At 37.7% G+C, this 57671-nt stretch carries 49 protein-coding genes (1 of these 49 running past the window's edge); 37 read left to right on the forward strand and 12 right to left on the reverse strand.

The features are described from left to right. The first annotated feature begins 1041 nt into the window (after positions 1-1041). Positions 1042-1677, forward strand: a complete 636-nt coding sequence (locus H5087_RS09880; RefSeq protein ID WP_182671906.1) for an isoprenylcysteine carboxylmethyltransferase family protein — start codon at positions 1042-1044, stop codon at positions 1675-1677. 298 nt (positions 1678-1975) lie between these two features. Here the strand turns inward: H5087_RS09880 and H5087_RS09885 are convergent, their stop codons facing one another. From H5087_RS09885 to H5087_RS09895, 3 genes are read right to left on the reverse strand one after another with little or no spacing between them, the layout of a single operon-like run. Then, positions 1976-3997, reverse strand: coding sequence for a bifunctional diguanylate cyclase/phosphodiesterase (locus H5087_RS09885; protein ID WP_182671907.1), 2022 nt, complete (start codon positions 3995-3997; stop codon positions 1976-1978). A 4-nt stretch (positions 3998-4001) separates the two neighbouring features. After that, positions 4002-4529 (reverse strand): YfiR family protein, encoded by a 528-nt coding sequence (locus H5087_RS09890; protein ID WP_182671908.1) that lies wholly within the window; start codon positions 4527-4529, stop codon positions 4002-4004. 9 nt (positions 4530-4538) lie between these two features. Beyond that, complete coding sequence (locus tag H5087_RS09895; protein ID WP_182671909.1) at positions 4539-6599, reverse strand: TonB-dependent receptor domain-containing protein; 2061 nt, start codon at positions 6597-6599, stop codon at positions 4539-4541. Positions 6600-7087: 488 nt separating this feature from the next. On the opposite strand from H5087_RS09895, the gene H5087_RS09900 reads away from it, so the two are divergent. The 4 genes from H5087_RS09900 to H5087_RS09915 all read left to right on the forward strand — a co-directional run bounded on the left by H5087_RS09900 (position 7088) and on the right by H5087_RS09915 (position 11054). Further along, positions 7088-7963 carry a diguanylate cyclase domain-containing protein gene (locus H5087_RS09900; RefSeq protein WP_182671910.1) on the forward strand — a complete coding sequence of 292 codons (876 nt, stop codon included), beginning with the start codon at positions 7088-7090 and terminating at the stop codon, positions 7961-7963. A 442-nt stretch (positions 7964-8405) separates the two neighbouring features. Continuing rightward, a complete protein-coding gene (locus tag H5087_RS09905; RefSeq protein ID WP_182671911.1) occupies positions 8406-9422 on the forward strand; it encodes a kelch repeat-containing protein in 1017 nt (338 codons plus the stop codon). Then, positions 9419-10135: a Sir2 family NAD-dependent protein deacetylase gene (locus H5087_RS09910; RefSeq protein WP_024597449.1), complete on the forward strand. Its 717-nt coding sequence runs from the start codon at positions 9419-9421 to the stop codon at positions 10133-10135. The genes H5087_RS09905 and H5087_RS09910 overlap by 4 nt, the downstream gene beginning before the upstream one ends. A 121-nt stretch (positions 10136-10256) precedes the next feature. Further along, positions 10257-11054 (forward strand): response regulator, encoded by a 798-nt coding sequence (locus H5087_RS09915; protein WP_182671912.1) that lies wholly within the window; start codon positions 10257-10259, stop codon positions 11052-11054. A 64-nt stretch (positions 11055-11118) separates the two neighbouring features. On the opposite strand, the gene H5087_RS09920 is transcribed toward H5087_RS09915, so the two are convergent. Further along, positions 11119-12432: a M20/M25/M40 family metallo-hydrolase gene (locus H5087_RS09920; protein ID WP_182671913.1), complete on the reverse strand. Its 1314-nt coding sequence runs from the start codon at positions 12430-12432 to the stop codon at positions 11119-11121. 213 nt (positions 12433-12645) lie between these two features. Between H5087_RS09920 and H5087_RS09925 the strand changes: the two genes are divergently transcribed. Together H5087_RS09925 and H5087_RS09930 are read left to right on the forward strand one after the other, a co-directional pair. After that, entirely contained in the window at positions 12646-13791 is a 1146-nt protein-coding gene (locus tag H5087_RS09925; protein ID WP_182671914.1) for a hypothetical protein, read from the forward strand. Positions 13792-14419: 628 nt separating this feature from the next. After that, positions 14420-15421, forward strand: coding sequence for a CBS domain-containing protein (locus tag H5087_RS09930; protein WP_182671915.1), 1002 nt, complete (start codon positions 14420-14422; stop codon positions 15419-15421). Between the two features lie 133 nt (positions 15422-15554). Here the strand turns inward: H5087_RS09930 and H5087_RS09935 are convergent, their stop codons facing one another. Further along, positions 15555-16235 carry an SDR family oxidoreductase gene (locus tag H5087_RS09935; protein ID WP_024591546.1) on the reverse strand — a complete coding sequence of 227 codons (681 nt, stop codon included), beginning with the start codon at positions 16233-16235 and terminating at the stop codon, positions 15555-15557. A gap of 275 nt (positions 16236-16510) precedes the next feature. Here H5087_RS09935 and H5087_RS09940 point away from each other — a divergent pair, with 275 nt between their 5' ends. Continuing rightward, entirely contained in the window at positions 16511-17365 is an 855-nt protein-coding gene (locus tag H5087_RS09940) for a mechanosensitive ion channel family protein (protein WP_182671916.1), read from the forward strand. Positions 17366-17446: 81 nt separating this feature from the next. On the opposite strand, the gene astB is transcribed toward H5087_RS09940, so the two are convergent. From astB to H5087_RS09955, 3 genes are all read right to left on the reverse strand, one after another. Further along, positions 17447-18793, reverse strand: a complete 1347-nt coding sequence (astB, locus tag H5087_RS09945; protein WP_039486553.1) for an N-succinylarginine dihydrolase — start codon at positions 18791-18793, stop codon at positions 17447-17449. 637 nt (positions 18794-19430) lie between these two features. Further along, positions 19431-20537, reverse strand: coding sequence for an L-dopachrome tautomerase-related protein (locus tag H5087_RS09950; RefSeq protein WP_182671917.1), 1107 nt, complete (start codon positions 20535-20537; stop codon positions 19431-19433). A gap of 45 nt (positions 20538-20582) precedes the next feature. After that, a complete protein-coding gene (locus H5087_RS09955; RefSeq protein ID WP_182671918.1) occupies positions 20583-21017 on the reverse strand; it encodes a MarR family winged helix-turn-helix transcriptional regulator in 435 nt (144 codons plus the stop codon). Positions 21018-21140: 123 nt separating this feature from the next. Between H5087_RS09955 and H5087_RS09960 the strand changes: the two genes are divergently transcribed. From H5087_RS09960 to H5087_RS09980, 5 genes are all read left to right on the forward strand, one after another. Next, positions 21141-21569, forward strand: a complete 429-nt coding sequence (locus H5087_RS09960) for an organic hydroperoxide resistance protein (RefSeq protein WP_149593264.1) — start codon at positions 21141-21143, stop codon at positions 21567-21569. Between the two features lie 175 nt (positions 21570-21744). Beyond that, positions 21745-22101, forward strand: a complete 357-nt coding sequence (locus H5087_RS09965) for a metalloregulator ArsR/SmtB family transcription factor (protein WP_096794284.1) — start codon at positions 21745-21747, stop codon at positions 22099-22101. Between the two features lie 20 nt (positions 22102-22121). Continuing rightward, on the forward strand, positions 22122-23132 hold the full coding sequence (locus tag H5087_RS09970) for an ArsJ-associated glyceraldehyde-3-phosphate dehydrogenase (protein WP_182671919.1): 1011 nt from the start codon (positions 22122-22124) through the stop codon (positions 23130-23132). Between the two features lie 25 nt (positions 23133-23157). After that, positions 23158-24375: an organoarsenical effux MFS transporter ArsJ gene (arsJ, locus tag H5087_RS09975; protein ID WP_182671920.1), complete on the forward strand. Its 1218-nt coding sequence runs from the start codon at positions 23158-23160 to the stop codon at positions 24373-24375. Positions 24376-24482: 107 nt separating this feature from the next. Next, positions 24483-26603, forward strand: a complete 2121-nt coding sequence (locus H5087_RS09980) for a methyl-accepting chemotaxis protein (protein ID WP_033020875.1) — start codon at positions 24483-24485, stop codon at positions 26601-26603. Positions 26604-26706: 103 nt separating this feature from the next. Here the strand turns inward: H5087_RS09980 and H5087_RS09985 are convergent, their stop codons facing one another. Continuing rightward, positions 26707-27294 (reverse strand): TetR/AcrR family transcriptional regulator, encoded by a 588-nt coding sequence (locus H5087_RS09985; protein WP_170071197.1) that lies wholly within the window; start codon positions 27292-27294, stop codon positions 26707-26709. Between the two features lie 112 nt (positions 27295-27406). Here H5087_RS09985 and H5087_RS09990 point away from each other — a divergent pair, with 112 nt between their 5' ends. Further along, positions 27407-27949: a carboxymuconolactone decarboxylase family protein gene (locus H5087_RS09990; protein WP_024595406.1), complete on the forward strand. Its 543-nt coding sequence runs from the start codon at positions 27407-27409 to the stop codon at positions 27947-27949. 60 nt (positions 27950-28009) lie between these two features. Here H5087_RS09990 and H5087_RS09995 read toward each other — a convergent pair whose 3' ends face one another. After that, on the reverse strand, positions 28010-28540 hold the full coding sequence (locus tag H5087_RS09995; protein WP_182671921.1) for a hypothetical protein: 531 nt from the start codon (positions 28538-28540) through the stop codon (positions 28010-28012). Positions 28541-28591: 51 nt separating this feature from the next. On the opposite strand from H5087_RS09995, the gene H5087_RS10000 reads away from it, so the two are divergent. Beyond that, positions 28592-28963, forward strand: a complete 372-nt coding sequence (locus H5087_RS10000; protein WP_182671922.1) for a DUF1294 domain-containing protein — start codon at positions 28592-28594, stop codon at positions 28961-28963. A gap of 64 nt (positions 28964-29027) precedes the next feature. Here the strand turns inward: H5087_RS10000 and H5087_RS10005 are convergent, their stop codons facing one another. After that, a complete protein-coding gene (locus tag H5087_RS10005; protein ID WP_024595403.1) occupies positions 29028-29384 on the reverse strand; it encodes a PEGA domain-containing protein in 357 nt (118 codons plus the stop codon). Between the two features lie 170 nt (positions 29385-29554). Next, positions 29555-31528 (reverse strand): serine/threonine-protein kinase, encoded by a 1974-nt coding sequence (locus H5087_RS10010; protein ID WP_024595402.1) that lies wholly within the window; start codon positions 31526-31528, stop codon positions 29555-29557. Between the two features lie 493 nt (positions 31529-32021). Here H5087_RS10010 and tagH point away from each other — a divergent pair, with 493 nt between their 5' ends. From tagH to H5087_RS10120, 22 genes are all read left to right on the forward strand, one after another. Then, entirely contained in the window at positions 32022-33332 is a 1311-nt protein-coding gene (tagH, locus tag H5087_RS10015) for a type VI secretion system-associated FHA domain protein TagH (RefSeq protein WP_182671923.1), read from the forward strand. A 15-nt stretch (positions 33333-33347) separates the two neighbouring features. After that, positions 33348-33812 carry a type VI secretion system lipoprotein TssJ gene (gene tssJ / locus H5087_RS10020; protein ID WP_182671924.1) on the forward strand — a complete coding sequence of 155 codons (465 nt, stop codon included), beginning with the start codon at positions 33348-33350 and terminating at the stop codon, positions 33810-33812. Between the two features lie 15 nt (positions 33813-33827). After that, a complete protein-coding gene (tssK, locus tag H5087_RS10025) occupies positions 33828-35156 on the forward strand; it encodes a type VI secretion system baseplate subunit TssK (RefSeq protein WP_182671925.1) in 1329 nt (442 codons plus the stop codon). A gap of 21 nt (positions 35157-35177) precedes the next feature. Next, positions 35178-36458 (forward strand): type VI secretion system protein TssL, long form, encoded by a 1281-nt coding sequence (gene tssL, locus H5087_RS10030; RefSeq protein ID WP_182671926.1) that lies wholly within the window; start codon positions 35178-35180, stop codon positions 36456-36458. A gap of 9 nt (positions 36459-36467) precedes the next feature. Further along, a complete protein-coding gene (gene tssM / locus H5087_RS10035; protein WP_182671927.1) occupies positions 36468-39980 on the forward strand; it encodes a type VI secretion system membrane subunit TssM in 3513 nt (1170 codons plus the stop codon). Continuing rightward, positions 39962-40690, forward strand: a complete 729-nt coding sequence (tagF, locus tag H5087_RS10040; protein WP_182671928.1) for a type VI secretion system-associated protein TagF — start codon at positions 39962-39964, stop codon at positions 40688-40690. Before tssM ends, tagF begins: the two co-directional genes overlap by 19 nt. Next, positions 40683-41480, forward strand: a complete 798-nt coding sequence (locus H5087_RS10045) for a PP2C family serine/threonine-protein phosphatase (RefSeq protein WP_024595081.1) — start codon at positions 40683-40685, stop codon at positions 41478-41480. Before tagF ends, H5087_RS10045 begins: the two co-directional genes overlap by 8 nt. A 220-nt stretch (positions 41481-41700) precedes the next feature. After that, a complete protein-coding gene (gene tssA, locus H5087_RS10050) occupies positions 41701-42816 on the forward strand; it encodes a type VI secretion system protein TssA (protein WP_182671929.1) in 1116 nt (371 codons plus the stop codon). A 16-nt stretch (positions 42817-42832) separates the two neighbouring features. Further along, positions 42833-43336: a type VI secretion system contractile sheath small subunit gene (gene tssB, locus H5087_RS10055; RefSeq protein WP_024594566.1), complete on the forward strand. Its 504-nt coding sequence runs from the start codon at positions 42833-42835 to the stop codon at positions 43334-43336. Beyond that, the gene (gene tssC / locus H5087_RS10060) at positions 43333-44823 is read left to right on the forward strand and encodes a type VI secretion system contractile sheath large subunit (protein WP_058547845.1); all 1491 of its coding nucleotides are present in this window, start codon (positions 43333-43335) and stop codon (positions 44821-44823) included. Before tssB ends, tssC (H5087_RS10060) begins: the two co-directional genes overlap by 4 nt. Before the next feature lie 36 nt (positions 44824-44859). Beyond that, complete coding sequence (gene tssC, locus H5087_RS10065; RefSeq protein ID WP_182671930.1) at positions 44860-46386, forward strand: type VI secretion system contractile sheath large subunit; 1527 nt, start codon at positions 44860-44862, stop codon at positions 46384-46386. Between the two features lie 2 nt (positions 46387-46388). After that, a complete protein-coding gene (locus tag H5087_RS10070; RefSeq protein ID WP_182671931.1) occupies positions 46389-47156 on the forward strand; it encodes a type VI secretion system accessory protein TagJ in 768 nt (255 codons plus the stop codon). Positions 47157-47173: 17 nt separating this feature from the next. Continuing rightward, positions 47174-47659: a type VI secretion system baseplate subunit TssE gene (gene tssE, locus H5087_RS10075; protein ID WP_024594570.1), complete on the forward strand. Its 486-nt coding sequence runs from the start codon at positions 47174-47176 to the stop codon at positions 47657-47659. Continuing rightward, positions 47656-49482, forward strand: coding sequence for a type VI secretion system baseplate subunit TssF (gene tssF / locus H5087_RS10080; protein ID WP_024594571.1), 1827 nt, complete (start codon positions 47656-47658; stop codon positions 49480-49482). The genes tssE and tssF overlap by 4 nt, the downstream gene beginning before the upstream one ends. Further along, the gene (gene tssG, locus H5087_RS10085; protein WP_182671932.1) at positions 49479-50468 is read left to right on the forward strand and encodes a type VI secretion system baseplate subunit TssG; all 990 of its coding nucleotides are present in this window, start codon (positions 49479-49481) and stop codon (positions 50466-50468) included. Before tssF ends, tssG begins: the two co-directional genes overlap by 4 nt. Positions 50469-50490: 22 nt before the next feature. Continuing rightward, on the forward strand, positions 50491-53094 hold the full coding sequence (gene tssH / locus H5087_RS10090) for a type VI secretion system ATPase TssH (protein ID WP_182671933.1): 2604 nt from the start codon (positions 50491-50493) through the stop codon (positions 53092-53094). 250 nt (positions 53095-53344) lie between these two features. Further along, entirely contained in the window at positions 53345-53824 is a 480-nt protein-coding gene (locus tag H5087_RS10095) for a type VI secretion system tube protein Hcp (RefSeq protein WP_024594574.1), read from the forward strand. A gap of 73 nt (positions 53825-53897) precedes the next feature. Next, positions 53898-55775 (forward strand): type VI secretion system Vgr family protein, encoded by a 1878-nt coding sequence (locus H5087_RS10100; protein WP_182671934.1) that lies wholly within the window; start codon positions 53898-53900, stop codon positions 55773-55775. 7 nt (positions 55776-55782) lie between these two features. Further along, the gene (locus H5087_RS10105) at positions 55783-56139 is read left to right on the forward strand and encodes a hypothetical protein (RefSeq protein ID WP_182671935.1); all 357 of its coding nucleotides are present in this window, start codon (positions 55783-55785) and stop codon (positions 56137-56139) included. Between the two features lie 35 nt (positions 56140-56174). Then, the gene (locus H5087_RS10110) at positions 56175-56465 is read left to right on the forward strand and encodes a PAAR domain-containing protein (RefSeq protein ID WP_024595244.1); all 291 of its coding nucleotides are present in this window, start codon (positions 56175-56177) and stop codon (positions 56463-56465) included. Positions 56466-56467: 2 nt separating this feature from the next. Further along, on the forward strand, positions 56468-57496 hold the full coding sequence (locus tag H5087_RS10115) for a hypothetical protein (protein ID WP_182671936.1): 1029 nt from the start codon (positions 56468-56470) through the stop codon (positions 57494-57496). Then, on the forward strand, positions 57493-57671 hold the start of the coding sequence (locus tag H5087_RS10120; protein WP_182671937.1) for a hypothetical protein. 673 nt of this gene lie beyond the right edge of the window; the window shows 179 of its 852 coding nt (coding positions 1-179); its start codon is at positions 57493-57495; its stop codon lies beyond the right edge, outside the window. Before H5087_RS10115 ends, H5087_RS10120 begins: the two co-directional genes overlap by 4 nt.

The following is a 57671-nucleotide window of genomic DNA, read 5'->3' on the forward strand; positions in this document are numbered from 1 at the left end:
ATGCCGAACTCAGTAGTGAAACGAAACAGCGCCGATGATAGTGTAGCATTTGCTATGTGAAAGTAGGACATTACCAGGCTTCAAATTAAAGAAACCCGTTACAGCAATGTGACGGGTTTTTTGCTGTCTGGGATTTAGTAAATAGCCAAGAGCCCATGCCGAACTAAGTAGTGAAACAAAACAGCTCGAAGGCGAGCTCCGGCCAACGATAGTGTAGCATTTGCTATGTGACTTTCTACCGCTGTGGGCACTACGACATTCTACTGCGTAGCGCACCGACCTCACATTGTAGAGAGCCCGACTAGAAATGGTCGGGCTTTTTTACGTCTGCATAAAAGTAAAATGTGCGCAATTAACATATACTCATATCGCGACACAAAGATAGTGTAGCATTTCACTGTGGCTCTCCACCGTTGTGGGCACTACGACATTATCAGGCTTCAAATTGTAGAGACCCGTTACAGCAATGTGACGGGTTTTTTGCTGTCTGGGATTTAGTAAATAGCCAAGAGCCCATGCCGAACTAAGTAGTGAAACCAAACAGCTCGAAGGCTAGCCCCACGGAAGGCCGCCCCGACACAATGATAGTGTAGCATTTCACTGTGGCTCTCCACCGCTGTGGGCACTACTACATCCTATTGCGTAGCGCACAGGCTTCAAATTGTAGAGAGCCCGACTAGAAATAGTCGGGCTTTTTTACATCTGCAGAAAAGTCAAATATGGGCAATTAATATACACTCATACCAACACCATCGAGTAGGGCGGCAAAATAGATCACTTAATTAAGCTAATTGGTATAAAAATAAAATTGTGAACTACCGAATTTACGTTTTCGGTTTGTGTAAGCAGTTGTTTAGGTGAAGTATTAAACAGAATTTATAAATTAGTTTGATTAGTTCATTATAACTCGTTAACTAACCACAGACTTAGCTTGTTTATGAGGGCAATGAATACTAATATGATTTCATGATCTTATAACTAAATCTATTGGCTTAGTTGTTTTAAAATTACTACCAATAATGATTGTGAGCTGTAACTTAAATGCCTTATGAAACATTTGTAGATGACTCTGCATCGCTAGTTGAATTTACCCGAGTTTACTTAGCTATTTTTTATACTTTTGTTGCCGGATTTTATACATTTAGAATTATTTATAAAAATCGAAATACACCATCAGGCGTTATTTATCCCGGTGATAAATTTTGTACTAGTTGGTGGAACCATATGGTTTTTAAATTTTTCAGGGCTGCTATTTGGTTTGTATGTGTAATTAGAGTGTTTGTACCTGAGTTAGATAGCTATCTTGGGCTATTCCCAATACTCAATGGCTGGCCAGGCGTATTATTTGGCGATGTATTATTGACCGCAGGCTTTATTTTAACGATGTTTGTACATTTTCATATGGCAGCCCTTTGGCGTTCAGGAATTGATCCTAAGGGACCACATGAACTTAAAACATCAGGATTATATGAATACTCTAGGAATCCGATGTATTTAGGCGTTGTAGCTGCACAGGTGGGGTTCTTTTTAGCCTTACCTAGTATATTTAGTTTGACCTGTTTAGTTATTGGTTTTACAGCTATATATAGACAAACATTAGTTGAGGAGGCTCATTTAGCCCATCGTTTTTCTACAGAATATAAAGAGTATAAACAACTAGTCCCTCGCTGGTTATAGCTTGGGATTGAGCTTTAAATACATGGATTTTTAAGGCAAGAGTAAAGAAGTGTTCTGTATTGGCTGCTAAAATCTAGCACGATAGACATAAATCAGATCACTTTTTTTTGTTTTATACCAATTCGCTTAATTAAGTGATCTATTTTGAGGATGGAAAACGTGTTGATAGCTAGGCAAAAAAATTGCTATTTAGTTGTTCTCGGCAATTGCTCCTGCATTGCTCTACCTTCTGCATCCATGCAGTCGTAAATGAGAATTTTTTAACACAGGTAGCGACCCGTTTAGCCCCGCAAAATGATTAAGTATTATTGCGGATTGGTATTATATACTTTTCCATAAACTCTTGTTTAGTAATTGCCTTTGAAAAAATGTAGCCTTGAATATAATCACAAGCAAGCTGCTTTAATAGGTCATACTGTTTTTGTGTCTCAACTCCTTCAGCAACCACCATTACGTCTAGATTGTGAGCCATAGTGATAATAGCTTTCACGAGAGCAATACTATTATCGTTTGATTCTATATCGTTGATAAATGAGCGATCTATTTTTAAAATATCTATATCTAAGCGTTGTAAATACGCCAAAGAAGAATAACCAACACCAAAGTCGTCAATCGCAATATCTATATTAATAGTGCTTAAGCGTTTTAATTGTCGTTGTATTGACGAGTCGGGATCCATTAAAGTATTTTCAGTGACTTCAATTAAAATTGTGTTTGCAGGTAGTTGATACTTTTTACTTGCTACAATCCATTCATCCACCCAGCAACCAGCACGGTCAATTTCAAGAGGTGATGTATTCACACTGACTTGAATTGCCTTTTCACTTAAAACATTGAATTGGACAGTATCTTGAATTGCTTGAGATTTTACCCATTGGCCGATATCGTTTATTAATCCGTTTTTTTCAGCGACAGGTATAAATTCATTTGGCCCTATTAGGCCTCGTTCAGGGTGATTCCAACGAATTAGAGCTTCAGCTTTTGGTACTGATTTCCCGTCAATTGAAAATATAGGTTGGTAAAATAATTCAAATTGGTTTTTAACAATTGCAGTGCGTATCTCCTCTATTAGACGACGCTTTTCTGTGGCTTTTTCTTCTATAGCATAAGAGAAAAATTCATACCGATTCCGCCCTTTATTTTTAGATAAATACATTGCTTGGTCAGCGCGTCTAACGAGCTCTTCTACTGTTAAACCATCAGCAGGGAAAAATGTTAAACCTATGCTTGCAGTAACATAGACTGTCTCTTTTTTTACTTTAATGCTCTGCATTAAGCTGCTTTTTACAGCTTCGGCAATTTTTGATGCTTCATCCGGGCTATTTACACCCTCTAAAATTAATGTAAATTCGTCACCACCTAAACGTGCGACTGTATCTTTAGTCGTTATACAACTTTGCAGTCTTGTGGCTACTTGGTGTAAGAGTAAATCACCGTAGTCGTGACCTAGGCTGTCATTTACTTCTTTAAAGCCATCCAAATCTATGAATATAAGGGCGAACTTCATTCCCTTAATACTTACTAAGCTTTGTAGTTTTTCGTAAAAATAACGCCTGTTCGGTAAGTCGGTTAATCCATCTTGGTAGGCATATTGTTGCAACTGAATATTCGCATTTTCAAGTTCATTAGTACGCAGTCTAACTTGGTTTTCTAATGAATTTTCTCTTTGCTCAATGTTGTATAACATTGCATTAAAACAAGAGGTTAATTGTCCTACTTCATCTTGTGATAGCTGTTTAGCGCGTAAGCTATAATCGTGTGATGTAGTTATTTTATTTGCTGTTTGAGCTAGATATAAAATAGGGTTTAAAAAGCGACGCCTTAATAAAAGAGATAAAATTAGGCTGATGGCAAAGGTGAATACCATCAAAATCATTATAAATTTAAAGTAAAAAGTAATTCTGTCTTGAATGTAGCTGTTGTTAGCGCGTATTTTTAATATACCGTAATCATGCATATCGAGCTGAAGGGGTGTACTTACTTCAATACTTTGCTCCATATCTTCATCTTCGGATTGCGCAATAACAAGTTCCTCACCAGTCATACTTGTTACCATTATACTAATAACATCTGATCGTATAAGTATTGGGTTTATAAGCTCTTGCACTGCATCTAAATCATCAAACATAAGTGCTGTAGTTATATTCGGTGAAAGCATTTTTGACAGAGAGCCCAAGCTTTCTATTTGTTCCTCTTTAGCGCTAGTGATTTCATAAGCACTAAATACAATGGTTACTGTCGCGGTTGATACAAGTGCAACACTCATTAAGATTAATAGTAATTTTTTGCTCATCGTATTTAATGCAAATAGTTTTTTCATTGCACTACCTATCTACAACGCGGGCAAGACGTAGCACTTTTGAGCTCATAGTAATGCCTGCATCTTTAAGCTGTTTCGGAGCAATTTCAAAGCGAATTTTACCACTGGAAAGAAAAAACCTAATATGACCGCCATTTTCAATAAATGTGTCTGTTTCACCAATGAGCATAACGTTTTTCAGCTCTAAAGGTGTTACGTTTTGCCATTCGATAAATGTATCAGAGGTAATAAATAGCATGTTACACGCCGAGGTTGTTACTTCATCAAGAGTGATTAATTTATTGTATAGAGGTAAGTTTTTTATAGTGCGACTTTTTAAAGCGTTGTTAGCCGCATCAATAAAGTATTTATCAGGGCTACAAATAATAAATTCATTAAGAGATTCTACATGATAATCCCAGTGTCCAAAACGTGCAAAGTTATATAAGAAGCCTGCTTTTAGCATGTATTCTTTTTCAACAGCACAAACGCTGGCACTAAGAAGTGTCAACGTTATTAAGCTACTGTGAATTAAACTTCTTAATTTAATCATCTAATTAACTTAGAAATTTGCTGAAATTGTAAATGTAATACATTCATCAATATAGTTTGGTAATGTATAGGTTTCGCGCGTATTATTGTACTCAATATGTGAACCTGCAAAGAGGTTTTTACCCGAAATTGCAGTAGACCACACAGGTGTTGCTTGCCAATTCCAACTAACATCTAACGTTGTGTAATTATCAGTGTTATATGCATTTGAGTTTATTGCGCGCAATGTCGCAAACACATTATGGTTGGTTAAAAAAGAATAATCGGCTTTTGCAAATAACTGCCTGTTTTTAGAGTCATAGCCGATTGCGGGCTCTACTCGAGGAGGTAAATCGTAGTTATAATCGGTGTAACTATAACCAAACTCAGTATTGAGATTATCAACAGGTTGCCATGATACGACTAGGTCGAACCCTTTAGTGGTCGTGTCTGCTACAGATGCAAAGTCTAAATCTATGCGAGTCATTGTTAGTTCTTGATATACTTCTGGGATTCTCCCTGCTAGAAATAATTCAAGTATAGGAGTGAATTGTTCAGCATGCGTATTCATATCAATAACCGCTACGTTATTAGCATCGGTATAATAAGTAGAAAGATCCAATGACCAATCGTTAGCAGTAAAACGGTAGCCTAATTCATAAGATAGATAGTTTTCTGATTTAACTTTGTCGTTACCATTTAGGTAGGTTGCAATTCGGTATTCGTCTATTTGTCCAAAGCCAGAGCTTAAACCGGTAAGATCTTTAATTTCTGTACCATTAACTTTAAAGTTGTCGTTAAATTCAATCAATGTTGGTGTACGTACACTTCGCGATATAGCACCCCAAGTAAGGTGGTTATCTACTGGTTTGTATATAAGTCTTGCTGACGGTTGATTTTCCCAGCCAGTTAAATCGTTATGATCAAGCTTAGTACCAATAATAAAATCGAGTGTATCAGGCGTCACATTGTATTGAGCTTGAACAAGTGCACCAAACTGTTTGAGGTTATCAAAGTTTTTATCGCTATCTAAAAATACACTTTCTGCGAAAGAGATAGAGTTATACCGGTAGTTTAATCCCCAATCTAGCTGTAGAGATTGGTATATGAAGTTCATTTGATAATCAATATCTATCGATTCAAAATCTTCTTTAATATAATCTTGAGAACCATTTTGTTTCAGCCAAGAAATTTGTAGCATTTGATTGGCATCGGGCGACACTCTGTTTTCAAGGCGCGCCATTATGCGTGAGTCTGTTCGCTTTAAATCATCTGAGAATGAAATGTTTTCGTTGGTTTCATCTATAACACCTCGGTAGTTTTGACCAAGTGTTGAGTGAGTAACGTCCCCCTGAAGTAGCGCAGACCACTCATCATTAGGGGTAAAGTCAGCCCGAAAACCTAAAGAATTTTGTTTAGTTGTATCGTTAGGTGCGAGTAAGATCCCTTTTTTTGATTCATTCGCATCTTTTACATGACCATACACACGGTAGCTGCCTATGTTACTTATATCACCACCGTAACGAAGATTTGCATCAACATTTATTTGATTACCAGTTGTTACGTTTGCGTATCCACCGCGAGTATCAATACTGTTTTTAGTAATGATATTAATTACGCCATTATTTGCGTTACTACCCCAAAGTAATCCGCCTTGTCCGCGTATTACTTCAATGCGTTCAATGTCATACAAAGGAACGTTGAGTGTTTCCCAATAAACTGCAGCAAATTTTGGGGTATATAAGCTTTGTCCGTCAATCATAACCAATAGTTTGCTAGAAAATCGAGAAGCAATACCTCTTGATGAAATAGCCCATTGATTGTTATCGAGCTGACGTACAATTAAACCAGGCACCATTTTCAGTGCATCAGGTACTGATGTAGCACCAGAGTTAGTAATTTGTTCTTTACTTAATACATAAATAGATGAAGCGGTATCAAATGCTGATTGCGCTCTTTTCATCGCAGAAGTTGCTTGTACATCCATGCCCATTAAAGCATCAAGATCGAGGTCTTCATCTTCAAACGGCTCGGCCGTTAGGAGAGGGCAAACAAAAAGTAATGGCCAAAACAAACGTTGTGATATTTTCACCCAAAAGTCTCCTGCGCAATCAAAAAATCAAAAAATCAAAAACAGTCTTTGTTTTTGCAATACATGTGATATCACACAATATTAACATACATTAACAGTGTAAAAGCATAAGTGAGATTAAATCAAGGTAGCTAATTTTGTAGTAGTTAAAAGGTCTAATTTCGCCCAATTGAACTGTAAAAATATAGTTAAATGAACTTTATAAGTATATTTATTAAAGAGTCAGTAAAATGTAAATAACTGATAAATATATGTTTATATACAACTTAAAATTTAGTCTATTTCAGAATAACTTCAAAGTATTTACGGTTATTAAATATTTAATCTTAACTATTTCGTATCATGCTTCTCAAAGTAATATTAATTATATGGGCACAATTTATACCTAGCCCTGTGTTATCTGCGATTGTGGTTTAATTATCTTTGCTTTTGTTAAAGCTATATAGAATACTTAAATTTGCTTGGTTTTGCTTTGAAGGCACCAAAGTATGATAAAAAATGAATTAATTAATGTAGAAGCAGTACTCGATTTAATGCTTGATGCCGTTTGTGTGGTAGATAAACAAGGCACATTTGTTTTTGTAAGCGCAGCATTTGAGCAAATTTTTGGTTATACGGCCGACGAAGTTGTAGGCAAAAAGATGATTAACTATGTTTACGAAGGTGATCATTACAAAACGCATAACGCCGTAACTTCGCTATTGTCTGGCGAAACGGTAAACCCTCGCTTCGAAAACCGCTGGATGAGAAAAGATGGTCAAATAGTCCATATATTATGGTCTGTTCGTTGGTCAGAGCAACATCAAGTAAGAATTGCAGTTGCGCACGATATAACTGAGCGAAAAGTAATGGAAGAGCAGCTCTATTACATGGCTCGGCACGATGTGTTAACTGGTTTGCCTAATCGCTCTTTATTGATGGAGCGATTTGAAAAAGTAATTATTAGTGCAACTACAAACAACACATTTTTTTCTTTACTGTTTATAGACATAAATGGCTTTAAAGCAGTAAACGACACTCACGGACACGAAACTGGCGATAAGCTTTTATGTGCTATAGCAAAAAGGCTCTCAGCGTCGGTTAGGCATTACGACACAGTAGGGCGTTTAGGCGGAGACGAATTTTTAATTATTTTAGATAACTTAAGTTCTAGCCACGAAACCGTCAGAATAAAAAGTAAAGTCCTCACTGAGTTTAAAGCTGTCTTTAAGTTAGATGATGTACTACTAAATATTTCCCCCAGTATTGGCATTGCAAACTACCCAGAGCACGGCCAAACAGATCACGAACTTATAAAATATGCTGATCAAGCTATGTACAAAAATAAACAACAAGGGTTAGATAACGTAACCTATTTACCTTAAAAAACCATGCTGAACTACCACCTTAGACAACTCATCATCACAACGCCCTTAACTACAATACATTACTTAGCGCCACATTTTTAATAGCGGTTTTCCAGCGCTGCGTTAAAAAATCTATAAATGCTCTTACAGCAGTTTGTGGTAGTTTCTCGATAAATAAACTGCACAAGTTATGCCTGGTTGATAATGAAGGCAATTACCGTATCGGCAGTAATACATTTTTTACTAATGATGCAGGCGAAAGCAAGGTATCTGTCACTGATTATACAACCGCAATGGTTGATGAAGCGCAAAATGCGGCGCACGTTAGTAACCATATTAGTATTGCCTACTATATGGTTACTAATCAAAAGCGTTTGATTATTTAGATATAACAATACTGGCTCACAAGGCTAAAATAATTTAATCTGAGCGTATTAATTTTTATTAAATTATTTGCCTTATGAGCCTTCTTTTTTCTCTGGCGTTAGCAAGCCTTCCCTATTTACCTGAGCCTGTAGCAAATAATGCAGTGGCTAAAGTTATTGTTAAAAATCAGCCCTACTTTTTAAGCTTTATGGGGCTGGGGCGCGATAAACAACACTCGTCAGTGCATAACAAAGTGTGGGCGCTTAAAGTTGGCGATTCACAGTGGCAATCTAAAACTGGTGTGCCTTCAAGCTTGCCATTAAAAGGGCGCTTAGCAAGCACCGCAGTCGGTTTAGGCGAGTACGCTTATGTGTTTGGCGGCTATACGGTAGCAGAGGATCATACTGAAGTTTCAAGCCCCGACGTATATAGGTACGACGTAATAAAAGATACCTACACTCATCTTGCGAGTATGCCAGTACCCGTAGACGATAGCGTCGCGCTGAGCTACAAAGCGCGTTACATTTATCTAATAAGCGGTTGGCATAACGACGGCAACGTAAACTTAGTACAAGTATACGACACGCAAAATAATACATGGCAACAAGCCTCGCCATTTTTAGGTGAGCCTGTATTTGGCCAAGCCGCTGCTATTAGTGGTAACACCATTGTTATTTGTGATGGCGTTAAAACACAAGCTAATTCTGATTCGCGTCGCTCGTTTGCAGGTGTAGCACAGTGCTTAAAGGGCACAATAGATTCAACTAATCCACAAAAAATAGATTGGCGTACCTTGCCACATCCAACGGGTAGCGCTCACTATCGAATGGCAGCCACCAGCTATAATGGCAATATTTATATGATGGCAGGCTCTAATAACCCATATAACTACAGCGCAATAGGTTACGACGGCAAACCTGCACCAGCAAGTGATCATGTTTGGCGCTTTAGTGGTGATAAAAACGAATGGCAGATTTTATCCCCAGTTGAAGTAAAGAGCATGGATCATCGTGGTTTACTTGAGCACAGTGGGGTTTTATATCGAATTGGCGGCATTGATAACAGTCAGCAAGTAAGCGCTAACGTACTCGGTTACGAGGTTGAAAAGTGAACACTCTTTACATTACAGGAGCGGGAGTCAGCGCAGCCAGTGGTATTCCGACCTTTAGAGGGGAGGATGGTTATTGGACCATTGGCAGTAAAAATTATACGCCTATGGAAATGGCAACGCGCGCAATGTACCAAAACGCCCCAAAAGAGTTTTTAGCATGGTATTACCATCGCTTTGCAACGTATCGCAACCATGGCCCAAACGACGTACACCATTGGCTAAGTGACAAAAACCTAATTACTCAAAACATAGATGGGCTTGATGGCAAAGCGGGTAACAAAAATTACATAGCGATACACGGCAGGCTTGATCAAATGACCTTATTTCATGAGCAAGGTGAGCCTGTCACGCCACTTGCCACCCCGTGGGATAGTGTAGACGAAAGCCGCCTGCAAGAGTCTCTTTTTGAGCTATTTAATATTCAAAACCAAACGCCTGAGCTAAACCATTCATTTAAGCCCTTTGTTTTATTATTTGACGAATACTACACCGAGCTTTACAGAATAACGCAAGCACAACAGCGTATGCTCAACGCCGATAAAATTGTATTTATGGGTACCTCTTTTAGCGTCAATATTACGCAAATGGCAATTGAAATAGCCCGAAATTACGACATTCCTGTTGAAGTGGTTGACCCTGAACCTGCACATATTTTGCACGCTAACGTCACATATAAAAAAATGAATGCATTAGATTACATTCAATCTAATTAATAAGTGCTATATTTTAAAGGGGTTGGTAATGTTTTCTTAAATATTACAATCTCTTTATATAATATTAACGAGTCAAAAATGTTATTATTATCCTGATTATAACAATACTAAAGAGATCTGAATGAGCGACTTAACTGCAATAGCAAACTTGTCCATTTTACTTGTAGAGCCTTCAGAGGTTCAGCAAAAAATAATAATAAAATCGCTTTTAGAAAGTGGTGTAAAACAAGTTGAAACTGCATCTACACAAACACAAGCGCTTAGCTTATTAGCAAGTTATCACCCTGATCTAGTTATAAGCTCTATGTATTTATCTGACGGGACAGCCGACTCACTATTGCAAGAAATAAGATCAAACCCTATCACCGAGCATCAACCTTTTATGCTTATATCGAGCGAGCGTAATAAAAAATACCTTGAGCAATTACGCCAATCGGGTGTGCTGGCTATTTTGCCTAAGCCTTTTAGCGCAAAAGCCATTACCCGCGCACTCAAAGCAACCCTCGATATTATAAGCGAAGAAGAAGTAGAACTTGATCATTTTGACGTAACGTTGCTGCGAGTTTTAGTGGTAGACGACAGCCGCTTTGCGCGTAAACACATAATACGTGTACTTGCGGGGATGGGAATACCTTCACCAATAGAAGCTGAAAATGGTAAAGAAGCTATTGAGCACTTGAATAACCAACCGTTTGACTTAATAGTAACCGACTACAACATGCCAGAAATGGACGGGCGAGAACTAACAGAAGCCGTTAGAAGCTCAAATAGCTACTCACATATTCCTATTTTAATGGTGAGCTCAGAGGCAAACGACACTCACCTAGCTAATATTGCTCAAGCGGGAGTTGATGCTATTTGTGATAAACCGTTTGAACCAGCCACAGTGCGAGAATTACTGTATAAAATAATGTCTTAAAAGTAAGTACAAGCGTAGGTCGGTTATTATTTGGCCTACGCTCATCTTTAAAATACATTTACTATTACAGTTTTCCTAATCTATAAATGAGTAATGCCGTTTTTTTAATGCTTTTATCAAGGCTGGTTAAATCGGCTGTTTCGTTTTTAGTGTGCGCACCGCTGCCCATCAAGCCTAAACCATCAAGTGCCATATCAACATGATTTGCCGCAAACGAAATATCAGCCGCGCCTGCATTACGTGGATTAGCGGCTACTACTTTGTTGAAGCCTAAATCGTGGCTTGCGTCGCTGTATAATTCTAATAGCTTTTTATTGCCATCAGTTAATGCCATTGGCGGATAACCGTCTTCAAAAATAAGTTCTGCTTTACTGCCATCTAAGTTTTTAGCCACAATTTGTAGCATAACCCTTTTAGCGCTTTCTACCTGCTTTGGCGAAAGTGCGCGTAAATCACCTGCAACATGCACGGTTTGTGCTATTACATTACTTTTACCAAATGCCGTTGCTGACGAATTAGCACTGTCGTAGTCGGCATTGGTACCGCCCACAATAAGCCCAGGGTTAAATGTTAAGTTAGGTTGCGTGGCAAGTTGCTCTCTCAAATCATTTAAAATGCGTGATGCCTCGTAAATAGCGCCATAACCAACGCTGTCGCTAAATATTTGTGACGAATGCGCTGCATTTGCCGTTACGTTTAGCGTCCAGCCGGTATAGCCACGGCGCGCCGCCATAGCGGTTTTTATATTGTTATCGCCATTTTCATAGCCAAGCGCTACGTCAGCCCAAATAGCTGCATCAACAATAGCTTGTTTAGATAAGCTAAGCGGGCGACCGCTGCTTTCTTCGTCGCCAGTCAGCAATACTTTTATGCTTACATTTTCGAGTAAATTAAGGGCCTGTAAGCTTTTAAGAGCGGTAATTATTATAGTGTTACCGCCTTTCATATCGGCAACGCCTGGGCCACTGGCTGTATCGGCATCAAGCTGTTTATAAGTTGTAAAGTTATCGTTTTTGGCAAATACCGTATCTAGATGGCCGATCATCAGTATTTTTATTGAATCGGGGTTTTTACTCTCATGGGTTGCCAGTACATGCCCTGCGCGGTTAAACGCACTGCCATCCAGCCATTCTACTTTAAAACCAATGGCCTTAAGTTGCTCGCTTGTCAGCGCGCCTACTTTTTTTACACCTTCAATATTAAGCGAACCACTATTAATATTTACGGCTTGCTCTATTTCTTTAAGTGCTTGGGGAGTATTTTTATCGACCTGTTTTACTATTTCACGCTCGTTTTTATCAAGCGCCGCATGGCTTGTAAGCGGTAGGGTACTAGCAAGGGTTAAAATAAGTGCATGGCTAAATTTTAAAAATGACATAACAGCATAATAAGTGAGAAATAAGAATATTTAATATGAAGTAAAAATACACAGGATTCAATAGGGAGGAGAGTTGAAAAAGCTGGTTTATTATATGAAGTATGTTGTACCTTAGGCTTTAACTAGTTGGTTATATCAAATTATAACCTTACACTCATTTTATAATTATTCGTTAATACGTACAGCGCTTTTATCGAGTTTTATTTGGTATTTATGGACAGAAAAAAATTAGATGCTTGGCAAAAAGCACCTGTAAAAATAGTTAGTGAAGCAATTTATCATGCGGAAAAGCAGAACGAAGAAGATAATTTAATATCCTTTTTATTGCTAGATGTTGGTGCTGAAATGCTACTTAAAACTTATCTAGGGTTACCAAAACATATTACGGGGTCAATAACTCCCGAAGATGAAAGATATAATATTATCCGTAAAGGCTTTCACGGTGTTATTGAGGGAGTTAAAAATAGTAGGCAGGGTATTAGTGCTAAAGAGCTTGCTAGAGTCGAGTTTTTCCATGGTTTAAGGAATAAGCTTTATCATCAAGGAAATGGTTTAACAGTTCAGCGAAGTCATCTTGATGAATATATAGCTATTATTAAATCACTTTTTAAGCAGCTCTTAAAGGTCGATATTGATGAACAACTCTCAAGTACTACTTTAACAAAAGATGAGGCAGAGCGCATAGCTGAGTTGAGAGAGGAGATTGATAGCTTATTAGAGTTATCACAAACTAAGAGTAATACCCTGAAAACACTGTGCAGCTTAATTGTTGAAAAAATCGCATCACAACTGCTTTTACCTTCATTTGCTAGAGAGTTTGAAGTCCTGCGAGACAGAGCTTATAGCGAAGAAGGCTTTAGTATAAGTAAAGGTGAGGTGACTTCTTATAAAACTTTACCCAATGATACCAGCATGCGCATGGAAATTTTAGGTTGGTTTGAAGAGCTTATTATGCCCATTATTAAAACCTCTCCTTACTTTGATACCTTACAAAAAAAGATAAAAGTTGGTAATAAACTCCACATAGATTCATTGTCCAGCCACTTAGGTATAAAAAACGTAGAAGTAGTAAGGCATGAAGTACCTGTTATATTGAGTATTATTTTTGACGATTTTTTTAACTTAGATGACTTTTATTTTAATATTGTTGAAATTATTGTATTTGGTGATATTGATTTTCAATGGCAGTGGAACTTTATGTGTTTTACCCTAAAAGATATTTACCCAATGCAATATAATGAGTCTGAGTTGGAATATTGGATATCTACATTGGATACATGTAATTCACAAAATAGAAAGCTAGATGACTTTATTAAGCAGGCTAATTATTGGTTAGAAAACTACGATAGACTTAAGTGATCAAGTATCGTAGTTTTTACTTAGGTAGATTAAGAGTAAAAGCTATCAGGCTTTAATAGTTATTAAACCTGATAGCTTAAGCTCTCCAGCCAACGTTTAATTAGTCGGTATTAAATAGATTTCGAGCAGGCTGTTACGCTAGTTTGCTTCAGTAGTAAAGAATACTACGTCGGCTATATCTTATGGGGCGGGTCTATAAATTAGGCTGACACCCATCTTTATTACTACGAAAACCATAAATTAAAACAGAGAGGCAAGTGCAGTTTATAAATAACAAAGCACGTAAAAAACTAAGTTATGCCAGCAATATGGAAGTAAAAATAGATCGTCAGTAGTTCGACGGCAATTGTACTGCTTTGTTCATTATATAGAAGGGCTGTATACACGATGCATTGAGAAGGGGAAGCCCTTTTAACCTAAATAAAAGCGACTTAAACACCCGTAACTCCTTCCATAATGCCAATTAAAACAATATCAAAAGACTTTTTTTATATGCTGCGCAAAAGTACAGTAATAGATTGAACCAAAATAGGAACTCAGCTATGGTTTGTATGTCAACAAAAACAAATAAAAAACGAGTTATTCTAAAGGCTCGTTATGTTTCATTTTAACTATACGAGTATATTAAATGGATATAGATATACGATTAAAAGAACTAAAGAAGCAAATAGAAAAAAATAAAAAACCTCGATCGGAGTCTGTGAGAACAATACTATCTTGGTTTAATACAAAAAGACGCGGAATTCATGTTAATGCAATGATGGAGAGAGCATTTTCTCAGAACCACCTAAATACAACACCTTCTTTATCTGAACCATGGATTGATGGAGCTGTTGAGATTTCTCTGTCAGCGAAAGGAAAAGAAACCAGAACAGATTATGACTCTATGACTGCTCGTTTAGTTCATCTTGATGCAGCAAATCAGACACCACTTTATGTTAAACCTGAAAGCCCTATAAAGGAAGCTATAGCAAAAATGCTTGCTAACGATTACTCACAACTTCCTGTAATGAAAAATGATAGAGAAGTAATCGGGTTTATCAGTTGGCAGACTATTGGTGAAGCACAGGCATTAGGTGAAAAATGCGATCTCGTTTCTCACTGTTATAAAAGTGGAGTACAGATTCTTGAGGCTACAACGCCACTAACAGATGCAATTGATCAGATTATCAAGCATGATTTTATTATGGTTAGGGAACGTACAAAATTAATTCAAGGCCCTGTGACTACAACAGATCTGTCAATTCAGTATCATAAAACAGCGAAGCCATTTTTGTTAATTGGACAGATAGAGGCTGCGATTAGAAAAATTTTAGATTCATTAGCCTCTGTGGAGCTATTAAAAGCATCAAAACATGGTGATGATGTGAGAAATGTTGAGAAGCCAGAAGATCTCAATTTCTCAGAATATAAAACAGTACTCTCCAATGATATTTTGTGGACGAAACTTGATATTAACCTCTGTAAGTCCGAAGTATTAAAAACTCTTGAAAAAGTTAGAATTGCACGAAATGATGTTATGCACTTTCATCCTGATGACGAATCAGATGAGAGTATTGTTACTCTACAAAATGCGGCCACCTTTTTTGATAAGCTAGCTAAAGTCGCCATAAAAAAGTGTCAAATATAAAGCTAAAAAGTTCTTTAGAGCGCTAATACTTTTCTTTCCCTCTATGAGCATCTAGCCAATATTTAGCATAAAAAAACATCAGGTTTAACACCATTAGCATTAAACCTGATAGTCAAAATCTACCAAGCTACATTTAATTAGTTGGCATTAAATAAATTTCTCGTACGCTGTTGCGCTGGTTTGCTTCAATGGCAAACAGTACGGCGTCGGCTACATCTTGTGGGTCGAGTTTGTCGGGTTTAGCTTCATCAAAAAACGGGGTGTTTACCATGCCTGGTGCTATGGTTGTGCATCGGCCGTTCCATTCGCTCATTTCCTCTGCTAAGTTTTGTCCAAAGCCATAAGCAAACCATTTAGTTGCACCGTAAATAGAGCCACCAATTGGCTTACGGCCAGCGGCAGAGCTGGTTAATATAAAGTGACCTTTGTTTTGGCGTAAATGCGGCAGTGTTAGTTTTGCAGTCCACAGTAGGGCTTTAATGTTTATATCAATCATAGTTGACCACTCATCGGGGTCGCCTTTTTCGGTGCCAGCGGTTGAAACACCCATGCCTGCGTTAGCAAAGGCTACGTCTAATCGGCCAAACTTTTCAATGCCTTTGGTAACTACGTTTTCAAGCGCAGTAAAGTCGGTTGCATCTGCGGCTACGCTCAGTGCGTTATCTGAGCCTAGTTCGGCAACAAGTTGGTTAAGTTGCTCTTCTCTACGGGCGGTTAATATAACTTTATGACCGTTGTTTACTAAGGTTTTTGCCGTTGCTTCACCAATGCCACTAGAAGCGCCGGTTATGAGTACTATTTTTTCTTTTGCCATATATAACCTCTTTAATGAACGTTAAAAACTTAAAATCACCATAACAATAAACGATTAACCTACATTGAATAGTCACTATAAATTAGCGATAAATAGCTGTGTTTTGTACTTCAATCATCATGTTTTTTAGGCCGTTATTAAAATTGAAATAAGTGATTAAAAAAAGATAGGTTTAAATTTTTTATTCTATATACTCGCGCCACTTCTTTTGAAGTCGGTTGTATTAGATTTAACCATTATTTTGCTGAGTTTCAGCAATATTTATCGGAACAAACATGAAAGATAAACTTTTAGCGTTTTGGCAAAGCCATTCAGAAACAATCATCACTTTAGGTTACAAAGTGATTTTAGCGTTGGTGATTTTAATTGCGAGTGCCCTAATTGCACGCTCGGTTAAAAAAGCGATTAAAAACTCTAAATCGCCATTAAAAAAAGTGGATAGTACGCTGCTTCCTCTTTTATCGAGTATTGCTGGTTATTTAGTTTATATAATTGGTGGGCTATTTATTTTAGATATTTTTGGCGTTAATACGGCAAGCTTAATTGCGCTAATGGGTGCTGCTGGTTTAGCGATTGGTTTAGCCCTTAAAAATACGCTGAGCAATATTGCTGCGGGTATTATGCTGCTAATACTCAGACCTTTTAAAATAGGTGATTTTGTTGATGCCAGTGGCACGCTTGGTACTGTGAGTGAAATAAACCTATTTACCACTATTTTTAAAACCACCGACGGTCTTTATATAGCATCGCCTAACGGCAAAGTGTGGGGTGGCAATATTAAAAACTTTACCCGTAATGGCAAAAGACGAATGGACATAGTGGTGGGTATTTCGTATGCCGACTCTATTGACGTTGGCTTAAATGTACTCAAAGAATTAGCGGCATCAGAGAGCCGGTTACTCGCAGAGCCTGCACCTAAAGTAATGGTGACATCAATAGGCGAAAGCGCAGTGAACATTCAATTACGTGCGTGGGCTGTTAATGGTGATTATTGGCAAACTGTGTGGGATTTAAATAAACGTGTTAAAGAAGCTATTGAAGGCGCAGGGCTGAGTATTCCGTTTCCGCAGCGTACGCTGCATATATCTGAGTCGATGGCGTCGGCAATAACTGTTAACAAAGATGCTTAAGTATGTATTAACATAAACACAAATAAAAATAGCGAGCCTTGGCTCGCTATTTTCGTATAAGCCTTTGTGTAGGCTGAGGTATTAACCTTCTAATTGAAAGTCGTACACTGAGCCTAAATTTAGTAGCTGCGTTAGCTCATCAAGTGCTTGGTAGCTTTCGGTGAGTAGGGCTGAGTCTGCAAAGTCACTTGCGCCTAATTTGTCGCGGTAGTTACGTTTTGCCCAGTCACACAGTTGTGTGTATTTAGTATCAGTTAAAATAACCTCTGGGTTTACTGCAGCAAGTTCTTGCTCGTTAAGGGCTACACGTAAACGCAAGCAAGCAGGGCCGCCGCCATTTTGCATACTTTGGCGTAAATCAAAAAACTGTACTTGGTTTACTGGGTTATCAGCCATAATCATTTCTTCAATGTAGGCGTTAACCGCGACGTTGCGTTTACATTCTTGTGGTGCAACTAACAGCATTGAACCATCTTCAAGGCTCACAAGTTGGCTATTAAATAAGTAACTACTTACAGCGTCGGTAATGCTTACTTTATCGGTAGGTACTTCAATAATGTAAAATTCTTTATTGCCCACATATGCTTCGCGAATATCTTGAAGTGCCAAAGCTTGGTTTAAAAATGCTTGCTGGTGGCACAGTAATACGTTGGCGTTACCTACAGCAATTACATCGTTATGAAACACGCCTTGGTCTATTACGTCTGGATTTTGCTGTAGTAAAATTTGGCTTGAATCTTTTAAGTTATGTAAGCGACAAATAGCTTCTGAGGCTTCGAGTGTTTGCCTTGCAGGAAATTTAGCTGGTTTTGGTAATTGGCTGTTAAACGCGCTGGCACCAAATACAAACATTTCAAGGCCTTGCTCGCCGTGGCTGTCACAAAAACGAGTATGGTTTGCTGCACCTTCGTCGCCAAAAAAGCCTTGGTCTGGCAAATGGGTATGGTGCGCAAAGTATTTGTCGTTGTTAAACATCGCTTTTAATAAGCGTGTAGTGGTTGCAGGCTCTAATGAACGATGAAACTTATTATTTAAATTAGCTGAAGTAAAATGTACTTTGCCGTCGGTTGTATCTGGAGATGGCGATACCGTAGCGGCATTTGCTGTCCACATTGCAGACGCTGAATAACACGCGCGTAATAAAATAGGATCTGCTTTAAATGCTTTGTGAATTACTTGTGCATCATTACCGGTAAAGCCTAAGCGGCGCAGTACGTTTAAGTCGGGGCGCGCATGAGGGGCAAATACACCTTGAGTTAGGCCTTTGTCGTGCATGGCTTTCATCTTTTCAAGGCCTTGAAGCACAGCCTCTTGAGGATTTGAAAAGCTTGCTGCGTTATTTAACGAGGCAACATTACCATACGATAAACCAGCGTAGTTGTGAGTAGGGCCAACTAAGCCATCAAAATTAACTTCCAAAGCGTGCATACACGTTCCAACTAAAAATTTTCAATAGGATGCAACAATACAACGCAATAGGGCTGCTTGCAAAGTTATAAACGCAGTGTTTTTACTAATTTTTTCGATGTTTTTAAATGTGGAGTTTATTACAAGGGGGTTGTTTTAATATTGACCGATTAATTTGAAGTTTAATTAAAATGTACACATAAATTTCATAGTGTGCAAAAGCTTAGCCTAAAGTAGGTTTATACATTTAAGCTTTATGCCAAGCCTTTACACAATACGATGCTACTTAACATAGGCGCGTTCTTTATCAGCGGTAGTGCGGGTATTTGTTGGATCATTAACTTGCCAAACGCTAATGTCTAAACGCCATAAAAGGTAAAGGGTATGGTATAAGTTGAACATGGTTTTTCCTTGGTATTTTCACTGAACACATCAGTTTATAGAAAGAAGTATGCCAACATTAACTTGAATATTTTATGAATAGAAATCAGGTGTTTAGTATTTAAGTGTAAATACGTACTAAAGCATTAGCACCAAAGAGGTGAAGTATTTTTAAAATATGCACCAGTGTGGTGTGTTTTTAACAAAAAGCCCTGCAACTATTGGGTCACTTAAATGTGCAAGGCTTTTTAAAAAATGTAGTCACTTAAAAAGTAAATTAGCGGCCTACTTTTCCTTTTACTAAAGGCTCGAACGACATTACTTTAAACTTACCGTGGCTTTGATTTTTGCCATTATTAAGTACAGGCGAATTATGTAAATCGTCAACGGTAAAGTATATTTTATGATCGGCTCCGTAACTAAAACCATCAGGCCAGCTCAAACGTTCGTCTTTAAATAATACTTCGTAGTCGCCAGTAGGTTTAACTACGCCAATTGCGCCATTGGTTATGTCGGTTACATATACGTTACCGCCGCCATCAACAATAATACCGTCTGAAATTGGCTTAGTGCCGTAACGCGTAACTTTGTCTTCAAGCGCTTTAGCCGAAAGACTCTCGTTATTTATATCGCTGGTGGCAATGCGGTAAACCGACGTGCCCGACATTGAGCCAAAGTAAAGCCAGTCTTCGTTAGGGTCAAGCGTAATAGGGTTAACACCTAAGCGGGCAGGTTGGCCGCCAAGGCTCATTGTGCGCCCATCAATAACCATATCGATATTTTCGGCTGTGGTGTAATGGCTATTTTGTAATACTCTGCGTGTTACACCTGTTTTAAGGTTTACCGTAATAATAGCGGCTTGGCTGCCTTGTGCTGTGTCGGCAATGTATACAACGCCATGCTTATTATCGATGACTAAATCGTTTAAAAACGAGGTGTCGGTAATGGTCGGTTTAGCCAGATAAATAATTTTATGTAGTTGCTCTTTGTTTGTATCCCAACCTACTAAGCGCCCAGCGTGATCGGGCCCTGAAGTGTCAAGCATCCATAAAACGCCATCGCTTGATACGTTTATGCCAAGTACGTCGTAAAAACCTTTACCGTTATTGTACGCGTATGCCCATTCTTCATTAGGGTAGGGCTTAGTTGTACCATCGCTTAAAAGCTCCATAATTTTTTGCTTTTGGCCAAAAAAGCCATGCACAGATAAAAACTTTCTGCCCGATGGGGTAATAGCAATGTTGCCCGGAGGGTGCTGCGCATCAAATGTGGCTACTGTTTTTAAATCAGCATTTTGGCCAGCGGTGTTAGCAGTTACAGTGTTGCTACCTAAAAGTGCCGTGCTACACGCCGCTGCTAATAGTAGTTTTTTAATATGAGTCATTTTTAAAACCTTTTAAAACACGTTTATTGTTTAAAAATTAAGAGCCTAATCGGCTAAGTCGTTTACTACTAAATCAAGCAGCTGCATCAACTGTTTCGCTTGTGTTGCATCTACACTATCAAATTTACATAAAATATTTTTAGGAATATCGGCTGCTTTTAACTTAAGTGATTGGCCATGCTTGGTTAGCTGCACTAGGCGTTTGCGTTTGTCGTGCTCATCTTTAATAACAGCCAGTAATGATTTTTCGCTCATTTTTTTGAGTATTTGAGTCATTGCACCGCCATCTATCGCGGTTTTATCTATTAGCTCTGCAATTGTTATTTCGTCTTGCTCCCACAGCGCCATCATTACTACGTATTGTGGGTAAGTTAAATTTAGCTCGTTTAGAGGCTCGCGATACGCACGCGCAATGCTGTTAGATGCCATATATAACCGATGACATAACTGATTTTTTAACTTTAATTGCTCAAACGGCATAACGTTATCCTTTATTTCGATATATAGCATTTTAATTTGCATACAAAGTATTTGCAATCTCTAATTACTTGTTCTATTATTTTGCACACAAACTAAATTAATTACTAAACTTTGGAGTTCATTATGAATGTATTACAAAACGTAGCTTACACAGCAAAAGCAACTGCAACTGGTGGCCGTGAAGGCGTAGCTAAATCTGATGATGGTCGTTTAGATGTAAAGCTATCAACACCTAAAGGTTTAGGCGGAGACGACGGACAAGGCACTAACCCAGAGCAATTATTTGCCGCAGGTTATGCAGCATGTTTTATTGGCGCACTAAAATTTGTAGCAGGTAGTGAAAAAATAGACTTACCAAGCGACACGCATATTGACTCACAGGTATCTATTGGCGCGATTGAAGGCGGTTTTGGTATTGCAGTAAAACTTGCTGTATCACTAGGTGATATGGATAAAGCTGCAGCGCAGGAGCTTGTAGATAAAGCGCACCAAGTATGTCCATATTCAAACGCAACACGTGGCAATATTGAAGTAGAGCTTTCAGTTATTTAATTAATTGCTAAGTTAACTAATACTGTAATAGCCCAGTGGTTTTGCCACTGGGCTTTTTTGTGCGTGGAGTTTAATAAAAAAAGCCGTTAAATAAACATACAAAAAATCATATATTCACTATTCCATATATTCTGTTTTTGTTTTATTGTATGTGCAATAAAACTGCGAGGACAATATGGAACAATTCAACCCACTTCAATTTTATAAATGCCTAGCGGACGATACGCGTTTAAAAGCAATGCTGCTCATTAGCGACCAAGAAGAGCTATGTGTATGCGAACTGGTTGCTGCACTTGAGCTAAGCCAGCCTAAAGTGTCTCGCCATTTAGCACAGTTAAGACAATGCGGACTGTTGAGCGACCGTAAACAAAATCAATGGGTTTATTACAGTATTAATAAAGCCCTACCAGAGTGGGCTAAAAATGTATTAACGCAAACGCTTACTGCCAACCCTTCATTTTATGAAAACGATTTAACGCGCTTAAATGTTATGGGTAATCGCCCTGAACGTATTACTAGCTGCTGTAACTAACTTATTAAAGGTATTTAATTATGACTATTAAAGTAGGTATTAACGGTTTTGGCCGTATGGGACGTTTAACTCTGCGTGCAGCAGTTGATTGGCCAGAAATAGAGTTTATTAAAGTAAATGATGTAGCGGGTGATGCTAAAACCCACGCACATTTAATTGAGTTTGACTCAGTACATGGGCGCTTAGCACAACAGGTTTCTAGTGATGATAATAGCTTTAGTGTGGGTAAACACAAGATTGCAGTTACTAACAACAAAACCATAAACGAAACTGATTGGTCTGATTGCGATGTAGTAATAGAAGCCAGCGGTAAAATGAAAACCACAGAGCTGTTAAATCAATATTTAGCACAAGGCGTTAAGCGTGTTGTGGTAACCGCACCTGTAAAAGAAGACGGTATTTTAAATGTAGTAATGGGTGTAAACGATAACCTATATAACCCAAGTGAGCATAAAATTGTTACTGCCGCTTCTTGCACAACTAATTGTTTAGCGCCCATTGTAAAAGTACTGCAAGAAAAAGTGGGCATTAAACATGGCTCAATGACCACTATTCACGACATTACCAATACCCAAACGATTATTGATGCTCCCCTTAAAGATTTACGCCGTGCGCGTTCGTGCGGTACAAGTTTAATACCTACTACAACCGGTAGTGCAACAGCTATTACGCATATTTTCCCTGAGCTAAAAGGTAAATTAAACGGCCACGCCGTGCGCGTACCCCTTACTAACGCATCAATTACCGATTGTGTTTTTGAGCTCGAGCGAGGTGTTACACAAGACGAAGTAAACACGTGGTTTAAAGACGCTGCAAATAACGAGCTACAAGGTATTTTAGGCTACGAAGAAAGACCGCTTGTATCTATAGATTACAAAACGGATCCGCGCAGCTGCACTATTGATGCGCTTTCAACCATGGTAATTAACAACACTCAACTTAAACTATACGCTTGGTACGATAACGAGTGGGGTTATGCAAACCGTACTGCTGAGCTAATGCTTAAAGTTGCACAAAGTGATTTGGTTTAATCTCGTTTAAAAAAGGTTTAACGCTATGTTTGCGCTGTTGGCTGATTTACCGAGCTCTATAAAACAATATTTAATAATTACTGGTAACTATTGGGCATTTACTTTAACTGATGGCGCGCTACGCATGTTGGTGGTGCTGTATTTTCATCAGTTAGGTTATGGCGCATTTGCGATAGCCATGTTGTTTTTGTTTTATGAAATTTTTGGGGTGATCACCAATTTAGTAGGTGGTTGGCTTGGCGCACATTTAGGGTTAAATAAAACCATGAATGTAGGGCTTGGGCTACAACTTGTCGCTTTAGCCATGCTTTGTGTGCCAGGAGATTGGTTAACCGTTGCCTATGTTATGGCAGCGCAAGCACTGAGTGGCATAGCTAAAGACTTAAATAAAATGAGCGCAAAGAGCGCCATTAAGTACTTAGTACCACAAGACGATGCAGGGCAAAGCCAATTATATAAATGGATTGCCATACTTACCGGCTCTAAAAATGCTTTAAAAGGGGTGGGCTTTTTTTTAGGCGGCTTATTACTAACTGTATTTGGTTTTGTGGGAGCATTAATAAGTCTAATTATTTTACTTAGTATTGCGTGGGTTATTAGTTTAATTTTTTTAAAAGGCGATATTGGTAAAGCTAAAAACAAACCTAAGTTTAAAGAATTATTTTCTAAATCGCGGGCAATTAACTTACTTAGCGTAGCGCGTTTATGCTTGTTTGCAGCGCGCGATGTATGGTTTGTAGTTGCACTACCTGTTTACTTAGCCGCTCAGTTTAACTGGGATCATTGGTGGGTCAGCGGTTTTATGGCTTTGTGGGTAATTGCTTATGGGTTGGTGCAATCGCAAGCACCGCGGATAACCGGGCAAGGCGATTCAACTTCACATTCAGTCAAAAAAGCATACTGGTGGGTTGCTTTATTAAGTGGTGTAACTGGCATTTTGGCGTTTTTGATGCAATTGGAGATAGCGGTACATTTTACGCTTGTAATAGGCTTACTTATTTTTGGTGGAGTATTTGCTGTAAATTCATCGCTGCATAGTTACTTAATAGTAAGTTTTGCTAAAAATGATGGGGTGTCACTCGACGTTGGCTTTTATTATATGGCCAATGCGATAGGGCGTTTGCTTGGTACGGTGCTTTCTGGTTGGGTTTTTCAAGTATATGGGCTTAGTGCGTGTTTATGGGTAAGTGTGTGTTTATTAGTTTTAGCCGCAATTACAACAGCACGGTTAGCTAAACTTTAAAAAACCAAACGTATTGTATTAAATTCAATTTGTTTAACGATATTCATAGCTTCGTTGGTTAGATCTACTAAACTGTATCAGTAGTTTTAATTTAAAGGGTGTAATGAATGCGAGAAATATCGTTAGCAAAAAAGTTACTCTGGCTTAGTGTCGGTAGTATATTTATAACTGTACTAGTGTTATCAGGCATTTTGTGGTGGCAGTTATCATCAAGTAATAAGCAGTTAGCGACTAAATCTGAAGAGTACATTACTGTAGAAGTAGAAGAAAAGCTTAATGCTCATGCAGCTGGATACGGAGAAAAAATTGCCGGCTTTATTAATGAAGCTTACCGCATTCCTTATTCATTGGCTGCTTTATTAGGTGACGCAGCCAAAAGCGAAACCCTGAGCCGCGATACGGTAGTAAGTATTAACCGCTCGATGTTAGAGCAAAATACTTTGCTTTCTTCTATATATTCGCAATTTGAGCCTAATGCTTTTGATGGGCAAGATTCGAGCTTTAAACAAGGTTACAAACATTCGGTTAATGGTAATGGCACCTTAGAGGTGTATATAACTCGCGACCAAAACGGCGTAATTGAACAGCAAAAAGTAGCCAACGCTGCCGATAAATATATTACCTCTTTAAATGAATTTGGTATTCGTGAAGCGCATTGGTATTTGTGTGCAAAAGACACGCTTAAGCCTTGTATTATGGAACCGTATTTATACGAAATCCCATCGGGCGACTCAGTAATGCTAACGTCGTTAACTGTGCCTATTTTAAAGTCAGGTCAGTTTATTGGTTTAGCCGGCGTTGATTTAACGCTCCCAACTTTTCAGGGCTTAACCGAAAAGCTGTCGAGCGAGCTTTACAACGGCCAAGCAAAAGTAACACTTTTAAGTGATATAGGTTTAATTGTAGGCAGCAGTCACTATAAATCTAAATTAGGCCGCCCATTTAAAGAAGCGGTTAGTAGCAACACTTACAGTGAGCTGGTTAAATTTAAAGGTCAACATGGCCTCTTTAAAACGCCTAGCGAGTATTTAGTTAACTACCCAATTAATATAAAACTAGCTAACACTCAGTGGTCATTAATCATAGAAGTACCTACAGATCTAGCACTTGCAGGGCCTGAAGCGCTAGAAAAAAACATGCAAGAGACAGCAACATCACTCAGATTTATTATTTTAATAACTGGCTTAGTAATTGCTGTGGTTGCTTTTGTTATTATGAAATTAGTAATAGCAGGTGTAATAGCGCCGCTACAACAAATTCAACAACGGGTTGATAACCTCGCAAGTTCTGAAGGTGATTTAACACATACATTGCATGTTGATAGTCACGCAGAGCTTATTGCATTAGCTGGTGGGTTTAATAGATTTTTAGCAAAGCTACGTGATTTAATTTCTGAGCTTAAAACGGTGTCTGATCAAACTAAGCAACAAGGTGAGATAGCGCAGCATATTGCTATTGATACTAAGCATAACGTGCAATCTCAGTTTCAAGAAATTGAAAGTGTGGTAACGGCTATGAACGAAATGAGCGCCACAGCGCTTGAAGTCGCCAGAGCATCAGAGCAGTCAGCGCAGCAAGCGGATGAAATAAATAGTTTAGTAGTAAGTAGTGAGTCGAGCTTATCATCTGCGATGACGCAAGTTAAAACGATGTCTGAAGAAATTAAAGAAGCTAACCAAGCCGTTGAAAAAGTTGCTTCGCGTAGTAAAGACATTACGCAAATATTAGATGTAATTCGTACTATTTCAGAACAAACAAATTTACTTGCACTTAACGCTGCTATTGAAGCTGCGCGCGCTGGTGAACATGGGCGCGGCTTTGCCGTTGTTGCCGATGAAGTACGTGCACTCGCTTCTAAAACGCGTTCATCAACAGATGACATAAGCCAGTTAATTGATAGTTTATTATCTGAAGTGGGTAACGCATCTACCGTTATTGAAAAAGGCGTAGTACGTGCACAAAATGCCGTTGATGAAACATCTGTAGCTTTTGATGCTCTGCACAGTGTTGTCGTTAAAGTTGATGAAATAACCAATCAAATTACACATATTGCCACCGCTGCCGAAGAGCAAAGCTTAGTGACTGAAGAAATAAACCGTAATTTAACGCTTATATCTGATGCCGCATCGCAACTTGCTGACTTATCTACACAAGCAGGGGATAGCAGCGAAGCGCTTAATGCACTTGTTGCCCAGCAAGATAATGAGCTAAATAAGCTTAAAACGTAACTTATAAATTAAGTTTTAAGCACAAAAAAATGGCCAGTAAATACTGGCCATTTTTATTTAGTAAAATAAGTATAACTTATTGAGAATGCGCGATAACTGCTATTTATAACTTTTTAATCAACATAAACATTTGGTTGATCATTGGCTCAGCAAATTGCTCTACATTAGGACGATTAAAATAACCGCGTAAACCTGTAAATTGCACCTGAAAAAAGCGCGCATATTCAACAGCGGTCAACGTATTACTTAACTCACCTTTGTTTATTGCTTGTGTAAACAACTGCGTTAAATAAGCTTCAAATTGAGCTGTTAAATCTAAGCTTAGCTCATATAGATTTGAGTCTTTTTCTGCAAACTCGCTGTTTGCTTTAACCAGCATACAAATAGCGCTTGGGCTGCAATCTTTTGTTTTAATGACCACGTTTTCAACAAATGCACGTAACCCACCAAGTACTGTATCTGCACTTGATAGAAACCCCTCTATTTGGGTTTTCATTTGTACGGTGTAATCTTTCAGCGATTCGCAGTATAGACCTTCTTTAGAGCCAAACGCAGAGTAAATACTGCCCGGGCGCATATTAACGGCTTCTTGCAAATCACGTGTTGAGGTTGCATGAAAACCTTTTTGCCAAAATAGCTGGCTAGCAACGCGAACTACATTCTCGCGTTCAAATTTAACCTTATTAGCCATATCATTCTCAATCAATTTGAACATTTGCTCAATTTTAACTTGAACAGTCGCTCAAAATCAAATACTATGTGTCTCGAAGTTACTTAAAACTATTAATTATTAGGAGCTAACCATGGCCGAATTTACTTTATACACTCAAGAAAACGCACCAGAAGAAGCAAAACCGTTACTAGCTGATTCAGTAGCAGCATTTGGTATGCTTCCTAACTTACATGCAGTAATGGCTGAAGCACCAACATTACTTAAAGGTTACCAAGTACTGCATGAGTTGTTTCAAAAAACATCATTCAACGCAGAAGAGCTAACAGTAGTATGGCAATCAATTAACGTAGAGCACGACTGCCATTACTGTGTTCCTGCTCACAGTGGTATTGCAGCGGCAATGAAGGTTGATCAAGGTATTGTTGACGCACTTGTTAACAAAACACCACTTGAAAACCCTAAGCTAGAAACTCTTCGTGAAACTACACTTGCAATGACACGTGAACGTGGCGTGATCAGCGATGAGCAAATCGAAAAATTCTTTGCCGCAGGTTACGCTAAGCAACAGCTACTTGAAATTATTGTAGGCTTGTCTCAAAAAGTAATGAGCAACTACACTAATCACCTTGCTGATACACCAGTAGACGCTGCATTTAAAAAATACGTAAAATAAATACGGTTTTATAAATGACAAAAGGCAGCCTAGGCTGCCTTTTGTGCTTTTAAATCACAGCTATTTAAATTTAACCGTTTTTGTACTGCGTGTATAAATACGTTGTTCGGGCTTTGTCCACTCGCCTTTTTTTAAATAAGAGGTCGATACAATAAATTTATCGTCTTTTAGTTCACTCATCGATTTAACCTTTGTAATACCATCTTGGCTACCAGTTACATCTTCATAAGCTACAAATTGAGTGGGGCTGAGCACTTTCATAGTGCCTTTTGTATAAAATCCTGCGGTTGTGAAATAGTAAAATACCAAAGACTCTTTTTTACTGTCGTAAAAAATCATCGACTCGCCGCCATACTCACCTTCATTAATAGAGTGCTTGGTATGTATCGCTTTACCGTTTAAAGCACGCTCCCAACGGCCAACATCTTGTATTTTTTTAGCACCTTCAGGTACTTTAAAGTCAGCCTGCCAAGTTCCTAAGTAGGGCTTAAATACGGCAAGTTCTTTATCAAGGTTGGTGGGTGTATCGGATGCATAGCTATTAAATGTTGATAAGCATAAGACTAAGAATATCGCTTTAAAATATGTCATAATTTGGCTCTTGTTTTTGTAATACCAATGCCAAGTATAGGCGATAATTAATTGATAAAGAAAATATTAATCACATTCTCATTACTTTATTTAGCCGCCATTTGGCTGGCTTATCTACTGCAATACTTACCTGTTTATATACAAATATATGTACCTGGTTATATAAGTGTATTAAGTGCTATCACTTTTTTAATGTACGCGTGGGATAAGCGACAAGCTAAGCGCTCTTCATATAAAAAAGTAAACCGCACGCCAGAGCGCACACTGCAACTACTTGCATTATTTGGAGGATGGCCGGGGGCATTACTTGCTCAACAATTACTTCGCCATAAATCGCAAAAGCGACGTTTTATAGTGGTGTTGTGGTTATGTATTTTAATAAATGTAGGGGCTTTGGGGAGTTTATTATATTATTTGGTGTAGTTTAAAATTATGCCTTTAATACATGTGAAATGTTTAAAGGCATGATTAAAGTTTAGATACTGGACTAGTTAGCCGCTTCAGTTGCTGCTACTTCATCTAAATTTACTGTTAAAATTGTCTTTTTATCGACTACAACCCACTTGCGGTAAGTTAAGTAACCTGGCTTGCTTACTTCAACGTCGTACTTACCTTCTTTAAGTTCAATGGCATCTTGGTACACAGGCGCAATGTTCATAATGCGTACGCGTGCATCACTAGGGTTAGTGATTACAGTTAATGAAATAGGTGCTACAGCTTCGACAATTTCTTCTTGTACTTGAACTGCTTCTTCTTTTGCAAGTTGCTGCGTTTCATCTACAGACGATGTAGTTGAACAACCACTTAGTATTAGTAATGCCGCTAGTGCGCTTATCTTTTTCATAGGTACTCCATAAACTCATTTAAATAGTGATAATTACGAAAAATCTTGGAGGAGTTTATGCAAAATGATCGCTCAACCCGTCGTCCTTGACCTTCGTTTGTTAAAACAAAACGTTTGTTAGTTTAATATATTTTTAGTTATTTGGTGATGCTCTCACAATAAATAGTTTTTTAAAGCATTACATTATCAAGAGACTGAGTAATAGCTTCGCTTCTTTCAACTAGTTGCTCTGCTGTACGGTACATCTTTCTTTTCATTAACGTATTTGCCATAGTGATATAACGTCTAGATAATTCTTGTTTTAAAGAAACGAGTAATGAAAAGTCTTTAGGTAATGTTGCAGACTCGGTATTGATTAATTCTTCAAAATCTAATAAATCTCTGTACTCTTCAATCGTCTCTAGTTTTTGTGTGTATCTATCAAATCTAGGACCGTAAAATACGACGGCATCTTCAGTAGGAAAATCAGCTGGTTCACCTAGGTTTACTTTCTTTTGGTAAAGCGTTAAAGCATCTATCGCCGACTCTCTTTTTAGAAGGTCTGCAAAGCCAAGTTCATTTTTTTGATTATTGGTGAAAATAGCTTTACCAACATTAAGTAAAGATTTTTGCGTGATAACATCATCTTCTTCAATCGCTTTATCTAAGGCAAGTTTATAGTTATCAAAATGCACTTCAGACGGGCGATAAACGTAGGTGCTATCGACTACACTTAAATCATTGATTAATTGTGGAATACTATTATTGTCCAGTTCACTATAGCGAGATTGCTCAAGTAACAAATCAATACGAGAAGTAATATCTGAAATTATTGATTGACGCTCTCTTAAAATGCTTTCGAGTTGTACCGATAGCTTTTCTGAATCTGGGTAATACTCCAAGGCTTTACTATAAACATTAATTGTTTCATCAAAGTCTTTAAACTTGTTAGCGCTTGTATTGATTTGATTCGCTCTGTAATCAAAGCTTTGTAGAATATTAGCTTGATTAGATCTTAATAACCCCTGTTTTAATACCTCGTATTGAGGTGGGATTTCTGCAAGCTTGTTTAGAATCTCCGGCCCATCCCAAGACATCCATGTTTCTACTTGTTGGTTTATTGCTTTTGCATTATCTAATTTTGCTTCAAGCTGCTTTATATTATTTGTATTTGATAGATAGTACTGACCAGCCAAAAGGGCTAACACAACAGTACTGGCTGCAAGTGCTATTGCCGGTTTAAAGTTACTTTGAAGCTTATCTAAAACAGGCTTTAACGAATCAGTTCTTTTTGCTGCATCTAAAGAAATTGCTTTATTAAGTGTGCCCCATAACCATAAAGGGCAGTTACTAGGACGTTTTGCCGATGTATCTTTAGGGAGTGTGTCTGCTGCAACACGATTATATGGATGTTTGCTACTTAATAACTCTAGGGCAATACACGCATAAGAAAAAACGTCATCTTTAACGGATGCTGCAGCACCTTTTAATTGTTCAGGACTTGCATAGGTTGGCGTATAACCTCCTACAGTGCCTAGGCTTGATTCACTATTAACTGCATAGGCATCTTCAATGGTTTTGTGTTTAGCAATACCAAAGTCAAGTACCTTGAGACTACCATTTGAATCAAAGATTATATTCGATGGCTTTAAATCGTTATGAATGACGCCACGAGAATGGGCATAAATTAAAGCATCGGCAAGTTGATTAAGAATCACACTCGCTTTTTTGAAAACCATTCCAGAGGGTTTGTTGCGTTTAATTATTTGCTCTAGCGTTTCGCCTTCTACTAATTCCATGGTTACGTAATGTAAACCGTTATCAGAACCTGCAGAATATACTTTTACAATATTTGGATGGGAGAGCTGTTGTGTTTTAGTTGTTTCATCCTTAAGAAGTGAAATAGCTTCTTCAGAATGAGAAAACTCTTCTAATAATACTTTAATCGCTACGAAAACTTCAGGACGACTCGCACTTTCTAAAAATAAATCTCTGGCTCGGTAAATGTAACACATACCACCTTGGCCAATAAGTTCTTCAACTAAGTAGCGATCCGAAACTTTTTTACCAATAAGGTTTAATTTATTTATTGCTTTTGACGTGCGAAGATTTGAGTCAAGCGAAGCTATCTGCGTTTTATCATTAGAACTGTTGACACCGCTCATTATAAATCCTTTTATTGTGTATATTAAAATAATCGCAAAGGTGAGTTTTTTATTTTTATCAATTCTCCCTTTGATAAGCGCTGTATTTTTACAAAAATTAGCCAACTTAGCAATGTTTCTAAAGCAGAACTTTCGTACAAAACTTTAAAAAATTAAGGGCTTTTATATTAATTATTGAAATATCGTTTATTTACAGTTTATTTTTATAAACAGCGTAAGCCTACAGGCATTGTTTTGTAACACTTCTAGGGGCTTAAAATGAATAAAATGTAATGCTAATTATTAAATAGCAATTTTTTAAATGGGAACATACAAAATATCTTTTGTAAGCTTTGAAAGGGCTTTTTTATATAGGTTTTGTTTAATTTAATTTATTTAAATTTGAGCTTTTGTATGGTTGAGTATATTTTTATATATTAATTTCAATGTTGACAATAGTTTCTCTTCTACTTTATCCTAATGAGAATGTAGATTTATGGGACTAACTTATCAAATGGAACTGATACTAAACATCACTAGTTATCATAGACTCTCTCCAGAAATTGAAGCAACTAAAACAGTAAAAGACTCTCTAATATTTGGCCGTTCAGAAGCATGTGATTGGCATTTTCCTGATCCTGAAAAAATCATTTCTAGTAAGCACGGACGCATAGTTAAAGAGGGCGACTCTTTTTATGTTTACGATACATCTACAAATGGTACTTTTGTAAATTTTGGTGTAGCTCCATTAGGTCAAGGCAATAAACAACGCTTGTCAAATAGTGATACGATCACTGTGGGTGATTTTCAGATAGAGGTAAAATTAGCTACTAATGAAAAAACACCTGACACCGATTATGGTAATTTAAGCGCTGCAGCTAGTATTAGCAAAGAGCCAGAAAGATCTTATCAGCATCCTACGGAGCATTTTTCTGAGCCAGAACAGTATTTTAATGAATCAATAATGGATGAGTCTATGCCTGCAGTTTCTATGACTCAGGCCAGTGACCTTAATTCAGCTAACCAAATACCGGAAAACTGGGATGAGCTTGCTCACTTAATGAACCCAGAAGCTGTAACTCAACAAGCACCCGTTGTAAGTAAACCACAACAAAAACCAGCTGTAGAGCAGCAAACTTCAGTTAATACACCAGTACTAGATACGCCTGTAACTAAACCTCAAGCAGTAAAGCCTGCTCCTAAACCAGTAGTGCAAAAAAATCCAACATCGCCTAGCGAAGATACCGCTTTAACTGATGCTTTTTTGAACGGGCTGGGGGTCAAAGCTGAGTTGCAAAATTCATTAAACTCACAAGAACTTTGGTTTGAAATGGGCCAAGGGTTAAATCTATTACTGACCGAGTTGATGGAGTCTCTTCGCCAAAGAGCGCTTGTAAAAAACCAATTGCGTTTAAACCAAACGATGTTTCAAACTCAACAAAATAACCCAATTAAGTTTTCGGCAGATATTGATGACGTTATTCAGAATTTATTCATCAGAAATAGTGCAAGCTTCCTGTCGTCTCAAGAATCAATCAAAGAAAGCTTTGTTGATACACGAAGACATGAACATGCTTTATTAGCAGGAGCTGACGGCGTATTAAAAGGGATGTTAGAGCAAGTTTCTCCCCAACATATAAATCAACAAATAAATGATAATTCTAACGTATTAAAAATCATCCCTGGTCAAACAGAGGCTAAGTGCTGGAAGCTATACAAAAATTTATATGATGAGTTATCTCATGATGTAAATAGTAAGGGAGCTATGGCGTTGTCAGATGATTTCTTAAAAGCATACAACGATAGAATTAAAGAATCGTTCTAGAAAGGAAAGTAGATAATGAACAAATTTAAGCTCTTTTTAATGAGTTTCAGTTTACTGTTTTTAGCCATGGGTTGTTCAACTGTTAATAAGTTTGTGCCTCCTTCTACGGATCTAAAAATTAATGTGTCTAAAAATGTAAATCCAGACACGTCAGATAGACCTTCACCGGTAGTAATGAAAATTTTTGAGCTTAGCTCGAGAACAATTTTTGATACTCAGGATTTCTTTAGCCTGTATGAAACACCTGAAAAACTATTAGGCCCGGACTTATTAAAAAAAGATGAATTAGAATTACAGCCAAACTCTGTTCAAGAATATAAAATGAGCTTAAACCGCAATACACGATATGTTGGTGTTGTTGTCGCGTACAGAAATATCGATCAAGCACGATGGAGAGCTGTAATCGAAGTTGACCCAACTGGCTATGACGATATAGATGTAAATGTTGAAGCAATTGCTACATACATGAGAGAGCAGTAAAAAAGGATTTGTACAATGAGTGATAACACTCGTGTTGCCTGGACCGAAGGAATGTTCTTAAGGCCGCAACACTTTCAGCAGTCAGATAAGCATTTTTCGCATTTAATTAAGCAAATTTGTAATGGGAATTTAGCAGATCCTTGGGGCATACTTGATATAAGTATCGATACTCAGCTATTAAGCTCAGGCCAATTTGCTATTGAGTCATTGTCAGCCATTACCCCTGATTTGCTACCTATCGATATGCCTCAATCTACCTATTTGCCTGAGCCTTTAGTGGTAGGCAAAGATGTTTATGATGAAATAATTTATTTAGCGGTTCCTGCACTAAAAGCCAGTGGTATTAATATTTCATCTTTAGATGAGGATATTGTTACGCGTTATAAACTAAGCGACTTATCTGTAAGTGATGACTCTTTAGGTGCACAAGCTCAAGAAATTATTCAAGTAGCTAAGGTATTTAGTAAGCTAGTATTGTCATCAGACGACCATGCAGGCTATATATTATTGCCACTTGCACGCATTGTTGAAGTTAGCAGTGAAGGTCAAATTAAGCTCGATCCAAAGTATATACCAGCATCGTTAAAAGTCGGTCAGTGTAAGCCATTACTTGGTTTAGTGAGAGAGATTGGCTCAATGATCAAGCAGCGCTCAGAGAGTATTGCTGTTAGATTGTGCCAAGGTTATGCGGGAAGTACTTCTGTAGCTGATTTTATTATGCTGCAAACATTAAACAAGTATGACGCTGTTTTTGAAAACTTATTATCAGTTAATAATCTTCATCCAAGCGTTCTTTATACACGTCTAATAGAGCTTGCTGGTGAGTTATCTACTTTTAGTACAGTAAACAAAAGAGTGCCTAAATTACCTAAGTATGATCATAAAAACTTAGGCCCAGTATTTAGTGAAGTAGTAAACTTTTTATACCAATCTTTAAGTCATGTAATTGAGCAAACTGCTACAGAAATAAAGTTAGAGCAAAGCAAGTTTGGTATTTCTTTTGGTGCGCTCAAAGACAAATCAGTACTTAGCTCAGGTCAATTTGTATTGGCTATTAAAGCCAGTGTTCCTCACGAGGAGCTTCGTAAGATATTACCTTCTCAAATTAAAATTGGTAGTGTTGAGACAATCCGAGATTTGGTAAATAATCAAATCCCAGGTATTACAATCAGTAACTTACCAACGGCACCGCGTCAAATTCCTTACCATGCAGGTTTTCATTATTTTGAATTAAATAAACATGGCGAGCATTGGGCTAAACTTCACTCAAGTGGTGGTATTGCTATCCACTTGTCAGGAAATTACCCCGAGTTACAACTAAGCCTGTGGGCAATAAGAACTTAACTTTTAAAAGGAAGAGTTTCAATGGACGAAACCATTATAAAACCACGTCCTGGTCGATTAGGGCGTGATGCCTCAAATAATCCTCAAGTAGATAATGATCCAGACAAAACAGTCATGTCTGTTGAGCCTGTTGCAAGTAGTATTCCTAGTAATGCAAAGGTTTCTATATTTAGAAACCCATTAATGGAAGCCGCAACAGACTGTTTCTCTTTGGTTATTTCAATTAGAAAATCAGTTGAGATGACTAACTTAGCTGCATTAAAGCATCGATGTGTAGAGGCTATCAAACGTTTTGAAGTCGAACTACGTAATCAAAATTTATCAAAAGATGTAATCAAAAACTCTCGTTATTGTTTATGTGCAATTTTAGATGAATCAGTTTTAAACTCTAAATGGAGCTCTATGGAATGGGCTGACGAAAGCTTGCTTTCGACATTTCATAAAGAAACTTTTGGCGGTGAGTACTTTTATACTTTACTTGATAATGCATTGACCCAGCCTGAGCAACACAAAGCCTTTCTAGAGCTGCAATACCACTGTTTAAATTTAGGTTTTAAAGGTAAGTACAGGCTAGATACTGTGGGTGATAATAAAGTAGAAGAATACCGCTCACAAATGTATCACTTATTAAATCAATTAGATGGGCCAATCAATAATAAGCTTTCTCCTAACTGGAAACAAAGAGTAGCCGCTGGCGTAGAATTAAGAAATCAGGTGCCATTGTGGGTTATTTTTTCTGTTTTAGGCTTACTTTTACTTACCGTTTATTTATTTATAAATATGAAGCTAAATGATGATGTTATGGCTGTTAGTGACAAGCTTGCAATCATTCATCCTGTAGCTGAAGACCAAGCAGTAGATAAAAAAGATCAGCAGTTACTTGTACTAGAGCAGCTATTACAAACTGAGATTCAAATGGGGATTGTGACGATAAAGAAAAATATCGATAGGATCAGAATCTCAATTAATAGTGAGAGCCTTTTTAATCAAGGTGACTCTAAATTGTTACCTTCATTTCAGCCTATTTTAGAAAAACTAGCGTTAAGCCTTGAAGGAACCAAAGGACGTATTTTAATAACCGGCCATACAGATGACACACCAATTAGAACTGATAAGTACCCTTCTAATTGGCACCTTTCTTTAGCGCGCGCAACGCAAGTTGCAAACTCTATGGCTAAAAGTACAAACCTCAGTGGGCGTTTATGGCCCGAAGGTAAGGGCGCAGCAGAGCCTATTGCCAGTAATTCAGATTCAGCTTCTCGGTCACTAAACCGACGAATTGAAATCGATTTATTATTTTAAGAGGCTGAAATGAGTTTTTCACAAAAAATAAAAAAAGTGACCTACGCACTTACATCTCGTACGGCAATGCTAATTATTGGCTTTTTAGCTTTATCATTATTAATTTGGTTTGGCGGCCCATTAATCGCGATAGCTGACTATGTACCACTACAAAGTATTGCAGCAAGACTGTTTACTATTATATTGGTTTTATTGGTTTTTTCTGTGTCTAAAATTTATCGTCTTGTGCAACAAAGCAAACGAGACGAAAAAATGGCTGATGAGTTAATTGATAGTAATAACGATACAAATAGCTCTGAAGTAAATGAAGAAATTACTACGCTTAAAACGCGAATGAACGAAGCTATCGATCTTTTAAAAGACGTAAAGCTGTTCAAAGGTAAAAATATTTACCAGTTGCCATGGTACATAATGATAGGCCCACCAGGGGCTGGTAAAACTACCGTAATTCATAACTCAGGACTTGATTACCCGCTAAAAGACAAACTAGGTGTTGACTTGGTTCATGGTGTTGGCGGTACTCGTAATTGTGATTGGTGGTTTACTAATAAAGCAGTTTTAATTGATACAGCTGGGCGCTACACAACGCAAAGCAGCCATGCAAAGCATGATTCACGTGCATGGGAAGGCTTTTTAGGATTACTTCGTAAGTACCGTCCTCTTAGGCCTATTAATGGTGTAATGATCAGTATGGGTATTTCTGAGCTGATGAGCCAGACCAAAACTGAGAGAAACCTACATGCTCGTGCTATTAAACAGCGCTTACAAGAGCTGCAAAGCCAATTAGGCATGACCTTTCCTGTTTACGTTATTTTTTCTAAAGTTGATTTAATTGAAGGTTTTAGAGAGTTTTTTGGCGAATTAACCGAAGAAGAGTGTGAGCAGGTTTGGGGCGTAACCTTTGAACTTGATTTAGATAAAGTCACGCAAGTAGATGCTTTCAACAAAGAATTTCACTCATTAATTTCTAAATTAACTGAAATGTTAAATCGTAGATTAATTAATGAAAGAAACGAAGAAATTCGCGCTAAGATATTTGAATTCCCTAGGCAGCTTCGTGTTTTACAAGGTGTAGGAGATGCTTTTTTAAAAGAAATATTCACTCCTAATGCATACGAAGAACTACCAATGTTTCGTGGTGTTTACCTCACAAGTGCAACGCAAGAGGGTACCCCATCTAGCTTTTTAAACGAAGCAAACGCAGGTGAATCTGGATACATTAACCAATCTAAAAGCTTTTTTATAAAGAACGTATTAGAAGGTGTAATTTTTCCAGAGCAAAACTTAGCAAGCACTAACAAACATCATGACAAGCAAAATAAATGGCTTCGTGTTGGTAGCATATCGCTTGCATGCATAGCTTTATTTGGTTTTTCAACATCGTGGTACTTTAGTTTTGCTTGGAATAGTAACTTAATTTCAGAGACTGAAGATGCGATTGCAACGTACCAAGAGCTTGATACAGCCTCATTTGACCGTAATAACTTACTAGTACTAAACGACAGATTAAAGGCTCTTAGAAACTTACCTGCAAGCAACCCTGAACTTGTTAATACACAAGAGTCTAAATCAATTGGGTTTGATAAACTAAATGAAATAAAAATGGCTTCTACACAAGCCTACGACCGTTCATTACAAACGTATTTAGAACCGTTTATTGCAAGTACCTTAATTAAAGAAATGGAAGCTCATCCTGAGCACTTAAGTTATTTATACGAAACACTTAAGTGTTACCTCATGTTGTTTCAGCCTGAATACTTTGAAAGTGAAGATATAACGGTTTGGTTTAACGCTTATTTAGAGCGTAACTTACCAGGCGATAAAAATATGCAAACCAGAGTAGAGCTGATGGAGCATGTAGCTACATTACTTGAAAACGGTGTTAGCCAAATTGAAATTGATAATCAAGCAGTACGTGTTGCGCGAGCTGAGCTAACTAAGCTACCAATTGCTGAGCGAGCATATCAACGATTACAAGCCGACTTCCTAGATAGCAGTATTCCGCCATTTAGGCTTACAGACATTATTAGTTTTGAAAGTGCGCAAAAATTTACTTTTAGAAATGACGGTGAGCTTACGCGAAGTATCCCTGGCTTATATACATTTAATGGTTTTCACGGCATTTTTAATGTTGAGAAAAGTAAAATGCTTGGCAATTTAATGGCAAGTAGCTGGGTGTATGGTGAAGAGGCAACGGGCACTTACGATATTTCTAAAGATGAGATTGAGAAGAAACTAGAGCAGCGATACTTTCAAGATTATATCTATTATTGGCAATCATTTATTGATGATCTGAGCCTGAATCAATATAGCTCTCCGGCTGAGGGGGTTAATATTACTGATGCCTTAGCTGGCTCTGAAGCGCCTATTAAAAATATTATCACTGCAGTACAAAAAAATGTGCAGCTAACTAAATTACCAGTATCTGATAACCAAAAGGCTGCAGGTAAAGTTGCAGCAAATGCTGCTGAAATAGCTATGCAAACCAAAGCTAATCGTATCAAGCGATTTTTACCTGACGAAGCCCCTAAATTTGATATTAAATTACCGGGTCACCAAGTTGAAGAAGCCTTTGAAGATGTAATAAAAATTGATGCTCAACAATTAGATAATATTCAGAAAAACCTAAGAGAGTTAAACGTTTACTTAACCAAACTTGATAGAGGCGATCAGTTAAAGTCGTCAATTAAAGACCAAATTAGCGGTAAAAGTAAGCCTAGCTTTATTCGTCAGCTTGAGTTTCAAAGTCGAGATTTACCTTACCCGTTTAATAGTTGGCTGTTAGATATAAGTAGAGATACTAGTAACATAACTAAAAATAGTGCCAACAGACATTTAAACGAGATGTGGAAAAGTAAGGTACTACGCGAATATAACGCTGCAATTGTTGGCCGTTATCCGTTTTCTCCATACGCAGATAAAGAAGTGAATATGAAAGATTTCACTCGATTTTTCGGCCCAGGTGGAACAATTGATAGCTTTTTCACCAATTATATTGCGCCAAGTGTAGATATGAGCTCAACGCCATGGAAATTTGAAAAAGATATAGGTATTAGCCGAGATACATTAGCGATGTTTGAACTGGCGAATCAGATTCAAACAGTCTTTTTTGATGGCGGAAGTGCAACACCAAGAATTGAGTTTGGCTTAAAACCATTAGAATTAGATCGTACCATCTCTAGCTTTATGCTCGAAATTGACGGTCAGTCAATGACTTACAGGCATGGTCCACTTAGAGTAACAAATTTTGTATGGCCTGGAGCAAGTGGCCAGAGTAAAACACGAGTTGTATTTACTCCTCCAAATGGTGGTCGTTCTATAAATACAACTTACCAAGGTGAATGGTCGCTATATCGCATGTTAGACGAGTTAAGTGCTAAAAGAGCAAAAACACGTGAAGACTTAGAGTTACATTTTTCACTCATGGGAAACAATGCGAAAGTCGAGTTATTGCCTAAATCAATCAGGCATCCATTTTGGAATAAAAGTGTAGAGAAGTTTTCATGTCCGACCCGATTATAAATATTGGTTATCTTGGCAAAGTACCTAGTTTAGGTGATTTTGTACAAGATAGCGTTTCGAAAGAGTTTTCAGAGCATTGGGAGCAGTGGCTGCAAGCAGCCATTGCAGTGAGTAAAGAACAGCTAGGTGAAGTATGGCAAGATAATTACTTAATTGGACCAGTATGGCACTTTGCATTATCGCCAAACATTGTTGGTGACAAAGGCGTTATGGGGACTCTATTACCGAGTATGGACGCAGTAGGTAGACACTATCCCTTCACAGTTGCTAGCACATTAGAATTTGCACCTATAGATGTTTTAAACTCAGGTGTGTTTTCTTTAGAGTATGAAGACACTGTATTAAAAGTGCTTGATAGTTCGGTTGATTTATTCTCTTGGCGTAAAGAGGTTGCTAAGTCTCTAAGCTCTATAGCAGGAGTTAAAAAGCAGGTTAGTTTTTTAAATTCTGTAGATAAAAATAAAAGTGCAGAAGCATTTGAGTTCTCAGGTGATGAGTTATCAAGTCAAGTCCTCCAAGATGCAATGCATGCTCTTTTGTTAAAAAAACACGGTGATTACAGCGTTTGGTGGACACATGGCTCTTATAATATAAAACCTATGGTACTCATAACGCCTGGCTTGCCTGCGGTAAATCAAGTTGCAGCAATGTTAGATGGAAGGTGGAAACACTGGGAATGGAACTTTACACAGGTAAAAAATAGTGATTAGCAAGTTTAGTACAAGTTATGCAATTACCCACCGAGGCGCTGTGAGGCAGCTTAACGAAGATGCGCATGTAGAGATAAATAACCATAACTTATGGGTTGTCGCAGATGGGATGGGAGGTCACGAAGCAGGTGAAGTTGCCAGTCAGCTTGTTGTAGATGTAATAAGAGCAAAAGTTGAAGAGCTACCACTTGAGAAGCTTGAAGTATCTCACATAGTTGAAGCCATTGAAGATGCGAATAGGCAATTAAACGAATATAGCGCCCAATATTTAGGTAGCAAAACCGCAGGAAGTACAGTTACTGCCTTATTTCTTAAAAATAATAAGTACTATGTTTTGTGGGTTGGTGATAGCAGAGCTTATATGCTTCGAGATGGCCAACTTAAGCAGATATCGAGAGATCACAGCCAAGTAAACGATTTAATTGATGAAGGGATTATTTCAGTAGAAGAAGCCAAGACACATCCATTATCAAATGTAATCACAAGAGCTGTGGGTGTTACTGCGGATGTAAAAGTAGACGTTATTCAAAATGAAGTAAAAACGGGCGATATATTTTTACTTTGTTCAGATGGGCTCACCGGTGAGTTGTCTGATGAGGACATATGTTTATCGCTAGAGCCTAGTAGCATTATTGATTCTGGTATGGCGCTTATGCATTCATCTTTAGTTAGAGGTGCAAGAGATAATGTGACCTGTATTTTAATTAAGTACGACGAAGGATACGCTGGTCATAAATCAGAAACATTCAACATTCAAGATGAAGCTACTATCCCGCTTTTTTCTAAATAACGATTTTAAGTTAAAAAATTTGGTTTGTATTTTATATTTGAGTTTTTACTTTAATTACATCTATTAATTAATAAGTATATTAAATTTTAATTGTTTATATAAAGGCAATAATTAAGGTTTAAACTCAATTGTAACTAGGCTTGTAATTTATTATAAAGAATGTAATATGAAATCCGCTCCGCTTTATTGGAGTTTTATGGATAATTATTAGGACGACGGAATGTTTTTATTTGAAGAGTATATTTCCCCTATTTCAGACACCGAGGTTGCAGGTATTGATCCTCGCTCAGATGTCTCGCCTACGTCGACTTATTACGCCTTAAAAGATTTAAGAAACCAGCTTCGCGCAGCAGAAAGAAATGCATTAGTGGATGAAGAAGGTATTTCCTCACTAGCAAGAGATTGGCTTCCTTTATTAGAGCAATGTAGCAAAGCAATAAAAACACAAAGCAAAGATATCGAATATTTAGCTTGGTTTATTGAAGCACTTTGTCGAATTCATGGCTTCAAAGGCTTAGCTTTTGGTTTTAAAGTTGCTCATAACTTGCTCGACAATTATTTTGATGAATTATACCCGTCACTCGATGACGATGATGAAGTGTCAGACAAAGTATCTGCATTGGTTGGCCTTAATGGTTCAGCAGGCGAAGGTACATTAATAATCCCGATAAAAAGTATCTATCTGACCGATAGCGCCAGTATGGAGTCATATTCTTTTTGGGAATATCAGCAAGGCTATGATATTTCTCGTTTAACAGATGAGAAAAGAGAGAAAAAGCTTAATTTAGGTGCTGTTGACTATGAGCTCATTGAAAGAAGTGCTGCAGAAACAAGTACTGAATTCTTCGTTACTTTAAAACAAGACATTGAAAACGCGATTGAGCAATTTGCTTTATTAAGCGAAGTATTGGATAGAGTAACTGGACAGCCACAGCCAACATCAAATATAAAACAAGCATTAGAAGTTAGTCTTGCTGCTGTTGAGCATGTTGCTGCAGATAAGCTTGAAGCTGCTGATAAGGCAAAAGCTGCATTAAACGAAGTGCAAGAAGTGGTTCAAAGTGAAGACGACGACGGTCAAAGTGTTACAGAGCAAGTTGTAAAAGTTAATCACGAAATTAACTCAAGAGAAAGTGCGATTAATAAACTCAAAGAAATCGCTACTTTTTTTAGAAAAACAGAGCCGCACTCACCTATGTCGTACACCATAGAACAAGTAATTCGATGGAGCGAATTGTCGCTGCCTGAATTATTAAATGAATTAATTACAGATAGTGATGCTAGGACTGGGTACTTTAAGTTGTCTGGCATTAAAATCAGCGAAACTGAAACATAAGTAAAAGGAGTTCTCTATGAGTATCCATGATAAATTAAAACGAGTTCGTAAGCCTCGCGTACACATCACTTATGATGTGGAAACTGAAGGCACTGCAGTAAAAAAAGAATTACCATTTGTTGTTGGTGTTATGGGCGACTTCTCTGGTGATAACACAGAAGCATTAAAACCACTTAAAGATAGACGATTTGTGCAAATAGATCGTGAAAACTTTAATGATGTTTTAAAGCGCATGAGCCCTTCACTAAAATTATTAGTTGATAATACGCTTAATGATGATGGTTCTGAATTTGAAGTAAAACTTAACTTTAAATCGATTGATGACTTTGAACCAGCAGCTGTTGTAAATCAGGTTGAGCCATTACGTAAATTAATGGAAACACGCAACAAGTTACGCGATTTAATGACTAAGATTGACCGCTCAGAAGAATTAGAAAACGTGCTTGAAGAAGTACTAAGCAACACAGCAAGCTTAGATACAATCGCAAAAGAGCTTAAAATAGAGGAGACTGAAAAATGAGTACAGAGCAACTAAGTACTGAATTAGAGTCTACCTCAGAAGCAACGTCTTCACTATTAGAGCAAGCTATTGGCGCAACTAAGCAAACCGATGCAAGCCGTGCAGAAGAGTTACTTAAAACACTGACAGAAGAAGCCTTAAAAGGGACTGTTCAGTGGAACAAAAACATGACAGTGACGTTTAATGAAGCAATTCAATTAATCGATCAAAAGATCTCAAAACAGCTAAGTGTAGTAATGCACAGCGAAGAGTTTCAAAAGTTAGAAGGCTCTTGGCGTGGATTGCACCATTTAGTAATGAATTCTGAGACAAGCTCTACACTTAAAATTCGTATGCTAAATATGAAGAAAAAAGAACTTCATAAAGATTTGAGCAAAGCTGTTGAGTTTGACCAAAGCCAAACATTCAAAAAAATCTATGAGTCTGAGTTTGGTACTCCAGGTGGCGAACCATACGGTACTATCGTTGGTGACTTTGAGTTTACGAACCACCCTGAAGATGTTGAAACATTAAGTCTAATGTCTAATGTTGCAGCCGCTGGTTTCTGTCCATTTATTGCAGCTTCATCGCCATCATTATTTGGTTTTGATAACTGGGAAGAGCTAACCAAACCACGTGATTTAGAAAAAGTATTCGAATCTCTAGAGTACACTAAGTGGCGTTCATTCAGAGACAGCGATGATTCGCGTTTTGTTTCATTAACTATGCCTCGTTTCTTATCTCGCCTACCTTATGGTGCGGCTTCTAAACCAGTTGAAGAATTTAACTATGAAGAGTTTGAAGTTGAACCAAAAGATGGCCGTTCAGTAAGTACTGATAACAGTGATTACTGTTGGAGTAATGCAGCCTACGCTATGGCAACAAATATGACCAAAGCATTTGCTCAATACGGTTTCTGTACTGCAATACGTGGTGCTGAAGGCGGCGGTAAAGTAGAAGGTCTTCCTACGCATATCTTCACAAGTGATGATGGCGATCCAGATCTTAAATGCCCAACTGAAATTGGCATTACAGATCGTCGTGAAGCTGAATTAAGCAAGTTAGGTTTCTTGCCTCTTTGTCATTACAAAAATACAGATTATGCAGTATTTTTTGGTGGACAAAGCTGTCAAAAACCACAAATTTATTCAACTCCAGATGCCACAGCTAATGCGGCAATATCTGCACGTCTACCTTACCTTATGGCAACGTCTCGCTTTGCTCATTACCTAAAAGTAATGGCGCGTGATAAAATTGGTAGCTTTATGGAAGCTGAAGACGTTGAGTCTTGGTTAAACCGCTGGATCCTTTCGTATGTAAATGCGACTGAGGGTGGTGGTCAAGATATCAGAGCACGTTATCCTCTAGCAGATGCAAAAGTATCAGTTAAGGAAATTCCAGGTCAACCAGGTGCATATAATGCAGTTGCATGGTTACGACCTTGGCTACAAATGGAAGAGCTTACTTCTTCTTTACGCCTTGTAGCTAAAATTCCAGAGATCGGTTAATTAACTGATCTCGAGCGTTAAGGATAATGCAGTAGAATGAATCACGAAGAGTTTTCATTTATAAATCAAGACTACGCTTTTGTACAAAAAGCGCAGTCTAGAATAAGTGATAATGAGGCTTTACTCGATAGGTTTTTAAACGAAAAAAACCTAGATAAAGCCTTGTTGTTATGGCTTGAAGGCTCTTCAGATTCACCTATATCTTGGACTAAAGAATCACTTGGTCCTTATTTACAGCGCGTAATTGTTGAACTCGATCAACTCATTTCAGAACAATTAAACCTCATAATTCATAATGATAGATTTCAAAAGTTAGAAGCCAGTTGGCGTAATCTTTGGTGGCTGATACTTCAAAGCGAACAATACGACAAAGAAAATAAAGTAAAAATAAAAGTATTGAACTGCGATTGGGCAACACTCTCTAAAGATGTAAACAAAGCTATTGATTTTGACCAAAGCCTATTTTTTCAACTACTTTATCAAAGTGAATTTGATAGCGCAGGTGGCGAGCCATTTGGTGTAGTAGTAGGTGATTATGAAATTAGTAACATGTGCTCAGCAGGCACAATTTATAATGACATAGACACAATAAAAGAAATATCTAGAACCGCTGCCGCTGCTTTCTCTCCATTTATTTGCTCAGCTTCTCCTAACTTATTTGGTGCAGATAACTTTTCTGATTTAGGCTATTACGCAGACTTATTTGACCAGTTTGAACAACCCGAATACGCTAAATGGCAGAGCTTTCGAGCGATGGAAGAATCTCGTTTTATTGGGCTTACGCTTCCACATGTATTAGTTAGACCGCCATATAGCAATGATGGAAAACGTCATCAAGATTTTTACTTTAAAGAACAAATTAAAGACCCTGAAAGCGATATGCTTTGGGGCAATGCAGCATATCAATTTGTATCTACCTTAATAAGAGCATATTGCGATAGTGGCTGGTTTGGGCACATTCGCGGTATTGAGCCAGGTAAAATTTCAAAGGGGCTGGTTACAGGGCTTGCGAGAGACAGTTTTGCAAACGACACTTATCAAAAAGAAGCAAAGCCACCACTAAACTTATTAGTAACAAGCAAATTTGAAAAGCAATTTTCTGAACTTGGCTTTATTCCTGCATCATCAGTGACTAATACAGAACACATTGTTTTTTATAGTAATGCATCGGTTCAAAAAACCAAAAACTATGAATCAAGCGCCGCTAATATTAATGCGCGCTTATCTTCAATGCTGCAATATATTTTGTGTGTATCTCGTTTTGCTCACTATTTAAAGCTATTAGCTCGAGACCGTGTCGGCTCTTACAACACGGCACAAGCTTGTGAGCGAGATCTACAAGCGTGGATAAATAATTATACAACGGCTTCAGACTCTGCCTCCGAGCATATAAGAAGTAAGTACCCGTTAAGTAATGCCAGAATAAAAGTCAGTGAAAATAAAGCCAATCCAGGGCATTACTTTTCTGTTTTACAATTACAGCCACATTTTCAATTAGATCAGATGATCTCCAGTATTAAATTAATTACAGAGCTCAGTCCTCATCATAAAATAAAGGAATAGTCATGAAAAAAATACATAGCTTAATTCGCGAGGGGAAACTTACTGATGCATTATCTTGTTGTGCTACAGAGCTTCAAGATGAGCCATTAAACTTTGATATCAGAAGTATTTACGCCGAATTACTTTGCATAAATGGTGAACTTGAAAAAGCCGATAAACAGCTAGATTTCATGGTACAAAAAAATCCAGAATTTGCAGTAGGTGCAGTAAATTTAAGGCACTTAATTCGTGCTCAGCAATCTCGTGTAGATTTTTATCAAGGTAAAGGCATTCCTAAGTTATTTCATGATGCGAATGAGTTAGACACACTATTTTTGAAAATGCATGTTGCTCTGTTAGAAGGCTCAACCGACGAAGCAGCTCAGTTAGCTCAAGAGATGGAGTCTTTAAGAGTTAGCACAGACGATGCATCAACAAGAGATCTTGATGATTGCTTAAACCCGTACCTAGAGGTTTTAGGTACTAATGGTGAGTTTTATCTAGCAAACTTTAACGAAATTGAATCGTTAAAAATGGAGCCAGTAGAATCTTTATTAGAAAGTATTTGGTTACGTGTTGAAATTACAATTAAAGATGGTCCATCAGGTACAGCTCATTTACCACTTGTTTATATTAACTCTGAATCGGAGCTTGAAAAGCTAGGTCAAGTGTCTGACTGGGTTGAGTTAAAAGATGAATTTATTATCGGTAAGGGCATGAAAATGCTGTTTGTTGATGATGAGGCTATCACCATCCCAAATTTAAAAATAAGCTCACTTGAAACAGCATAATTTAAGCTTAAGCAACCATGATAGAGCATAAACAACAGCTTCAAGCATCCATTATAGATAGGCTCATTGACGATGAGCCCGACTTCCAGGATGCGCCATCACGTACCGAAGGCATCACTATTAGTGAGCTTAGAAAAAACGTGCGCAGAGATATTGAAGCTTTGCTAAATGCTCGAATTCAATGGCATACATGGCCAACTCAATACACCGAGCTGGCTACTTCATGTTTGTCTTATGGTTTACCTGACTTTTCGAGTATGTCTGTAAGCTCTCACGAAGGGCGCGCATTACTGTGCGAAACCGTCAGAAATACAATTTTAAAGTTTGAGCCACGGTTTCTTGAAGTAGAAGTTTTTACAGATGAAGAAGTGCCTTTAAACAGAGTATTAAATTTAAGAATAAATGCGCTTTTATACGCCGACCCTGAGCCAGAGTTTATCAGTTTTGATTCAGAAGTAGAGCCCGTGAACTTGGGTATGAAGATTATTGAGGCATCATTATGAACGATGAGTTATTGAAGTATTACAATCGTGAATTAGCATTTGTGCGTCATTTAGGTAAAGACTTTGCTGAAAAATATCCAAAAGTTGCAGGGCGTTTAAAGTTAAGTGAAGATCATATTGAAGACCCTCATGTCTCAAGATTAATAGAATCTTTTGCATTTTTAACTGCCAATATAAGGCAAAAGCTCGACGATAGTTTCCCGGAGTTAACGGATGCTTTGCTAGGGCAAATGCTACCAGATTACCAAGCGCCAATTCCATCAATGTCAGTTGTTAAGCTCGAAGCTGAGAACTTATCTACGGCAGGGGTGGTTATACCAAAGGCAAGTGAAGTAGAAACTAACGTTGACTCAATGAAGCAATGTAAATTTCAAACGTGTTATGAAACCTACCTTTGGCCTGTTGAAATAACAAATGTGCAATTTGATAATAGCCCATTTGTAGCGCCTAAGCCTCGCTGGCAAGAAAAAGCAAAATCTATTTTCAAAATAGAATTAACAGGTGAGTATAAAGGGGTTTCGCTTGCAGAAACCGGCCTTGAAAAATTACGGATTTTTATCAATGGCCAATGGCATCATACACTTAAAGTTTACGAGCTACTATTCAAACATAGTATTGGTATTGCTATAGACAATGGCGATGAAGGTATTAGATATCTGTCAAAAAACCAATTAAAAGCAGTGGGCTTTGATTCTAACGAGGCTGTGGTTCCTTATTCGCAGCGCTCATCTGCCGGATATCGTTTGCTCGTCGAAAATTTTACTTTTCCTGAGAAGTTTAGGTTTTTTGAGCTTGAAGGCATTCTTTCATCACTGCCTAAGCAATCTAATAAATGTAGTATTTATATTTACCTAGATACTGAATCTGCTGAGCTTGAAAAGCAAGTAGATAAAGATATGTTCTTATTAGGCTGTACACCAATAATAAACTTATTTGAACAAGAGCTTGAGCCAATACGACCTGAGATCAGTGAATATGAATATCAGTTAACACCGCGTTATATGGACTCGGAAATATCAGAAGTAATTGGTATATCGGAAGTTATTGCATTTGATCATAAAGGCAATAAACAAATTGTTTCGCCTTTTTATGGTCAAACACATCCTAAATATCATGGACATGATGATTTGTTTTGGCATATTCGTCGAGAAACTGCTTCTTGGGCCGGCGGTTATGTAGAGTCAGGAACCGAAACATTTTTATCGTTAGTTGATGCTACTTTTGAAAATAGTGCGATGGAATATGGTGACGGAAACTCTGTACTTACTGTGCGCGCAAATTGTAGTAATCGCAACCTACCAGCAAGCATGCCATTTGGTGATGACGAACTTGGTTTATTAATGCCTGAGCGCGGCGATGTAATTAAAAAAATTAGATGTTTAACGCCATTTACTCATGCAGTGAGACCTATATTAGCTGATGCAACACGGTGGCAGTTAGTTAATCATTTAACGCTCGATACTTTTAGTGGTGAAGACGCATGTAATAAGCTTAAAGAAGTTTTGCGTTTATACGATTTTAGAGCATCACCACAAACTAAAGGCATGATAGATAATATTTATAGAGTGGTAATAGAGCCCTCAACTGCCCGTGTGATTCAAAAAGGTAAAGTAAGCTTTGCAACAGGCAGCGAAATTGAAATTACATTCGCTAACGATGATTTTTCTGGCAGCGGCATGTTCTTCTTTGCATCAATACTTGATCACTTTTTTGCTCAATTTGCAGCAATAAATAGCTACACGCGTTTAAGTTTAAGGCTTAAAGAGCAAGAACAAATTTATTATCAATGGCCTGCAAGAGTGGGTGACTGTCCGTTATTATGATAAAGCAAATAATCTCACAAGCTTCTCAAATTGACTTTTACAAAGCTGTTTTCATAATTGAAAATCAGCTAAAAAAGCGTGGCTTAGATTATCGACATGTCGGTTACGACAGTAATCCAAAGCAAGAGTTGATTAAGTTTACAGCTACCCAAAAGTTTGGTTATCCAGGTAATGCAATTACCAAATTAGAAGAAACTGGTTTTGAAGACGGTATGCATAAAGTAACTATGCAGGTTTCTTTTATGGGGCTGACGGGGTGTTCAGGCGCTTTACCCCAGTTTTATAGTGAACTTGTGATGCAGCGTTTACGCTATAAAGATACAACCATGCGTGACTTTTACGACATGTTTAATCATCGTTTAGTCTCACTGTATTACCGCGCTTGGAAAAAATATAAGCCTTCGCTTAATCACGTTAATAAAGAAAAAAACAAAGACCCATACACACAAATACTCGGTTTATTAAGTGGTGGCTATAACGAGCACCAACTGCATTTTTCAGGTTTATATAGCCGTAAAATTAGAAATGCATTTGATTTAAAAAATGTACTTTCGTCATACCTAGGTTGTGATGTATCGATCAAACAAATGGTTGGCGAATGGCACGAGTTAAAAGAGCAAGAACAAACCCGTTTAGCAAGCCAGGCTTTATATGAAGGCCAGCACGCCCGTTTAGGTGTTGATACCATGATTGGAAATAAAGTATGGGACGTATCTTCTAATATCGAAATCCACATAAAATCAGATGATCCAGATAAAGCAAAACAACTTTTGCCCAAAGGTCCGCTTTTCGAAATAGCGAATCAAATAACAAAAGACTATGTAGGAAATGCTATTAACTTTCGCTTAGTCATTGAGTCAAATTTTCAAAATTTAGGTGCCGCTAAACTTTCAAAAAATGAGTGTCAGTTAGGCGCTAATAGCTTCTTATCTGTACAAGATAACAAATTAAAATCTAACCCTACTAAGTTATCGTTTAAGGGATAATTAAAATTAAAAGGAAAAAAGTATGTCTTCGATGACACTGAATAAACTAGTTGAAAAACTGAGTCCTGATTGCAGAAAAAGCCTAGAAGGTGCTGTTGCTATATGTAATAGTCGCAGTCATTTCACGGTTGAACTTGAGCATTGGTTACTTGCAATGATTGAGCAGCAATTAGATGATGTTAGACTAATTTTTGGCTCGTTCGATATAGATATTGATAAAGTTCAACAGGATTTAAATCAATCATTAGAGTCGTTTAAAACGGGTAGTGAGTCATCTCCTAGTTTGTCAGTGCATGTTACTAGTCTTCTTAAGCAATCTTGGTTAAGTACCAGCATTGAGTTTACAGATAATCAAATTCGTAGTGCATACGTTATTTATACCCTTACTAAAGACGATACATTATCTAGCTTAGTAACACGTTGTAGTAAGTTATTTAATAAAATAGAGCCTGGTCAATTGCTTCATGCATGGCCTGAAATAGTTGCGCAATCTCAAGAGCGCAACCATTCAGTACAAAATGCGTCAACTCAAGCAAATGTTGGTTCTAAAACTCCAAGTTTAGATCAATTTACTGTTGATTTAACTGCCCAAGCACTCGCTGGAAAAATAGATCCTATCCTTGGTCGTGATTTCGAAATTCGTCAAATGGTTGATATTTTAACCAGACGCCGCCAAAACAACCCAATTTTAACTGGTGAGGCGGGCGTAGGTAAAACAGCAGTCGTTGAAGGGCTAGCATTAAGAATTGCTCAAAAAGACGTACCTGCTGTATTACAAAATGTAAAAATTCACAGCTTAGATTTAGCACTATTACAAGCTGGTGCAGGTATGAAAGGGGAATTTGAAAATCGCCTTAAATCGCTTATCAATGAAGTAAAAAATGCGGTAAATCCGGTTATTTTGTTTATTGATGAAGCACATACCATGATTGGTAGCGGCGGTGCAGCGGGTCAAAATGATGCGGCAAATCTATTAAAGCCTGCTTTAGCGCGTGGTGAATTACGCACAATAGCTGCAACTACTTGGGCTGAATACAAAAAGTTTTTTGAGAAAGACGCCGCATTAACACGCCGCTTCCAAGTTGTAAAAGTTGAAGAGCCAACCCCTGAAAAAGCGGTGGCAATGTTACGAGGCTTAGTGCCTGTAATGGAAAAACACCACAAGGTGTTTATATCTGAGCAAGCACTTGAAGGCGCGGTGCATTTATCACATCGTTACATTACTGCAAGGCAGCTACCAGATAAAGCCGTTGCATTACTAGATACAGCTTGTGCACGTGTTGCAATGAGCCAAGCATCTACTCCAAATACTATAGAGCAGCTTGTAAATCGCTTAAGCGAAATAGAAACACAAGTAAAAATGCTTAACAGAGAGCAAAAAACGGGTTTAGATCATTCTCACCAGCTAGACACATTAAAAGCAGAGCTAATTACAATTGAAGAGCGATTAGCGCCGTTAAATGAGCAATTTAGTGCTGAAAAAGAAATTGTAGCTGAGCTTAATCAAGCTTTAGAGCTTATTAACTCTCAAGATGAAGAGTCATCACAAGAAATACTCGATAAGCTAAGACTTAGTAAAGAGAAGCTAGCCTCTTTTGAACATAATATGGTTCATTGGCAGGTTAACGAAGAGCTTATAGCGCAAGTTATTTCAGATTGGACAGGGATACCTGTTGGCAAAATGCATGAAGATGAAATACATGGCATTTTAAATTTAGCACAGCAAATGAAGCAACGAGTTGTAGGGCAAGACCACTCTCTTGATTTAATAGCTAAAGTTGTTCAAACATCTCGTGCTCAGCTAGCAGATGAAAGCCGTCCTAACGGTATATTTATGTTAGCAGGGCCAAGCGGTGTGGGTAAAACAGAAACTGCACTTTCGCTAGCCCAAGAAGTGTATGGTAGTGAAGAAAACGTCACGGTAATTAACATGTCAGAGTTTAAAGAAGAACATAAAGTTTCTTTATTACTTGGCTCTCCTCCAGGGTATGTAGGTTACGGTGAAGGAGGAATATTAACCGAGGCTGTAAGAAGAAAGCCATACAGTGTTGTACTTTTGGATGAGATGGAAAAAGCACACCCAGGCGTACAAGATATTTTTTATCAAGTATTTGATAAAGGTACAATTAAAGACGGTGAAGGCCGCGATATCGACTTTAAAAACACAATTATTATTATGACCTCAAACGTGGGCACAGATACCACAATGAGCTTGTTTGAAGACGAAGAAAGTAAACCAAGCATCAAAGGTTTATTAAAGGCATTACAAGATGATTTACTTGCTTCATTTAAACCGGCATTTTTAGGTCGTATTAATGTAATTCCTTACATTCCATTAAGTGACAATATTCTTACTGAAATTGCCGCTATTCAAATAAATAAAATAATTAAACGTGTTAAAAAACACTACAATGCCGAGTTAATTTATAATGACGATGTAATTGAATATATTATTGCTAATTGCCAAAATGCAGGCTCAGGTGCACGTAATATTCACACTATACTTCAAAATAGAGTGCTGCCATTGTTGTCTGAGGTTTTACTTTCTAGCATGATTGACGACAAAGAAATTAATAGTATATCGCTATTAGTAAAAGATAATGAATTTGAACTAGAGCTGAATTAAAGGTTAATTAAAGTTAATTTGAAATAACTTGTTATTAAGGTTGTTTCTTTAGTTTGAGGGCATTATAATTTTGGTGCCTGATATCACTACATGGAATTTTTGAGACATTGTCTTCATCTAAGGAAAGGAATCAGAAGGCCTTTTCATTGCTGTATTAAAGATAATGGTTTCAAAGGAATTTTGGTATATACCAAAGTAAAGAATCCAGTATTAATGGATAACATTGTTTAATAAAAAGGAGCATTATCAAATGCAAGCAAATACATATTTAAAATACGGTTCAATCAAAGGCGAAACTACTGCTGAGTCTTTCAAAGATTTAATTACAGTTTTATCTCTTGATTGGAATGTAAGTCGCGAAATTAGCTCAGCTACTGGTACAGCGATGGACCGTGAGTCAAGCTCTACTCGCCTTGGTGACGTAACAATCACTAAACTTCAAGATAAAGCATCTCCGGATCTTTTCAAAGAAGCGACAATCGGTAAAGGTTTACCAGCTGTTTTCCATATCACTAAGCAAGGTGATAAGGTTGAAGAAATCATGAAAATCGAACTTACAGATGCAATGATTTCTAGCTACTCAGTTTCAGTACAAAATGATCGTCCAATCGAAACAATCACTATCAGCTACACAGAAATGATGATGACTGTTACTCCAACAGACGACAAAAATAACATTACTGCTCCTCTTGTATACGGTTACAGCGGTGTTAAAGGTCAACAAATGTAATATTTGTTACCTTATAATGGCTCTGGGCATTGCTCAGAGCTTTTTTTGATCTTTAGGACGGGAAAAGCAAGGAATGCAAAAAGCAACACAAGATAAAAACGTAATTCAAATTAGCACCCCTGTTGGTAAAGATGCCCTCTATTTAACTCGTTTTGTTGCCCAAGAGGCAATGTCTGATTTGTTTGTTATGTCTGCCAATATGTACACTATTGGAAAACAAATCGCTCACGAAGACTTAGTGGGTAAACCTGTATCTATTAAAGTAAAAAATGCAGATGGCGGTGGTGAGCGTTACTACCACGGCATTGTTAGTCATTTGGTTTCAAATGGCAGCCGTACGGCTGATGTTGACGAGCAAAAAAATTATATAGATTATCAAGCGACGATAGTTCCATTCGCAGCTTCAATGCGCAATCGTAAAAATAGCCGCATTTTTCAAAAGAAAACAATTAAAGAAATATTTGCTGATTTATTTGGCCAACACAATGTTGCCTTTAGCGATAAAACCAGTAAAACCTACCCTAAATATGAATATTGTGTTCAGTATCAAGAATCTGATTTTGATTTTATTCAGCGCTTATTCCAACAAGAAGGTATATTTTACTTTTTTGAACACTCAAACAGTAACCATACGCTTGTATTAGCTGATGATATTACGGCTTACGAAGTATGTAATGAGGGCAAAGTTGTATTTTCAACTGGCCATTTAAGCGAATCACACGTATCGCGCTGGCAAGGTGGCTTAAGCATTGCCCCTGGTAGTTTTAAACGTGTTGGTTACGACTTTAAACAGCCATCACGATACCCAGATGGCGAGCAAGCAAACGCTGAACTTCCTACTCAATCGGTCTCTGAAATTTTTGAATACACGGGCGAGCAAGAGTGCCATCCGCGCGCTGCTAATCTAGCGTCTGTGCAGCTAGAGTCACTGCAAAGAGATATGAAGCTTTCTAGTGGGCGCAGTGATTGCCGCTCATTTACTGTAGGTAAGTTATTTAGTTTTAAAAAGCACGAAGACCCACGTCTTGAAGGTAAAACATTTGTTATTACCTCTATGATGACTTCAATTACAGTACCCAACCAATCAGGTTCGCAGCAGTCATCGGTAGAAGAAGTTTATTCAAATCACTTTGAATGTGTCCCAAAAGAAATCCCTTACAGAGCACAAATAAATAAGAAAAAGCCTGTAATAAACGGGGTCCAAACGGCAATCGTAACTGGCGACAGCGCTGATGAAATTATGATTGACCAATATGGTCGTGTAAAAGTGCAATTTGATTGGGACAGAGAAGGCAAAAAAGATTCTAAAAGTTCGTGTTGGATCCGCGTTGCCCAAAACTGGGCTGGTAAAAAGTGGGGGGCTTTTTTCTTCCCTCGCGTTGGCCAAGAAGTACTTGTGGATTTTATAAATGGCGACCCAGATCAACCTATAATAAGTGGGGCCGTGTATAACGCAGACTTAATGCCTCCGTATGCATTACCGGCAGAAAAAACGCAAAGCGGCATAAAAACGCGTTCTACAAAAGAAGGCGGAGCAGATAATTTTAACGAGCTTAGGTTTGAAGATAAAAAAGGCAGTGAGCTGGTTTATCTTCAAGCAGAAAAAGACAAGCAGCTCTATGTTAAAAACGATCAAAACGATAAGACAGATCACGACCACAACATTGAAATTGGCAACGACAGAAAAACAGATATTGCTAACAACGATACCCTTAATGTTGCTAAAAATCGTATTGCCGAAATGGGCGAAAACGATACCTTAAAAGTAGGTAAAACATTAAATATAGAAGCGGGTGATGAAATAGTTATTAAAACAGGCTCTGCACAAATTAAAATGAGCAGTAGTGGTAATATAACTATTGAAGGCACTAACATAAATATTAAAGGTAGTAATGTTAAAGTTGACGGCAGTGCTATTACTTTATCAGCTGGAATGATTAAATTAAATTAGTGCAAATATGGAAATAATAAATAGCTTTCATTCAGGACTTAGAAACGGCATTAATAATAACGGATATGTTGTATATTGCCGTTATGGGCTTGCGCATTTAATATGTTTGCCAATTAATAGGCCAGACGATCCATTGCTAAATCCAGCATTAAGTCACCTAAAAGCAATGAATGGTTATTACGCTGGTCAGTTTTTAAATAATTTACACCCAGTATTAAATAGTGAAGATGTTGTGTCGGGATTATACCAATATGCTATGCAAAGCCCTGTTGCACTTTCAGATTATTCTCAAAGTGAATTAATAGAGTGTTTATCTCTATTAGTGGCGCACAGCAAGTTATTAATTATCCCTTTATTTGATTAGTTTTATTTAAAAATATAAACAGACAAGGAGTCTTTATGGGCAAGCCCGCAGCTACAATTGGTCACATGCATGTGTGTCCCAAAACAACCGGCACAGTGCCGCATGTAGGCGGCCCTGTAGTTATTGGTTCAACTAATGTCTTAATTGGTGGAATGCCTGCTGCGCGTAAAGGCGACATGATGGTGTGTATTGGCCCACCAGATAGTATTAAATCGGGTTCTGGCTCGGTTAAAATTAACGGTAAGCCTGCAGCTAGAATGGGTGATGACAGCTCCCACGGCGGTAAAATTGTTGTTGGCAACCCTACAGTATTAATAGGTGGCTAACTTTGCTATCTACATACCTAAGTAATCATAAAGCGCAACTGCTAGCAATTAGTGAAGCACAATATTGCCCTTTTACATGCGTAGGTTTTATTAAAACGCTTAAAACAAAGCTATTAGAAGCATGTTGGTTAACGGCTAAGAAAAATAACGTCCCACAAAAATTTAGCCAGCCAGATTTAGTGCAATTAATCACTTTTTTACAAAGTGACCCCAATATTGATTCCACTGCACAAGCATGCGTTGAGGTAATGGCTAATTTGCCTCAAAACATTAACTTAGCGTTTATTAACGCTTTAATGAACGAGCCTACCTTACATAGCCTAACTAAATTAATTATTTATAAAGTTCTATTACAACAACATAGCTTGAATTTAATCGCTTATATTGACTTAAAAACTTTGTGCTTTGCATTAACCACTGACAAAGAGTCACTTGAGCATTTACAGCCAGCGTTGGAGCAAAATTTATTAATAAGTAGCCAAGCCAAAAATACCGATGTAATAAATACGTTTAAACACATATGCAATGCCGGGCTTATTAATTCTCCGTTAATGTCGCTTTTTTTATTATCACTCAGTTGGGAGCAGGTGAATGTAGTTGGCAACCATGCAAGCAATACTTTAACGGTTGACCAAACCATGCAGGTATTACTGCAAAGTAGCTTTGCAAAATTAATTCCATTAGCTAATACTTTTTTAAATAAAGTTGAAGAACCATGTACCATTATTGCTTTAATAAGGCGCTTGCTTGGCGATAAGCTTGATTTATTAGTGAGCTTTGAAACACAACTGCAAGCATGGCAAGGTGATGAGTTATCGTGTAGTGAATTTAAGCGTCAGTTACACACTAACTGGCCAAAGTTTGAGGGCGAGCTTTCATCTTCGCGCTTAATAGCAGGTAAAGCGCTAAATACTAAGTTAAATGCTATAGAAATGTCTGCTATGGATAGCTATAGCCAAGCTGTATTTAATTTATATAGCTACTACCAGCACGCTACTGCTAAAAAGTTAGCTGCGGAGGCCGTGTTGTGAGTGCTTTTAATATTAATATGGAGTGTTTTTTAGCGCCATTTTCTCAAGACATAGATGAGCTTTTATACGGCGAAGAGTCTGCATCAAATGAGTTTAAAGAATGGCAATCGTGGAATGCATGCATTTACGATTGCATATTAAAAGCAAAAGAATTATTTGCAAAAGTTGAAGACCT

This window comes from Pseudoalteromonas sp. SR43-7 (assembly GCF_014163785.1).
GTDB classification, from domain to species: Bacteria; Pseudomonadota; Gammaproteobacteria; order Enterobacterales; family Alteromonadaceae; genus Pseudoalteromonas; species Pseudoalteromonas distincta.

Bases quoted from the DNA above. Each gene is read 5' to 3' on its own strand.
- tssF (WP_024594571.1), top strand. From the start codon at position 47,656: ATGAACGATGAGTTATTGAAGTATTACAATCGTGAATTAGCATTTGTG.
- H5087_RS10070 (WP_182671931.1), top strand. From the start codon at position 46,389: ATGAAAAAAATACATAGCTTAATTCGCGAGGGGAAACTTACTGATGCA.
- H5087_RS10010 (WP_024595402.1), bottom strand. From the start codon at position 31,528: ATGAGCGGTGTCAACAGTTCTAATGATAAAACGCAGATAGCTTCGCTT.
- tssK (WP_182671925.1), top strand. From the start codon at position 33,828: ATGAGTGATAACACTCGTGTTGCCTGGACCGAAGGAATGTTCTTAAGG.
- H5087_RS09930 (WP_182671915.1), top strand. From the start codon at position 14,420: ATGGATATAGATATACGATTAAAAGAACTAAAGAAGCAAATAGAAAAA.
- astB (WP_039486553.1), bottom strand. From the start codon at position 18,793: ATGCACGCTTTGGAAGTTAATTTTGATGGCTTAGTTGGCCCTACTCAC.
- H5087_RS09950 (WP_182671917.1), bottom strand. From the start codon at position 20,537: ATGACTCATATTAAAAAACTACTATTAGCAGCGGCGTGTAGCACGGCA.
- H5087_RS10100 (WP_182671934.1), top strand. From the start codon at position 53,898: ATGCAAAAAGCAACACAAGATAAAAACGTAATTCAAATTAGCACCCCT.
- H5087_RS09985 (WP_170071197.1), bottom strand. From the start codon at position 27,294: ATGGCTAATAAGGTTAAATTTGAACGCGAGAATGTAGTTCGCGTTGCT.
- tssJ (WP_182671924.1), top strand. From the start codon at position 33,348: ATGAACAAATTTAAGCTCTTTTTAATGAGTTTCAGTTTACTGTTTTTA.
- H5087_RS10095 (WP_024594574.1), top strand. From the start codon at position 53,345: ATGCAAGCAAATACATATTTAAAATACGGTTCAATCAAAGGCGAAACT.
- H5087_RS09890 (WP_182671908.1), bottom strand. From the start codon at position 4,529: ATGATTAAATTAAGAAGTTTAATTCACAGTAGCTTAATAACGTTGACA.
- H5087_RS10110 (WP_024595244.1), top strand. From the start codon at position 56,175: ATGGGCAAGCCCGCAGCTACAATTGGTCACATGCATGTGTGTCCCAAA.
- H5087_RS09900 (WP_182671910.1), top strand. From the start codon at position 7,088: ATGATAAAAAATGAATTAATTAATGTAGAAGCAGTACTCGATTTAATG.
- tssB (WP_024594566.1), top strand. From the start codon at position 42,833: ATGAGTATCCATGATAAATTAAAACGAGTTCGTAAGCCTCGCGTACAC.
- H5087_RS10005 (WP_024595403.1), bottom strand. From the start codon at position 29,384: ATGAAAAAGATAAGCGCACTAGCGGCATTACTAATACTAAGTGGTTGT.
- H5087_RS09905 (WP_182671911.1), top strand. From the start codon at position 8,406: ATGAGCCTTCTTTTTTCTCTGGCGTTAGCAAGCCTTCCCTATTTACCT.
- H5087_RS09965 (WP_096794284.1), top strand. From the start codon at position 21,745: ATGGAACAATTCAACCCACTTCAATTTTATAAATGCCTAGCGGACGAT.
- H5087_RS09995 (WP_182671921.1), bottom strand. From the start codon at position 28,540: ATGACATATTTTAAAGCGATATTCTTAGTCTTATGCTTATCAACATTT.
- H5087_RS09880 (WP_182671906.1), top strand. From the start codon at position 1,042: ATGCCTTATGAAACATTTGTAGATGACTCTGCATCGCTAGTTGAATTT.
- tssC (WP_182671930.1), top strand. From the start codon at position 44,860: ATGAATCACGAAGAGTTTTCATTTATAAATCAAGACTACGCTTTTGTA.
- H5087_RS09980 (WP_033020875.1), top strand. From the start codon at position 24,483: ATGCGAGAAATATCGTTAGCAAAAAAGTTACTCTGGCTTAGTGTCGGT.
- tagH (WP_182671923.1), top strand. From the start codon at position 32,022: ATGGAACTGATACTAAACATCACTAGTTATCATAGACTCTCTCCAGAA.
- arsJ (WP_182671920.1), top strand. From the start codon at position 23,158: ATGTTTGCGCTGTTGGCTGATTTACCGAGCTCTATAAAACAATATTTA.
- H5087_RS09915 (WP_182671912.1), top strand. From the start codon at position 10,257: ATGAGCGACTTAACTGCAATAGCAAACTTGTCCATTTTACTTGTAGAG.
- H5087_RS10105 (WP_182671935.1), top strand. From the start codon at position 55,783: ATGGAAATAATAAATAGCTTTCATTCAGGACTTAGAAACGGCATTAAT.
- H5087_RS09920 (WP_182671913.1), bottom strand. From the start codon at position 12,432: ATGTCATTTTTAAAATTTAGCCATGCACTTATTTTAACCCTTGCTAGT.
- tssC (WP_058547845.1), top strand. From the start codon at position 43,333: ATGAGTACAGAGCAACTAAGTACTGAATTAGAGTCTACCTCAGAAGCA.
- H5087_RS09970 (WP_182671919.1), top strand. From the start codon at position 22,122: ATGACTATTAAAGTAGGTATTAACGGTTTTGGCCGTATGGGACGTTTA.
- tssE (WP_024594570.1), top strand. From the start codon at position 47,174: ATGATAGAGCATAAACAACAGCTTCAAGCATCCATTATAGATAGGCTC.
- H5087_RS09885 (WP_182671907.1), bottom strand. From the start codon at position 3,997: ATGAAAAAACTATTTGCATTAAATACGATGAGCAAAAAATTACTATTA.
- H5087_RS09935 (WP_024591546.1), bottom strand. From the start codon at position 16,235: ATGGCAAAAGAAAAAATAGTACTCATAACCGGCGCTTCTAGTGGCATT.
- H5087_RS09925 (WP_182671914.1), top strand. From the start codon at position 12,646: ATGGACAGAAAAAAATTAGATGCTTGGCAAAAAGCACCTGTAAAAATA.
- tssH (WP_182671933.1), top strand. From the start codon at position 50,491: ATGTCTTCGATGACACTGAATAAACTAGTTGAAAAACTGAGTCCTGAT.
- tagF (WP_182671928.1), top strand. From the start codon at position 39,962: ATGTCCGACCCGATTATAAATATTGGTTATCTTGGCAAAGTACCTAGT.
- tssG (WP_182671932.1), top strand. From the start codon at position 49,479: ATGATAAAGCAAATAATCTCACAAGCTTCTCAAATTGACTTTTACAAA.
- tssA (WP_182671929.1), top strand. From the start codon at position 41,701: ATGTTTTTATTTGAAGAGTATATTTCCCCTATTTCAGACACCGAGGTT.
- H5087_RS09940 (WP_182671916.1), top strand. From the start codon at position 16,511: ATGAAAGATAAACTTTTAGCGTTTTGGCAAAGCCATTCAGAAACAATC.
- tssL (WP_182671926.1), top strand. From the start codon at position 35,178: ATGGACGAAACCATTATAAAACCACGTCCTGGTCGATTAGGGCGTGAT.
- H5087_RS09990 (WP_024595406.1), top strand. From the start codon at position 27,407: ATGGCCGAATTTACTTTATACACTCAAGAAAACGCACCAGAAGAAGCA.
- H5087_RS09960 (WP_149593264.1), top strand. From the start codon at position 21,141: ATGAATGTATTACAAAACGTAGCTTACACAGCAAAAGCAACTGCAACT.
- tssM (WP_182671927.1), top strand. From the start codon at position 36,468: ATGAGTTTTTCACAAAAAATAAAAAAAGTGACCTACGCACTTACATCT.
- H5087_RS09955 (WP_182671918.1), bottom strand. From the start codon at position 21,017: ATGCCGTTTGAGCAATTAAAGTTAAAAAATCAGTTATGTCATCGGTTA.